Origin of the sequence: Streptomyces spiramyceticus (assembly GCF_028807635.1) — a bacterium.
In the GTDB taxonomy this organism is placed as follows: domain Bacteria; phylum Actinomycetota; class Actinomycetes; order Streptomycetales; family Streptomycetaceae; genus Streptomyces; species Streptomyces spiramyceticus.
On sequence record NZ_JARBAX010000001.1, the window covers coordinates 4,846,084 to 4,903,125 of the forward strand.

Here is a 57,042-nt window from a genome sequence, read left to right on the forward strand (position 1 = left end):
CTCGCGTTCTCGGCGACCGCCTTCGCGGCGGCGCCGGGAGCCGTGGCGGCCACCGGCCCCGAAACCGTGGCCGAAGCGCTCAAGGACGGCCCGGTCTACGTCGATCCGCGCGCCAGGGGGCAGCTGTCCGAGGCGGACGAGAACGCCCTGGCGGAGAAGATCAAGGACGCGGACAAGCCGCTCTTCGTGGCGGTCCTGCCCACGGGCGCGGAGTTCCCCGAAGACACGGTCCTGCAGAACGTCCGCGCGCTGACCGGTGTCACCGGTCTCTACGCCATCCGCCTCGGCGACGGCTTCAACGCGGGCGCGGACGGCAGCGTCATGTCCAACCAGGCAGTCGAAAACCTGGTCACCGCGGTCAAGACGCCCGCCGGCACCGACGCAGACACCCAGCTGAACAACTTCGTCGACCAGGCACTGCCCCAGATCCGTGGCGACGCCCCTGCCTCCTGGGGGACGGGCGCCGGTGACGAGGGAGTGGATCCCGGAGCCCTGATCACGGTCGGCGCGGTCGCGGCCGCGGGCGGCGCCGGGGCGTACGCCATCGTCCGCCGCAAGCGCCGGCTGAAGGCGGAGGAAGAGCGTGCCGCGCTCGACAAGCTCCGCGTGGTCGTGGACGAGGACATCACGGCGTTCGGCGAGGAGCTGGAGCGCCTGGACTTCCACCCCTCGGAGAAGGGCGCGGACGATGCGATGCGCCGCGATTACGAGCAGGGACTCGACTCGTACGACAAGGCGAAGTCGCTGATGGGGTCGGCCGAACATCCCAACGACGTCCGCGCCGTCACCCAGGCGCTTGAAGACGGCCGTTACTCCCTCGCGGCCCTCGACGCGCGCCGTACGGGCCGACCGGTGCCCGAGCGCCGCACGCCCTGCTTCTTCGACCCGCGCCACGGACTCTCGGTCGCCGACATGCCCTGGTCGCCGGCGGGCGGCGCGGAACGCGACGTCCCGGTGTGCGCCGCCGACGCGGCCCGGCTGAAGGACGGCCTGGACCCGGTGGCCCGCACGGTCGAAACGAACGACGGCCGCCGCCCGTACTGGGAGGCGGGACCGGCGTACGGCCCCTGGGCGGGCGGCTATTTCGGCGGCGGCATGCTGCCCGGCCTGCTGGTTGGCACGATGCTCGGCACCATGCTCTCCACCCCGGCGTACGCCGCTGACTACGGCGGCGGCGAATTCAGCGGCGGCGAGTACTCCGGCGGCGATTACTCGGGCTCGGACTTCAACTCCTCCGACTTCGGCGGTGGAGGCTGGGGCGGCGGCGGAGACTTCGGCGGCGGCTTCGACGGAGGCGGCGGCTTCTAGACCGCCGCGTCCGGGTCAGGCCTGCGGGACTGCCTTGATGATCACGCCTGCGGGCCTGCTGCCTTGATGGCGGAGATGTCGAAGTTCAGCCTGACCTTGTCGCTGACCATCACGCCGCCGGTCTCCAGCGCCGCGTTCCAGGTCAGGCCCCAGTCGGAGCGCAGGATCTCGGCGGTGCCCTCGAAGCCGACGCGCTCATTGCCGTACACGTCGGTGGCGGAGCCGTTGAAGTCCAGGTCGATGGAGAGCGGGCGTGTGACGTCCTTGATCGTCAGGTCGCCGGTGATCCGGTACGCGTCGCCGCCGAGCTGCTCCGCGGTCGTCGAGCGGAACGTCATCAGCGGGAACTGCTCGGCGTCGAAGAAGTCGGCGCTGCGCAGGTGGCCGTCGCGGTCGCTCATCCCGGTGTCGATGCTGGCGATCTTGACGTCGATCGCGGCGGCCGAGCGGGAGGGGTCGGAGCCGTCGAGGCTCAGCGTGCCCTCGTGGTCGGCGAAGGTGCCGCGGACATTGGTGACCATGGCGTGGCGGACCGTGAAGCCGATGCTGCTGTGCGCCGGGTCGATGGTGTAGTCGCCGGTCAGGGCGGCCAGGGCCGGGTCCACCTCGAGGGTCGCGGTCGCGGCCGGGGCGGTGGTGTTCTTGAACAGAGCCATGGCTCCTCCTCGGAGTGGTGTGGTCCTGATGCAGGCCAGTTGTTTAACCTTCAACGAGATTGACTGTAGACCCATCTCGTTCAAATTTCAACCTCTTGGTTCGGTGTGTCCTCGGCGCCCGCTCCGACGCCCGAGACAACCTGATCGCGCTTCGGCTCATCTCTCCTCACAAGCCCGCATCGCTCCGATGCGGACTTGTGAACGAGGAGCTGCCGGAGCATGAGCCGACCCCCCACCCGCACCCCCGCCCGCAAGCGCCGCATCGACTACCCCAGGCGGGGGAGAAACGGCTGGCGTCGCTGGGTGCCGTCCTGGCGGCAGGTGGTGGGTACGGTCCTGGGCGGTTTCGGCGTACTGGCGGCCCTGTTCACCGTCGTCTACCTCAGCGTGGACATCCCCGACGAGAACGACGAAGCGAGGAAGCAGGCCACCGTCTACTACTGGGCCGACGGCAGCCAGATGGTGAGCACGGGCGCCGTCAACCGGCAGAACATCACGCTCGCCGAGATACCCGACTCCGTGGAGCGCGCCGTCATCGCGGCCGAGAACGACAGCTTCTACACGGACTCCGGCGTCTCGGCGACCGGCATCGCCCGCGCGGCCGCCAGTGTGCTCGGCGGCGGACAGACCCAGGGTGGCTCCACCATCACCCAGCAGTACGTGAAAAACACGTACCTCAGCCAGGAGCAGACCGCCGAGCGGAAGTTCAAGGAATTCTTCATCTCGCTGAAGCTGAGCAACAGCAAGACCAAGCCGGAAATCCTGCAGGGCTATCTCAACACCAGCTGGTTCGGGCGCGGTGCGTACGGAATCCAGGCCGCGGCCCAGGCGTACTACGGGATTCCCGCCAAGGAGCTCGACGCCGGCCAGGCGGCCATGCTCGCCTCCCTGCTCAAGGGCGCCGAGGAATACGATCCGGCGGGCGGAAACGGCAATCACGAACGGGCCGTCGCGCGCTGGAAGTGGATTCTCGACCGGCAGGTGAAGACCGGCGCGATGACGAAGGAAGTACGCGACGGATACCGCACGTTCCCCGAGCCCCGGAAGGTGTCCAAGCCGACCAGCCTCGGCGGACAGACCGGCTATCTCGTAGACATCGCCAACAAATACATCAAGAAGCGCTCCGGCCTCACCGACAAGGACCTCGCCCGCGGCGACTACCGCATCCACACCACCTTCGAGAAGGACAAGGTGCGCCGTCTGGAGCAGGCGGTGCGGCAGGTGCGCGAGCGCGACCTCGACCCCGACAAGCGGCCGCAGGACCGGCACGTCCAGGTCGGCGCCGCGTCCGTACGGCCCGAGGACGGGGCCGTGATCGCGGTGTACGGCGGAGCCGACGCGATCCGCCACTTCGCCAACAACGCCGATACGGCGGGAGTCCCGGCAGGTTCCGCCTTCAAGCCCTTCGTGCTGGCCGCGGCCCTCCAGCACGGCACTGCCGCCGGCGAGGAGATCACCCTGGACAGCTCGTACGACAGCCTGGGCCGGCTCGTCGCGGGCGGCCCGATGTCGGTCGTCCCCGCCCCGCCGGGAACATCGCCCGACCAATCGCCCGACCACCGGTGGATCATGCCCACGACCCTGCGCGAGTCCCTGATCGAGTCCGGCAACGCCGCCTTCGTCCAGCTCGGCAGGGACGTCGGCCTGACGAAGGTCAAGGACCTGGCGGTCGCGTCGGGCCTCCGCGAGGAGAGCATGGCGCCTCTGGAGCAGACCTTCCCCCTCGGTACGTCCACTCCCAGCGCGGTCAGGCTGGCGGACGCGTACACGACCTTCAGCAATGACGGGACCCGCGCCGAGCCCTACTCGGTGACCAAGGTGCTGCGCAACGGCGAGGCGCTAGCCGGTTTCGACAAGCCCCAGGTGCAGCGCGTCATGGACGCCGACGTCGCGCGCGACGTCAATGACACGCTGCGCACGGTCGGCTGGCTGGCCATGGACCCTGCGGCGGGCAAGGCCGAGGCCCGTTCGCTGGACGACCTCTCTGCGGGCAGCACCGGCAAGGGCGACCGGATGAAGTCGGCCTGGTTCATCGGCCACGCCGACGGGCTGACGACCGCCGTCACCCATGTTCCGTACGAAGCCCGACACGCCTCAGCTGCTGCCGATGCAGGGTGTCGGCGGACCCGGGTCCGAGCGCGGCAACGTCTTCCCGCCCCGGATCTGGACCGCCTACACCACTGCGCAGTAGTTACGAGCGGTACCGGTCGCGGGTCAGGAACCGACGGTCAGCGTGAAGCGCCGGGGGTTGCCGTCGTGTGCCGCTCCCGACACGTCCGGCCGGCTGCCGGCCCGGAAACGCGGGTGCGGGTACGGCGGACGCCATGCCCGCCTGCGGTGGCTGCGTTTGCCCACCCCGGCCGCCCCTTGGAGGGGGTCGGAAGGTGAGCGCCCCTGTGGGGGCTGGGGCGCCGTTGGCGGCTGCGGGCTTGCGGGTGGTGTGCCCCCTGCGGCGCCCGCCCTTTTGCCCACCCCGCCGCTCGTTGGGGGGGCCGGAGGGTGAGTCCCCCTGTGGATGCTCGGACGTTGCTGGCGGGTGCGGACCGGTGGGTGGTGTGCCCGCCTGGTGGGCGCCTTGCCCACCCTGCCGCCCGTTGGACGGGGCCGGGAAGGCGTGCGCCCCTGTGGGGTGTGCGGCTGCCGTCGGCGGGTTCGGGCTGCGGTGGGCGTGCCTCGCCCGTCGCGGGGCGGCTTTCGTACGTCGGAGCAGCGATCGACGCGCTCGACGTCGCCCCGTCGGAGGCGCGGATCACTCATGCGGAGTTGATCGTGATTCACCGCGACAACCGGATGTACGAGTGGGAGCCCTTTGCCAGGGTGCCGCTCGGTTGACCGGGACACAGGAAAGCGCCTCTGCCTGACGCGGCGAGTTCTGCCGCACCCCGCCGCACCGGGGCAAGCGCTTTCCATTCACCCTGTCGTGAGCATTGAATGCTCCCGGAAGCTCGTGCTAGACCATCCCGCAACCGCTGTCCCAACCGGTCTACACCACTTCCCCCGGGAGGACTCCCCGTGCCGCTCCTGCCTGCCGACGCCGCCGCCTGGTCCCGCCGTGTTTTCCTCGCCACCGCATCGGCCACCGCGCTCGGTGCCGCATTCTCCGGTGGCGCATTCACCGGGGTCGCCGCCGCCGCGCCCGCTTCCTTCGGTGGTGACGAGTACGACGAGCTGCGCCTCCGTTGGGTGCAGCTCTCGCTCGGGGCCGGGTTCGACCCCGTCGTCGAGCCCTACGCCTCCCGCCTCGCCGAGATCGGGCGGTTCGCCGCAGGGTTTCGCGCATCCATGGCGCCGGCCGACAACTCCCTCTGGCCGGGCCGCACCTTCGACCCGCCCTCCGGCATCACCTACAGCTACGGCCGCCTCTGGACCATGACGCAGGCCTACCTCCAGCCCGGCACCGGGCTCACCGCCGACGCCTCCCTCCTCGCCGACATCGTCCGGGGCCTCGACCACCTCTCCGCCCGCATCTACAACCCCTCCACCACCCGCTACGGCAACTGGTGGGAGTGGCAGATCGGCAGCCCCCGTCTCCTCATGGACATCGTCGCCGGGCTCTACGACAAGCTCACCGACGCCCAGCGCCAGGCCGCCTGCGCCGCCGTCGACCACTTCGTCCCGGACACGATGCTCACCAACTACTCCGGCACGAGCACCGGCGCCAACCGCGTCGACCTCTGCCGCTCCGTCGCCCTGCGCGGCATACTCGGCCGAAGCCCGGCGAAGATCGCCCTCGCCCGCGACGCGCTGTCGCCCGTGTTCCCGTACGTGACCAAGGGCGACGGCCTCTACGCCGACGGATCCTTCGTCCAGCACACCTGGGTCGCGTACTCCGGTACGTACGGCCAGGTCATGCTCGACGGGCTCGGGCGGCTCTTCACCCTCCTCGCGGGCTCCACCTGGGACGTCACCGACCCCAACCGGCAGATCATCCTCGACTCCGTCGAGAACGCCTACGCGCCCCTCATCTACAACGGGCTCATGATGGACAGCGTCAACGGCCGTGCCATCAGCCGCGGTTACCTCAAGAGCGACGACCGTCACGTCATGCGCAGCGACCATTTCCACGGCCAGGGACTGATCGCCGCCATCCCACTGCTCGCCGGCGGGGCATCGGAGGCCGAGCGCGAGCGCTGGACCGCGATGGTCAAGGGCTGGATCGAGCGCGACCGTACGACGCCACTGCTCGCCGCACCTCAGTTCAACGTCGCCGACCTCTCCCGGCTGCACGCCGTCGCCGCGTCGCCCGTCGCCGCCGCCCCGGAGCCCGTCGCGCACAAGCTCTTCGCGTCCATGGACCGTGCCGTGCACCGGCGCTCAGGCTGGGCCGCTGGCCTCTCCATGGCCTCGGAGCGGATCTCGTACTACGAGTGCGGCAACGGCGAGAATCCGCGCGGCTGGCACACCGGCGCCGGAATGCTCTACTGGTGGCCGGGGGAGCGGGCCAATGATCAGTACACCGACTGGTTCTGGCCCACCGTCGACTTCTACCGGCTGCCCGGAACCACCGTGTCCACCAAGCGACTTGCCGACAAGGCGGGCGGTGAGTGGGGTGTCCCGAAGCCCGCCACCAAGTGGGTCGGCGGGGCCACCGACGGCGAGTTCGCCGCCGTCGGGCAGCATCTCAAGGGCCTCGGCTCCACCCTCGAAGCCCGCAAGTCGTGGTTCTGCGTCGCCGATACGGTCGTCTGCCTCGGTGCCGGCATCACCTCCACCGACGGTGTCCCCGCCGAGACGATCGTCGACAACCGGAACCTCGGCGAGTCCGGTACGAACGCCCTCACCACCGGCCCGCACTGGGCGCACCTCGAAGGCCACGGCGGCTGGGTCCTCCCGGACGCGGTCGGCACGGCCGGGCTGCACACCCTGCGCGAGGACCGCACCGGTTCCTGGAGCGACATCAACACCACCAGCACCACCGAGCGCCGGACCCGCCGCTACCAGACCCTCTGGTTCGACCACGGCACCGACCCCGTGGACGCCGACTACCTCTACCTCCTGATGCCCGGCGCATCACGCCGCACCGTCGCCGCCCGCGCGGCCGACGGCCACTGGCTGAAGGTGCTCGCCAACACCCGCGCCGTCCAGGGTGTCGAGATCCGCTCCCTCGGCTTCACCGCCGCCAACTTCTGGCAGCCGGGCAAGGCGGGGCCCGTGTCCACGACGGCTCCGGCGAGCGTGCTCGTACGCAAGAAGTGGCGCACCGCCACCCTCGCCGTCAGTGAGCCGACGCGCAGCGGACAGCCGCTGGAGGTCACCTGGGCGCACCGCGCCGCCCGTGTCATCTCGAAGGACCCCGGCGTCGAGGTGCTGTCCACCGGCCGTACGCTGAGGCTCCGCGTCACGCCTGGGACGGCGGGCGCGACGCACCTTTGTGAGGTGGCTCTCAGTTGACTTTTGTGGCGCCCTTGTTGGACTCCGACAATCACGAACGGCTCTGAGCTGGTACTTCGGCTGCACCGCCGGAAGGTTCTGTCCAAGGCTGACAGGAGAACGGGCCGGAGACTGTCTGGAGTCGACGGCCTGTTTTTCTTGTCCGGCTTCGTAGGGTCGACACATGACCGTTTTGGACGAGACGCCGGCCGAGCCCACAGACGCCCGCGGCCGCGTGGCCGAGCTGCACGCCCTGCGCGAGCAGGCCCGCCGCGGACCGAGTGACCGTGCGACCGAGGCTCAGCACGCCAAGGGCAAGCTGACCGCCCGTGAGCGCATCGAGCTGCTGCTCGACCCCGGCACGTTCAAGGAGGTCGAGCAGCTGCGCCGGCACCGGGCGACCGGGTTCGGCCTGGAGGCCAAGAAGCCGTACACCGACGGTGTCATCACCGGCTGGGGCACTGTCGAGGGCCGCACGGTCTTCGTCTACGCACACGACTTCCGCATCTTCGGCGGCGCGCTGGGCGAGGCCCACGCCACCAAGATCCACAAGATCATGGACATGGCCATCTCGGCCGGTGCCCCCCTGGTCTCCCTCAACGACGGCGCCGGCGCCCGCATCCAGGAGGGCGTCTCCGCGCTCGCCGGCTACGGCGGCATCTTCCAGCGCAACACCCGCGCCTCCGGTGTCATCCCGCAGATCAGCGTGATGCTCGGCCCGTGCGCGGGCGGCGCGGCGTACAGCCCCGCCCTCACCGACTTCGTCTTCATGGTCCGCGAGACCTCGCAGATGTTCATCACGGGCCCGGACGTCGTCCGCGCCGTGACCGGCGAGGAGATCACCCAGAACGGCCTCGGCGGCGCGGACGTGCACGCCGAGACCTCGGGCGTCGCGCACTTCGCGTACGACGACGAAGAGACCTGCATCGCCGAGGTCCGCTACCTGATCTCGATGCTCCCCTCCAACAACCGCGAGAACCCGCCGACGACCCCCTCCGAGGACCCGGCGGACCGCCGCAGCGACGTACTCCTGGACCTGGTCCCGGCCGACGGCAACCGCCCGTACGACATGCGCAAGGTGATCGAGGAGCTCGTCGACGACGGCGACTACCTGGAGATCCACGAGCGCTGGGCGACGAACATCCTCTGCGCCCTGGCCCGGCTCGACGGACAGGTCGTCGGCATAGTCGCCAACCAGCCGCAGTCCCTGGCCGGTGTCCTGGACATCGAAGCCTCCGAGAAGGCCGCGCGCTTCGTGCAGATGTGCGACGCCTTCAATATCCCGATCATCACTCTTCTGGACGTCCCCGGCTTCCTGCCCGGCGTCGACCAGGAGCACGGTGGGATCATCCGGCACGGCGCCAAGCTGCTCTACGCGTACTGCAACGCCACCGTGCCGCGGATCTCCCTGATCCTGCGCAAGGCCTACGGAGGTGCGTACATCGTCATGGATTCCCAGTCCATCGGTGCCGACCTCACCTACGCCTGGCCCACCAACGAGATCGCGGTGATGGGCGCCGAAGGCGCCGCCAACGTCATCTTCCGCAGGCAGATCGCCGAAGCCGAGGACTCCGAGGCGATGCGTGCGCGCATGGTCAAGGAGTACAAGGCCGAGCTGATGCACCCGTACTACGCCGCCGAGCGCGGCCTGGTCGACGACGTGATCGACCCCGCCGAGACCCGTGAGGTGCTGATCAGCTCTCTCGCGATGCTCCGGAACAAGCACGCCGACCTGCCGTCGCGCAAGCACGGCAACCCCCCGCAGTAATCCTGCGACGAATCGAAGAAGACGGAGCGCCTGATGAATGAATCCATGCTGCGTGTCGAGAAGGGCAACGCCGAGCCCGAGGAGCTGGCGGCCATCACCGCCGTCCTGATGGCCCGTGCCGCCTCCCGGTCCGGCGGCGACACGCCCCACCGCGGCCGCTCCACCGCCGGCTGGCGCCGCCTGGAGCGCACGCCGGGCTTCCGGGCGCCGCACAGCTGGCAGCGCTGAGGCCCACGTGCTGCTGGAGGTCCGGGGGTCGTCCCCCGGGTAGGCACAGTCGGGCGCCGCACGGCCGGCAGGGCTGAGCGGCAACGCGTAGCGCCTGACGAGAAAGGCCCCCCGCACTCCTCGGAGTGCGGGGGGCCTTTCTCGTACGTACGACGCTCCTGCCTACCGCAGGCGTGCCATCAGCGCGTGCTCCACGAGCGTGATGAGTGCGCTCTTGGCGTCCGCGCGGTGGCGGGCGTCCGTCGTGAGGATCGGGGTGTCGGGGCCGATCTGCAGGGCCTCGCGCACCTCGTCCGGGTTGTACGGCTGATGTCCGTCGAAGCCGTTGAGGGCGATGACGAAGGGCAGCCCGCTGTTCTCGAAGTAGTCGACGGCGGGGAAGCAGTCGGCGAGCCTCCTCGTGTCGACCAGGACTACGGCGCCGATGGCGCCGCGTACGAGGTCGTCCCACATGAACCAGAAGCGGTCCTGACCGGGCGTACCGAAGAGGTACAGGATCAGGTCCTGGTCCAGGGTGATACGGCCGAAGTCCATGGCCACCGTGGTGGTGGTCTTGTCTCCGGTGTGCGTGAGGTCGTCGATGCCCGCCGATGCGGACGTCATGACGGCCTCGGTGCGCAGCGGGTTGATCTCCGAGACGGCTCCGACGAACGTGGTCTTGCCCACGCCGAAGCCGCCCGCCACCACGATCTTCGCGGAGGTAGTGGAGCGGGCTGCTCCGCTGCTAGAGCTTGCGAAGTCCACTGAGCACCCTTTCGAGCAGTGTCACGTCTGGCTGGCCGCCGGCGGACTCGTCGCCGCCGGGCTGGTGAATGGCGACAAGTCCGGCCTCCGCCAGGTCGGCGACGAGGATCCGGGCAACGCCGAGGGGGATGGTGAGAAGTGCCGAGATCTCGGCAACGGACTTGATCTCACGGCACAGATGGCAGATCCGCTGGTGCTCGGGCAACTGCCCTTGCAGCCGTGACGGGTCCGCCGTGGTGCTGACCAGTGCCTCGATGGCGAGCTGGTAACGCGGCCTGGTGCGGCCGCCCGTCATGGCGTACGGGCGCACCAGCGGGTTGTGGTTCGGCTGCGAGGGAGAGGGAGCCCTGCGCTGCTGCACCGGCTGGATGCGGGGCGGCTGCTGAGCGTGCCGCTGAGGCTGCTCGTACGGCTGAGAGCGGCTCGGCCCGGAGGGGAAGTTGAACCTGTTCTGCGAGGTATCACCCTGATTCTGACCCTGGCCGTAAGGCCAGTTGGCCGAAGAACCGTCCGGGGGTGTTGCCACGTTTCCTCCTCCGACTGCCGGGCGCCGTTCACTGTGGCGCCGCGTCCCCGAACATTAAAGCGCGGGGACGCCAAAGCGCACTGTCTGTCTGCTAGTTGAGAAGACTTCCTTGCAGCTCGGCGCGCAGGTCCGGGGTGAGGACGCTACCCGCACGGTCGACAAGGAGTGCCATCTCGTAACCCACGAGACCGATGTCGGCCTCGGGGTGGGCGAGCACGGCCAGCGAGGAGCCGTCCGAGATCGACATGAGGAAGAGGAAGCCGCGCTCCATCTCCACGACGGTCTGGTTGACCGCGCCGCCCTCGAAAATCCGGGAAGCCCCTGCGGTCAGCGAGGTCAGACCGGAGGCCACAGCCGCCAGCTGATCGGCGCGGTCACGCGGGAACCCCTCGGACATCGCCAGCAGGAGTCCGTCGGCGGAGACCACCACCGTGTGGGACACCCCGGGGGTGTTGTCCACGAAGTTGGTGATCAACCAGTTCAGATTCTGCGCCGCCTGGCTCATCGGGCTCACACTAACGCTCCTGGTTGTAGGTGTTGCCGTGGCCACCGTGCTGATCGTAAGTGGCCGCTGTGTTCGTGTCCGTTCCCGCATTGCGTCCCTGCTGGACACCGCGCCGCAGGTTGCTCAACCTGCCACGCACGTCCTCAGGAGCACGGGAGACCTGGGGGCCGCCCTGCGGAGTCTGTTCCGCGGTGCCCTCGACCAGATTGGCCTTGGGAACCCGCCGGGGAAGACCGGAGGAGGTGACTCCGCCTGCCTTGGGCTCACGGAGCTTCTCCGCCCGCTGCCAGCGCTCGTCGTTCGACGAACGCCACTCGTCAGTACCGCCGCTGCCGTTCCCGTCGCCGCCCTGCTGCGCGTCCTGCTGCTGCGGCTGTGCGGTGACCGGGTGCTGCGCCGCGCCCTGTCCGGCGGACTCACCGGCGGGCTGCCAGTGCTGCTGACCGCCGCGGCGCGGGAGGCCCGCATCGGTCAGCGGGGGGCCGGAGGCCGGGGTGGGACCGGGACGGTCGAAGCCTACGCGCTCCTGGGCGCTTGCGGGAGCGCCCGGTGCAGATTCCGGTTCCGATCCGAACTCGCTTTCGTACGCACCCTGGTAGGAGGTCTCCTCCTGCCAGTTCCCCTGGTGGGAGGGGGCGTCGAACGTCTCCTCGTACTGGCCCTGCGTAGTCGCGGGCTCCTGGTACTCGCCCTCCGGATACGTCTGGTACGCCGGGTAGTCGTCATACCCGCCCTGGTCGTACGCGGGCTGCTCCGGCTGCGCGTACTGCTGCTGAGCGGGGTCTGCGCCGTTGTCGTACGACGCCTGCGGCGCCTCGTCGCGGAACAGCGGACGGTCGCCGGAAGCCTGCGCCTCCAGCTGCGCACGCCGCTCCTCGCGCATCAGCGAGCGGCCCACCGGGTCCAGGTCACGGGCGTCGTCCGGGACCTCGTATCGCGAGTCGTCGAAGCCGAGCTCGGCCGCGGTGCGCATCGGGGCACTCTCGAAGGACTGCTGCGCGGGCTCGTAACTCTGCTGCTCGGGAATGATCGAGGAGACCGTGAAGTCGTCCTGCGGCAGCATCTCGCCGCCGCCACCGTGGGTGATGGCGTCGGGAAGCATGACCAGCGAAGTGGTGCCGGCCTGCTCGCCCGAGGGGCGCAGCTGGACACGGATCCGGTGCCGGTCCGCCAGGCGGCCGACCACGAAGAGGCCCATGCGCTGCGAGACGGCGGCGTCCACGGTCGGCGGGTTCGCCAGCTTGTGGTTGATGTCCGCGAAGTCCTCGGCGGTGAGGCCGATGCCCTTGTCGTGGATCTCGACCATGACGCGGCCGTCTGGGAGACGGGTCGCGGTGACACGCACCTTGGTCTGCGGCGAGGAGAACGTGGTGGCGTTCTCCAGCAGCTCGGCCAGCAGGTGCACGAGGTCGGTCACGGCCTGGCCGTGAATCTCCGACTCCGGTACGCCGCTGAGCTCGATGCGCTCGTACGACTCCACCTCGGAGGAGGCCGCGCGCAGCACGTCGACCAGCGGAACCGGCTGGTTCCAGCGACGGCCGGGCTCCTCGCCCGCGAGGATGAGGAGGTTCTCGCCGTTGCGGCGCATACGGGTCGCGAGGTGGTCCAGCTTGAAGAGGTTCTCCAGCTGGTCCGGGTCGGCCTCGTTGTTCTCCAGATCGGTGATCAGGGTCAGCTGGCCCTCGATCAGGGACTGGTTGCGCTGCGAAAGGTTGGTGAAGATCGCGTTGACGTTGCCCCGCAGCATGGCCTGCTCGGCGGCGAGCCGCACGGCCTCACGGTGCACCTGGTCGAAGGCGCGGGCGACCTCGCCGATCTCGTCGACGGTCGTGATCGGGATCGGCTCCACGCGGGTGTCGACGCGGCCCGGCTCCGTACGCGAAAGCTGGTCGACCAGCATCGGCAGGCGCTGCTCGGCGATGCCGAACGCGGCGGTGCGCAGCTGGCGCATCGAGCGGCTCATCTGGCGGGCCATGAGACCGGCCAGGATGACCGCGGTGAGCATCGCGATGACCACGATCAGACCGTTGGTGATGGCGTCGGTCTTGGCGTCGGAGGAGATCTCGGCGGCCTCGGTCACGGCCTTGTCGACGAGGTCGTTCTCGACCTCGGTGTAGCCCTCGAACTTCGCGGTGGAGGCGGCCATCCAGAACTGGGGTGTGACGCCCTTCTGCTTCAGCGTGGAGGGCTTGCCCTGGCCGATCTCCTCGGCCATGCCGGCGAAGACCGAGCCGTCCTTGCTCGGCGGGGCCACGAACGGGACGCCGGCCTGATCGGCCTGCTGCTTGGCGGCGGCGAGCTTCTTGGCGCCGTCCTCCGCCTTGCCCTTCATGATGGCCTTGAGCTTGTCGGTGTCCTCCTGCGTACCGCCCGACTGGTACTCGGCGAGGGCGATCTGCTCCAGGTAGTTGTACGAGTTGAAGGCGACCGTCTGCTGCGCGAGCTTCTCCGGCTTGCCGCTCGGGCGGACCAGGAGGTGCGTGCCGATCGAGCGCTGGAGCGACGTGGCGGCCTTGGCGAGCTGGACGGCGTAGACCGTACGGCCGTAGGCGGTGATGTTGCCGGTGCCGAGGCCGAGCTCGTTCGACAGCTCCATCAGCGAGTGCTGGATCTGGACGTAACCCTCTTCGGTCTTCACCGGGTCGAGGGCCTCGCTGTACGCGGCCTTGCGCAGCGCTGGGAGCTTGGGCTCCTCCTTCGCGAAGAGGCCGAGACGGCGCTCGAGGCCCTCCTTCTCCGGGAGGTTCTCCGTGGCTTCCTGGAAGTTCTTCGCGGCGGCGTCGGTCGTGGCGTACGCCTGGGTGACCTCCGGGCTGGTCCGCTTGCCCTGGAGAAGCGGTACGGCGGTGAGGTCACGCTCGTTGAGCAGCGCCTGGCCGTACTCGGACGCGGCGCGCACGAGGACGGCGGTCTTCTCGGCGTCCTGCGCTTCCTGCCAGGTGTCGATCGAGCCCTTGACCTGGAAGCCGCCCATGACGAGGCCGACTCCCACGGGTATGAGGAGGATCGCGTTCAGCCTTGTGGGCACGCGCCAGTTGCGGGGCGCAAATTTGCTGCTGCTGCCGCTGCTCGCGGGGGCGGCAGCGGGCGGGGTCGCGGGCGACGCCACTGTGCGCGGCGGCGGGGTGAAGTTGCCCCGCGCCTGCTGCTGTGCGGAGCTCGTGTTGCTACGCCTCACTCGACCAACAACCTCTCGGCGTCGGCACCTACGCTGTGCCGTTTTTTCGTTCAGGGCCGTACTTACTCGGGAGTTCGACGAATTCCAGCACGTCGGACGGCTGCCATCCAAACACCCGGAAGCACCGATTCCGAGTGGTGTAAGCCTCAGATAAAACGGTCAAAACGGAACGAGCCCCACCAAAAGGCAGGGCCAATGTGAGCACAGCGGTACTGCACGAACGCGTGGGGTGTCCGTGGCGGGGCAATTCTCTGTCGAAATGTTATGAACAGAGGGGCGGAGAGTGTCAAAGGACACAGTCCGCCCCCTGTTCCGGCTACGACAACTGCCGTGGAGCGGCGACTACTTGAGTCGTGCCATCAGCGCGTGCTCCACGAGCGTGATGAGTGCGCTCTTGGCGTCCGCGCGGTGGCGGGCGTCGGTGGTGATGATGGGGGCGTCGGGGCCGATCTGGAGGGCCTCGCGTACTTCTTCGGGGGTGTAGGGCTGGTGTCCTTCGAAGCCGTTGAGGGCGACGACGAACGGCAGGCCGCTGTTCTCGAAGTAGTCGACGGCGGGGAAGCAGTCGGCGAGACGGCGCGTGTCGACCAGGACGACGGCGCCGATGGCGCCCCGTACGAGGTCGTCCCACATGAACCAGAAGCGGTCCTGACCGGGCGTACCGAAGAGGTACAGGATCAGGTCCTGGTCCAGGGTGATACGGCCGAAGTCCATGGCGACGGTGGTCGTCGTCTTGTCTCCGGTGTGCGTGAGGTCGTCGATGCCCGCCGATGCGGACGTCATGACGGCCTCGGTGCGCAGCGGGTTGATCTCCGAGACGGCTCCGACGAACGTGGTCTTGCCGACGCCGAAGCCGCCCGCCACCACGATCTTCGCGGAGGTGGTGGAGCGGGTCGCTCCGCCGCTAGAGCTTCCGAAGTCCACTGAGCACCCTTTCGAGCAGCGTTACATCCGGCGTTCCGCCGGCCTCTCCATTGCCCGGCTGGTGGATCGCCACCATGCCGGCCTCCGCCAGGTCGGCGACGAGGATCCGAGCGACACCGAGCGGCATCGAAAGCAGTGCCGAGACTTCCGCCACCGACTTGACCTCGCGGCACAGGTGGCAGATCCGCTGGTGCTCCGGCAGGAGCGTGGCGAGATGCGCCGGGTCGGCAGTTGTGCTGACCAGAGCCTCGATGGCGAGCTGGTAGCGCGGCCGGGTCCGGCCGCCGGTCATCGCATAAGGACGTACCAGCGGCTGGTCGCCTTCGTGATCGTACGACGCGTCGAAACGCGCTCCGTACGGATCGCGAGAGGCGGGGGGCGGGGTCATGGATCCTCCGGGCATGACAGCACGTGGTGTGCGGGCCGTCTGACGGGGCCGGGGTGGGGGGCTGTGCGCGGCCTGAACGGTTTGTTTCTCGGCAAGACCTGGGCGTGCGCGGCCTAGTGGAGCAGACTTCCCTGGAGCTCCGCTCGGAGATCCGGGGTGAGGACGCTGCCCGCACGGTCGACGAGCAGCGCCATCTCGTAGCCGACGAGGCCGATGTCGCAGTCGGGGTGCGCGAGCACGGCGAGCGAGGAGCCGTCCGAAACGGACATGAGGAAGAGGAAACCGCGCTCCATCTCGACGACGGTCTGGGTCACAGCCCCGCCCTCGAAAATCCGGGAAGCCCCCGCGGTCAGCGAGGTCAGGCCGGAGGCCACGGCCGCCAACTGGTCGGCGCGGTCACGCGGGAATCCTTCGGACATCGCCAGAAGGAGTCCGTCGGCGGAAACCACCACCGTGTGGGACACCCCGGGGGTGTTGTCCACGAAGTTGGTGATCAACCAGTTCAGATTCTGCGCCGCCTGGCTCATCGGACTCAACTAACGCTCCTGCTGGTGAGTGGGGTCAATGTTGAAACTGCCGGTCGACGAGCCGCTGCCGGCCTGCCGACCCTGCTGGATACCCCGACGAAGATTGGTCAGCCGGCCGCGTACGTCGTCAGGCGCACGCGAAACCTGCGGACCGGTCTGGTGGTTCTGCTGCTGCGCGGTTCCGGGCACCAGATTGGCACGCGGGACGCGACGCGGCAGACCCGAGGTCGTGACACCGCCGGCTGCGGGCTTTTTGACCCGCTCTGCCTGCTTTACGAGTTCGTCGTTCGGCGAGGTGCGCCAGGTGGCGCCGTTGGTGGCGTTCGTACCGTTGGTGGTGCTGTTCGGGGCACCCGTCTCACGTGCCTGGCCGCGCTGCGTCATCGGCGGAGCGATCGGGGCGGACGAGCCGGGCGTCTGCTGCGTGGGCCGCCCTGCTTGCTGCTGGGGCTGCTGCGGCTGCTGAGGCACGGCGGGAGCCTGTGGGGCGTCCTGCTGGAACCAGTTCGACTCCAGCGTGTCGAAGAGCGGCGTACGTCCGTCACCGGGACCGGAGGCGGGCGGCAGCTCGTGCGGCTGCGGCTGCGGGGGCAGGCTCGCGGCGGGCGGACGCGGCGCCGTGTTCCTGGCGGGCTCGGGGTTCTCCCGGCCGCCACGCCGACGCTGGGCGGCGGGACCGAGCGCCTGCGGGCCGCCCGGGTTCTGGTTCTGGCCCTGCGGCCGGCCCTGGCCCTGACGGCCGTAGGCGCCCGAGGGGTTGGCCGACTGCGGCGCGTTGAAGTCCGGCCTCGGGAACTGCTCGGTGGACGCCGGGTCCTGCGCACCGCGGGCCTCGGGCCGCTCGAACTGGCCGGTGGAGCCGCTGCCCTGCGGTACGGGGCCGCGGATGTCGCTGCGCTCGTACATGCTGCCCGTGGGCAGCGCCGGCGGCGGCGCGTCGAAGTCCGGCCGCTGGAACTCGGCGGTGACGCCGGGACCCTGGTGGTCGTCCGCCGAGGGGCGGGCGTACTGGCCGGACGTCTCGTCGTGGCCACGCGGCTGGTCGTTGCCCCAGCTGGTGGCCTGCGGACGCGCCTGGCGCTGCGAGGCCGGGTTACCGCCGGGCAGCTCGGGACGCGAGCCGCCGCGGGGCGGAAGCTGCTGCGGCGTACGGCCGCCCTGGTCGCCTGCGGCAGGGCCGCTCTGGAAGCCGTTCTGGCGTACGTCGGAACGCTCGTGGTTGCCGGTCTGGCGGCCGCCCCCACCGAACATCCCGCCACCCTGGCCGGGCTGACCACCCTGACCGGAGCCGGGCTGCTGCCCCTGACCCCCGTCACGGCCGGGCAGAGCCGCACGCGCACCGGGGCTCGCGACCTGGCCGCGGGCACCACCGGAACCGGCGGGAAGCCGCCCGGCAGGCGCGGGTCCGCCACCGAGACCGGGACGGGCGCCGCCGGCGGACCCGCTGCCGACCGCACCGGGGGAGTTCGGCTGGCGGGCGCCGGGACCGGCGGGCACCTGCGGCTGAGCCGCGGCGCCCTGCTTTGCCGGAGCCTTCTTGCCGCCCTGGGCGACATCGACGGGCAGCATGACCAGCGCGGTCGTACCACCGGAGTCGGACGGACGCAGCTGGATGCGGATGCCGTGTCGCAGGGACAGGCGGCCGACCACGAACAGACCCATGCGGCGCGAGACCGAGACGTCCACGGTGGGCGGCGAGGCGAGCCGCTCGTTGATCGCCGCGAGGTCCTCCGGCGACAGGCCGATACCGGTGTCGTGGATCTCGACGAGCACGCGCCCGTCGGGCAGCGCGTGACCGGTGACGCGGACCTTGGTCTGCGGCGAGGAGAACGACGTGGCGTTCTCCAGCAGCTCGGCGAGGAGGTGTACGAGGTCGTTGACGACGCGTCCGGCGACCTCGGTGCCGGGCACCGACGACAGCTCGATGCGCTCGTACTGCTCCACCTCGGAGGCGGCGGCACGGAGTACGTCGACCAGGGGAACGGGGCGCGTCCAGCGACGGCCGGGCTCTTCACCGGCGAGGACCAGCAGGTTCTCGCCGTTGCGGCGCATGCGGGTCGCGAGGTGGTCGAGCTTGAAGAGCGAGGACAGCTGGTCCGGGTCGGCCTCGCGCGACTCCAGCTCGGAGATGAGCGAGAGCTGACGCTGGATAAGGCCCTGCGAACGCCGCGAGAGGTTGGTGAACATCGCGTTGACGTTGCCCCGCAGCAGCGCCTGCTCGGCGGCCAGTCGGACCGCCTCGCGGTGCACGTCGTCGAAGGCCGCGGCCACCTGGCCGATCTCGTCGCGCGAGTGGACACCGACGGACTCCACGGACGTGTCGACGTCCTGCGGGTCGGCCTCGGAGAGCTGCTTGACCAGCTCGGGCAGGCGTTCCTGGGCGACCGTGGTGGCGGTGTCCTGGAGCCGGCGCAGCGAGCGGATCATGGAGCGGGCCACGACGAACGCGCCGATGAGCGAGACGCCGAGGACGAGGACGATCAGGGCACCGTTGAGGATGGCGTCCTGCTGCGAGTCCTCGCGCAGCTCACGGGCCTTCTGCTCCATCTCGTCGAGGAGCGTCGCCTCGATCTGCTTCATGGACTGGATCTTGCTGGAGTTGGCGTCTGTCCAGTCCATGTACGAACGCTTGGTCTGGCTCTTGAGGCCGCCCGGGGTGGAGAGCACCCGCTGCGAGTACTTGTCGGCGGACGCGATGTCGGGGTTGCCGCTGTCCAGCGGAGCCGTCAGTACATCGGCGTCGCCGTCGTAGACCTGGGCGAACGACTTGCGTGCCGAGTCCTCGCTGTCCATCGCGGACTTGGCGTAGAGGCGGTCGCTCTCGTTGAGCTTGCCGGCCTCGCGGTCGTTGGGCGGCAGGGCGGCCGCGATGATCGCGCGCTGGACGGAGGCGTACTCCTTGGCGGAGGAGAAGGCCGCAAGGGCGCGCGTCCGCTTGATCATCTCCGGGTTGGAGGTCGCCTGCGCCATGTCCTGGGAGAGGCTCAGCAGCGAGTCGATCAGCTGGCTGTAGTTGTTGACCGTCTGCGAGTTGGTCGTGTTGCCCTGGTAAGCGTCCTCGCGGATCTGGCGGATCGACTTCAGCCGGACGGCGATCTCCAGGAGGCTGACGCGGATGCTCTGGAGGCCCTCGTCGCCCTCTGTGTCGATGTTCTGCGTCCCGCTGATGAACGCGTCCCTGGCCCGGTCGGTCTTGTCCCGGGGGCTCTTGACCTTGAAGTCGGCGGGGCTCACGCCGTTGGCGAGCGGACCGGCCGACTTCTCGCGCTCCTCCTGGAGCGCGGCGGCGAGCTCGGTCGCCTGCTTGGTCATCTCGGTCAGCAGCTGCATGTGCTCCAGCTGCTCCATGTTGTTCATGGACTCGTTGATACGCAGCCCACCGAGCGTGGTCGCCGCGACCACCGGCAGTGCCAGCAGGGAGACCAGTCGGGTGCTGATGCGCCAGTTGCGCAGGGCTATTCGTGAGCCCGTGGAGACCGGCTCCTTGGCTCTCACCGGATTCGCCTGTTCGCCACCGCCCTGAGCCCCGGGGCGAGCGGCGCGATCGTTGCGATCGCCGCCGTCACCGGCCCCTGTCGGCACCTGGTTCTGGGCGTGCTGGGGCGAGGATCCGCGGTCGGTCCCGCCGCGCGGCTCCTGCTCCGCCGCAGCGCTGCCATCCCTCTTGAAACGTCCCTGCACTAGCGTCGCAACCTCTGGACCAGGCGTTCCCCCGCGTGAACGGCGGAACGGTGTCGAGTCGTGGGGCACCGAGCGGCCCCATGGGTGGTCGTGAGTGACCGGCGCTTCTCCCCTTCCCGCCGCCACTCGGCGCTGCGTTGCGCCCTGCGCGCCGGCTGGAATCTGAAATCTCGCGGCGGTCCGGGGAATTCCAGCACAGTGCCGGATCTCCAACAAGGGCCGGGCATGAGGCCGTGACCTGAGTGACACCGTGTAAGTGTTGCGTAACAAGGCGTAGAAAGTGTTCAGGGGTAAAAAGGGCATAAGCCAACGAGTCGCTTAGGGGTGGGGGGTGTCCCAGTCCTGATGATCAGGAGCGGAATGATGCCTTCAGGGCGGAATGTCCAGTTCGCGGACCCATGGGGGCTGCCCGAATTGGTCGATATGCCCGCCATCTCGTGAGGAAACTCACACACTGTTCTTGTCTGCTTCACATCTTTGACGGGGAACCGGATGTTTAGCCTGACGCTTTACAGGGATGGCGAATCCGACAATCAGCGCGCCCAAGATGGCGCCCGTACCGACAGGGCCCGAACACCAGATGAAGACCACGACGATGTTCCGCAGCACGGCCAACCCCCGACGGACCACGCTCGCGCATCTCGAAGACGCTGTGGACCTGCTGACCGCCGAGCGGCCGGAGCACCCTGTCGACCTCCCCGCCGAGACCGCCAACCCGCGCCGCACGATTCTGATGGAAGCCCCGGTGGAAGCCCCGGTGGAAGCTCACGCTGCAGCCTAGGCGCGCAGGTAATACGGGCAGTCGGCCCCCTCACCCGCGTTAGCCTGGAGCGTCAGTCTCCGGCCAGCAAAAAGTGAGGGGCGACAGCATCCCGTGCGCATCGCCAGGTTCTCCATCGACGGCAATGTCGCCTTCGGCGCGGTCGAGGGCGACAGCCCGGACGACCTCGTCCTCGACATCATCAAGGGCATCCCGTACGCGGACTTCGAGCTCTCCGGCGTCAAGGTCCCGCTGAGCAAGGTCCGCCTCCTGCCGCCCGTGCTCCCCAGCAAGGTCGTGGCCATCGGCCGCAACTACGCGGAGCACGCGGCGGAGCTCGGCAACGAGGTCCCGGACATCCCCGTCGCCTTCCTCAAACCGTCCACCGCCGTGACAGGCCCAGGCGACCCCATCGCGTACCCCTCCTTCTCCAGCGAGCTGCACCACGAGGCCGAACTGGCCGTGGTCATAGGCCGCATGTGCCGCGAGGTCCCCCGCGAGCGCGTCAAGGACGTCATCTTCGGCTACACCTGCGCCAACGACGTCACCGCGCGCGACGTCCAGAAGCGCGAGAAGCAGTGGGCCAGGGCCAAGGGCTTCGACACCTCGTGCCCGCTCGGCCCCTGGGTGGAGACCGGCCTCGACCCCGCAGCGATTGCCGACGGCCTCGCCATCCAGTGCACGGTCAACGGCGAACAGCGCCAGCTGGGCCGTACGAGCGACATGGTCCGCTCCGTCGAGGACCTGATCGTCCACATCACCGAGGCCATGACGCTGCTCCCGGGCGACGTCATCCTCACGGGGACCCCGGCCGGAGTCGGCCCCCTCAACGTCGGCGACGAGGTCGCCGTCACCATCGAAGGCATCGGCACTCTCACCAACAAGGTGATCAAGCGTGACTAACGCGAACTCCCCCAAGCTCTCGACTTCGCTCGACCAGGGGGTACCCCCACGCGTACGTTTCTGTCCCTCCCCGACCGGCAACCCCCACGTGGGTCTGGTCCGCACCGCTCTGTTCAACTGGGCGTTCGCCCGGCACAACGGCGGCACCATGGTCTTCCGAATCGAGGACACCGACGCCGCCCGCGACTCCGAGGAGTCGTACAACCAGCTGCTCGACTCGATGCGGTGGCTCGGCCTGGACTGGGACGAGGGCCCGACTGCATTCGACAGCGCCTCCGGCGCGGGCGGCGGCCCCCATGCCCCCTACCGCCAGTCGCAGCGGATGGACATCTACAAGGACGTGGCCCAGAAGCTGATGGCGGGCGGCTACGCGTACGAGTGCTTCTGCACCGCCCTGGAGCTTGAGGTACGCCGCGACGCCGCCCGCGCGGCCGGCAAGCCGTCGGGCTACGACGGCACGTGCCGCAACCTCAGCGCCGACCGCATCGAGCGGTACAAGGCCGAGGGCCGCGAGGCCATCGTGCGCTTCCGGATGCCCGACGAGCCGATCACCTTCACGGACCTGGTCCGCGGCGAGCTGACCTTCAACCCGGACAACGTCCCGGACTACGGCATCATCCGCGCCAACGGTGCCCCGCTGTACACGCTCGTCAACCCCGTCGACGACGCCCTGATGGAGATCACCCACGTCCTGCGCGGCGAGGACCTCCTGTCCTCGACCCCGCGCCAGATCGCGCTCTACAAGGCGCTGATCGAGCTGGGCATCGCCAAGGAGATCCCGCAGTTCGGGCACCTCCCGTACGTCATGGGCGAGGGCAACAAGAAGCTGTCCAAGCGCGACCCCGAGGCGTCCCTCAACCTCTACCGCGAGCGCGGCTTCCTCCCGCAGGGCCTGCTCAACTACCTCTCGCTCCTCGGCTGGTCCATCGCGGAGGACCGCGACATCTTCTCGATCGAGGAGATGGTCGCCGCCTTCGACGTCAAGGACGTCAACGCCAACCCGGCGCGCTTCGACCTGAAGAAGTGCGAGCACATCAACGCCGAGCACCTGCGCATGCTCTCGGTCGACGAGTTCATCGCGGCCTGCGAGCCGTGGCTGAAGGCGCCGTACGCCAACTGGAAGCCGGAGTCCTTCGACCGGGCCGCCTTCGAGGCGATCGCCCCGCACGCCCAGACCCGCGTGACGGTCCTCTCCGACATCACGGCCAACGTCGACTTCCTCTTCCTCGACGAGCCGGTCGAGGACGAGGCGTCCTGGGCGAAGGCGATGAAGGGCGAGCCCGTGCCGCTCCTCACCACCGCCCGCGCCAAGCTGGAAGCGGCCGACTGGACGAGCCCCGAGTCCCTCAAGGAGGCCGTCCTGGCCGCCGGTGAGGAGCACGGCCTGAAGCTCGGCAAGGCCCAGGCCCCGGTGCGCGTAGCCGTCACCGGCCGCACGGTCGGCCTCCCGCTCTTCGAGTCCCTGGAGATCCTGGGCAAGGAGAAGACGCTGGCCCGCATCGACGCGGCGCTGGCCAAGCTCACCGCGTAAAGAGCTGTACGACGACAGGGCCCGGAGGCGGCACACGCTTCCGGGCCCTTCGCATGCCCGAAGAGACTCTCCGGGGGGACAACCCCCAACCCCCAGCCGTGGGGGGCGGCTCGGCGGTAGCGTCGCGCTCATCCGATCAACGCCGTCGTCTGGGACATCGACACTGCGTTCTTCGGGGGATAACCCCCGATCCCCCAGCCGTGGGGGCGGCTCGGGGGTAGCGTCGCGCTCATCCGATCAACGCCGTCGTCTGGGACATCGACACTGCGTTCTTCGGGGGATAACCCCCGAACCCCCAGCCATGGGGGCGGCTCGGCGGTAGCGTCGCTCCCATGCCGATCAACGCCGTCGTCTGGGACATCGACGACACGATCTTCGACTACGCGACCGCCGACCACGTCGGCATGCGGGACCACCTCAGGGCCGAGGGGCTCGCCGACGGCTACGCCACCGTCGATCATGCCCTTGCCCGATGGCGCGAGATCACCGAACTCCACTGGGCGAGCTTCGCCTCGGGTGAGACCACCTTTGAGGGGCAGCGCCGGGACCGTGTGCGGTCGTTTCTCGGTGTGCCGCTGAGCGACGACGCGGCCGACGACTGGTTCGGCCGGTACGTCGCCCACTTCGAGGCCGCCTGGAAGCTGTTCCCCGACACCGTTCCGGTGCTCGACGTCCTGGCCGAGGACTACCGACACGCCGTGCTCTCCAACTCCAGCGTCCACAACCAGGACCGCAAGCTGCGCGTCCTGGGAGTGCGCGACCGTTTCGAGGCTCTGCTGTGTGCCGCCGAACTGGGTGTGTCCAAGCCCGCCGCCGAGGCCTTCCACGCCGCCTGCGACGCGCTCGGCCTGCCGCCCCACGAGGTCGCGTACGTCGGCGACCAGCCCGACATCGACGCCGGCGGCGCCGACGCCGCCGGTCTGGCCGGGATCTGGCTCGACCGGGGCGGACTCGGCGGCCGCCCGGACCTCGTGCGCATCACCGGGCTTGAGCAGCTACCTGGGCTGTTGCGGGGCGATACCCGTTTTGGAGCGCCGTCCACCTTCGGGTAATGTTCTTTCTGCGCCGCCCGAGAGGGCCGAAAGGTCTGGCCGGAAGGCGCAAACCAAACAAACCCCCACCAGGGGGTTGTGTTTTGGTGGGCTATGGTGTAATTGGCAGCACGACGGTTTCTGGTTCCGTTAGTCTAGGTTCGAGTCCTGGTAGCCCAGCTCTGCAGAGCTCATCTGCAAAGGCCCCCGTTGTGTAGCGGCCTAGCACGCCGCCCTCTCAAGGCGGTAGCGCCGGTTCGAATCCGGTCGGGGGTACAGATCCTTTCTTTCCACCACCTCCGGGTCGCTCCTGGATGCGGTGACGTAGGGATCGCCAAGGCCCCCGTTGTGTAGCGGCCTAGCACGCCGCCCTCTCAAGGCGGTAGCGCCGGTTCGAATCCGGTCGGGGGTACTGGTCTAAACCAATAGGTCTAAACCACCATGGGCTATGGTGTAATTGGCAGCACGAGGGTTTCTGGTTCCCTTAGTCTAGGTTCGAGTCCTGGTAGCCCAGCGCAGTACAACTCGCAGTAAACAGGCCCCCGTTGTGTAGCGGCCTAGCACGCCGCCCTCTCAAGGCGGTAGCGCCGGTTCGAATCCGGTCGGGGGTACGCACAGAGAAGACCCTCCGCGATGCGGAGGGTCTTTCTCGTATGCGGGCACTACGGGCACTACCGCACGCGTGAACCCGCCGCCATAATCCGCGCATGGCGCTCCTCCATGGCATGCACCGTACGGTCGCCGTCGCCGATCTGCGCGTCGGGGACCACGCCTGTCTCTTCTTCGGCTCGAAGGAGGAGCAGTTGTCCGTGCTGGGATCCCTGGTCGTCGCGGGCCTCGCGGCCCGGCAGAAACTCCTGTTCCTCGCGGGCAGCGACGGCCCCCACACTCCGTACGACCTCCTCGACCGCTGCCGCATACCCCTCCCGGCGGGCAACACCCGCGACGACGGCGTGGCGGAGCGCATACAGATCATGGACGCCGAGGAGTTCTGCCTGTACGCGGGCCACGTCGAACCCAGGCGCATGGTGGGCCGGTTGCGCAAGGAGGCCGACCGGGCGCTCACCGAGGGCTATGCCGGTCTGCGCATCGTCGGCGACATGAGTGTGGCCATCCGCGACGAGGACGCGCTGGGGCAACTGCTGCAGTACGAGGCCCTGCTCGCCCGGGAGTTCAGGCGCGGATCCACGCTCGCCGTCTGCCAGTACGACGCACGGCGCTTCGACACCGCACAGCTGAAGGCCTTCGCCTCCGCACACCCGAGGAGCGTCGACGTCGAACCCCTCGTGCGTACCGCGGAGTTACGCGTTGTCCGTACGTACCATCCGAGCGGGCTCCGGGTGGAAGGAGTCGTGGACATCCGCACGCACCGGCATCTGCGCGGCGCACTGGGCACGCTGGAGCCGGTCGACGGCGATGTCCAACTCGACCTGTCGCGCCTGGAGTTCCTCGACCTCGGCGGGCTGCGCCTGCTGATGGCGTTCGCCGGATCACGCCGTGCGGGCAGCCAGGTCGAACTGGCCGGTCTCGCACCGCATCTGCGCGAAGTGATCGCACTCGTCGGCTGGGACGACACTCCCGGTCTGCGACTGGGAGCGGACCATGTCAACTGACCGTGGTGCGAACGGCAGAGGCTTCGTTCACCACGCCTCGCTCTACGACAGCGACGAGGCGTTCCTGGCGATGGCCCTGCCGTTCGCCGAGGCGGGACTGGAAGCGGGGGAGCCGGTTCTGGCCGCGACCACACCCGCGAATATCGAACTGCTCCGGGACGCCCTCGGGAAACGCGCCCACGCACTGGACACCGCGGAGACGGCATATTTCGGCCGCCGGCCCGTGGAGCGGATCTCGTCCTTCCTGCGCTACTGGAACCACCGGCAGGTGCCCGGCCGCGGGATGCGGATCATGGCCGAGCCCGTGTGGTCGGGCAAGTCCGCGCGTCAGATCGCGGAGTGGAAGCGGATGGAGTCGGGGCTGAATGTGCTGCTCGCGGAGGCTGCCGACCTCTGGATGATCTGCCCGTACGACACCAGGACGGTGCCCCGCGACATCGCGGAGGCGGCCCACGCCACGCACCCCGGCCATGTGGTCGGGTCCGAGATCCTCCCCAGTGCGGCATACGTCGATCCGCATGCCTACGCAGCGGCTGCGGACGCCCCGCTGCCGGCGCCGCCCGGTGGTGCCGCCGTGCTGGAGGGGCGTGCCACCCCGGCCGCCGTACGCCGCTTCGTACGCGACCGGGCCGAGGCGGCGGGCCTCGCGGGGGCACGCCTGGCGATGGCCGAGACCGTGGCCAACGAGGCGCTGACCTACCTGATGAGCCACGGGGCCACCGGCGCGCGGGTGTGTGCCTGGGAGGAGCCCGGTGTCCTCGTCTGGGACCTGTTCGCCGGGGACCGCGCGCCCGCACCGGCCACCTGGGCGGGATTCGCACCGCCCGGCGCACAGGCCGGCGCCGATGACGGGCTGTGGCTGATGCGCAACCTCTGCGAATCGGTGGAGATCCGCACGGTGGACGGCCGGCTGAGGCTGCGCCTGCGGTACGCGGGGGCGACCAACGCCGAGCGGCTCTGAGCCGACGGCGTTCCCGCCCCCGGCTTCCGCCCGCACCGCCCGGATCAGCCGCCGGAGCGGCGCAGGGCCTCCGACAGGCGCGCGGCCGAGTCGATGACCGCCTGGGCGTGCATCCGGCCCGGGTGGCGGGTCAGCCGCTCGATCGGTCCGGAGACCGAGACGGCGGCGACCACCCGGTTGGAAGGACCGCGCACCGGCGCCGACACCGAGGCCACGCCCGGCTCCCGCTCGCCGATCGACTGGGCCCAGCCACGGCGGCGTACGCCGGAGAGGGCGGTCGCCGTGAAGCGGGCGCCCTGGAGACCGCGGTGCAGGCGCTCCGGCTCCTCCCAGGCCATCAGGATCTGGGCGGACGAGCCCGCCTTCATGGTCAGCGTGGAGCCGACGGGGACGGTGTCCCGGAGTCCGGACAGCCGTTCCGCGGCGGCCACGCAGATGCGCATGTCTCCCTGCCGGCGGTAGAGCTGCGCGCTCTCGCCGGTCACGTCACGCAGGTGCGTGAGCACGGGCCCTGCCGTGGCCAGCAGCCGGTCCTCGCCCGCTGCGGCAGACAGTTCCGACAGCCGGGGGCCGAGGATGAAACGGCCCTGCATGTCCCTCGCCACCATCCGGTGGTGTTCCAGTGCCACGGCAAGGCGATGTGCCGTGGGTCGTGCGAGCCCGGTCGCCGCGACCAGCCCGGCGAGGGTGGCCGGACCGGACTCCAGAGCGCTCAGTACCAGAGCTGCCTTGTCGAGAACGCCGACGCCGCTAGAGTTGTCCATGCGTCGATACTCGCGTCTCACTCTGTGAAACGCAAGTTCAATTTTCTCGGGAACTTGCGAATCTGGAGGGGAGGCCACACGACGGCCCGTAGCCACCGCCCTGTACGGGGGTCCGGACGGGGGCGACCCGATCTCTAGATGGGTCCGGCGAAGACGCCGGCCGAAGGGAAAGCGATGGGTAGGACACTCGCGGAGAAGGTCTGGGACGACCATGTCGTCAGGCACGCCGACGGCGAGCCCGATCTCCTCTTCATCGATCTGCACCTGCTGCACGAGGTGACCAGCCCGCAGGCCTTCGACGGCCTCCGCAAGAGCGGTCGCCAGGTGCGCAGGCTCGACCTCACCATCGCCACCGAGGATCACAACACCCCGACCATCGACATCGACAAGCCGATCGCGGACCCGGTCTCCCGGGCCCAGCTGGAGACGCTGCGCAAGAACTGCGCGGAATTCGGCGTCCGGCTGCACCCGCTGGGCGATGTCGAGCAGGGCGTCGTCCACGTAGTGGGACCGCAGCTGGGACTGACCCAGCCCGGCACCACCGTGGTCTGCGGCGACAGCCACACCTCGACCCACGGCGCGTTCGGCGCGCTGGCCTTCGGTATCGGTACGTCGCAGGTGGAGCACGTACTGGCCACCCAGACGCTGCCGATGGCCCCGCCGAAGACCATGGCGATCACGGTCGAGGGCGAACTGCCCGCCGACGTAACCGCCAAAGACCTGATCCTCGCGATCATCGCGAAGATCGGCACCGGCGGCGGTCAGGGCTATGTGCTCGAATACCGCGGTTCCGCCATCGAGAAGCTCTCGATGGAGGCCCGGATGACCATCTGCAACATGTCGATCGAGGCCGGCGCGCGGGCGGGCATGATCGCCCCGGACGAGGTCACCTTCAACTACCTGAAGGGCCGCGTACACGCCCCGCAGGGCGAGGACTGGGACGCCGCCGTCGCGTACTGGCAGACGCTGCGCACCGACGACGACGCCGTTTTCGACGCCGAGGTCGTCATCGACGCCGCCGAACTGGCCCCGTTCGTCACCTGGGGCACCAACCCGGGCCAGGGCGTGCCGCTGTCGGCGAACGTCCCCGACCCTGCTTCGTACGAGGACGCTTCGGAGCGCTTCGCCGCCGAAAAAGCCCTGGAGTACATGGGGTTGACCGCCGGGCAGCCGCTGCGTGAGATCAAGGTCGACACCGTCTTCGTAGGCTCGTGCACCAACGGCCGCATCGAGGACCTGCGTGCCGCGGCCGCGCTCATGGACGGCCGCAAAGTCGCCGACGGCGTACGGATGCTGATCGTTCCCGGTTCCGTACGGGTCGCCCTCCAGGCCATCGAGGAGGGCCTGGACAAGGTCTTTACGGCATCGGGCGCCGAATGGCGGCACGCCGGCTGCTCGATGTGTCTGGGCATGAACCCGGACCAGCTGGCCCCCGGTGAGCGCTCCGCGTCCACTTCCAACCGCAACTTCGAGGGCAGGCAGGGCAAGGGCGGCCGTACCCACCTGGTGTCGCCGCAGGTCGCCGCGGCCACCGCCGTACTGGGCCACCTGGCCGCGCCCGCAGACCTGTCCGACGCTCCGACGCTCGTGGAGGCCTGAGCAGCATGGCCATGGAAGCTTTCACCGCACACACCGGCCGGGCCGTCCCGCTGCGCCGCAGCAACGTCGACACCGACCAGATCATCCCGGCCCACTGGCTGAAGAAGGTCACCCGCGACGGCTTCGAGGACGGGCTTTTCGAGGCCTGGCGCAAGGACCCGGAGTTCGTCCTCAACCGCCCGGAGCGCAAAGGCGCCACGGTTCTGGTGGCGGGTCCCGACTTCGGTACGGGCTCCTCGCGCGAACACGCCGTGTGGGCCCTGCAGAATTACGGCTTCAAGACCGTGATCTCCTCGCGGTTCGCCGACATCTTCCGCGGCAACTCGCTCAAGAACGGCCTGCTGACCGTCGTACTGGACCAGAAGACGGTCGACGCGCTCTGGGACCTGGTCGACGCCGACCCCACGGCCGAGATCACGGTGGACCTCCAGGACCGTCAAGTTCGTGCCAAGGGCATCACGGCGGACTTCGAACTCGACGAAAATGCCCGCTGGCGGCTGCTGAACGGTCTGGACGACATCAGCATCACCCTCCAGAATGAGCCAGACATCGCGGCGTACGAGGCCGGTAGGCCGTCGTTCAAGCCGAGTACGGTGCAGCTCTGACCCCTCGTATCACCCCGTTGCCCCCCGCCGATCACGGCGGGGGGCAACGGCATGTTCCGGCCTCAACTGGCCTGTAAGTGCGGGGAAGTTGACGATTTTTCGGGGCACATCGGCCAGGTCTCCTGGAGGCCCGGATTCCACTAGTTGCCCCCGCCGGAGGCGACAACTCGCCCCAGATGGCACAATCGGTGCATGGAACGCGACAGCCAACTCAAGCTCTATGAGGCAGTCGCGGACCGGCTGAAAGAAGCACACACAAGGGTGCGCACACTGCAAGTCCCGGAGGGCGTACGGATGGCGCTGACCCGGAAGCTGCTGGTCATAACGGCCGCGGCGAAACACGATCTCGCCGATGCGGCAAGGCGCCTGGACAGGTTGATGAAGGACCTCGACGAGGGTCGATTCCCTGAAGGCGACTGAGACCTGCGGAACTCTGCCAGGTCTACTTCGTTGCGGCACTAGGGTGATTAGCCCGTTTCGTGTTTGATTTGCGGTATATATCTGCCTAACGTGCGAAAAAGCTTGAACACATTCGTTCTGGCAATGTCTCCGAAGGGGAAGACGTGAACAAGGCGCAGCTCGTAGAAGCGATTGCCGACAAGGTCGGCGGCCGCCAGCAGGCCGCCGACTCGGTCGACGCGGTACTCGACGCGATCGTCCGTGCGGTTGTCGCCGGCGACCGTGTTTCGGTCACCGGATTCGGATCGTTCGAGAAGGTCGACCGTCCGGCCCGTTACGCCCGCAACCCTCAGACGGGTGAGCGCGTGCGGGTCAAGAAGACCTCCGTTCCGCGTTTCCGTGCGGGACAGGGCTTCAAGGACCTGGTCAGCGGCTCGAAGAAGCTCCCCAGGGGCGGCGAGGTTGCCGTGAAGAAGGCGCCCAAGGGCAGCCTGACCGGCGGTGCTGCCCCGACGGTCAAGAAGGCCGCGGCGAAGAAGGCCGCCGCCAAGAAGGCCGCGGCGAAGAAGGCGCCCGCGAAGAAGGTCACCGCCGCCAAGAAGGTGGCGGCGAAGAAGGCGCCCGCGAAGAAGGCTCCCGCCGTGAAGGCCGCGGCGGCCAAGAAGGCGGCCCCGGCGGCGAAGAAGGCCGCGGGCGCCGCCAAGAAGGCCGCCGCCAAGAAGACCGCGCCGGCCAAGAAGGCCACCGCGAAGAAGGCACCGGCCAAGAAGGCCACGGCGCGCAAGACCACCGCGAAGAAGACCACTGCCAAGAAGTAAGGGCAGCAAGGAACACGCGCCGGGCCGGGCTCCCTCCGGGGAGCCCGGCCCGCGGTGTTTACGCGCCCCAGCCGGGGCCCCGGATCAGAAGGTCTGGAGCGTCACCAGCGTGATGCGCAGATCCGCACCCTCGCCCTCCGCCTCGATACGCACCCGCTGCCCGGGGCGCAGCAGCCGCAGGCCGCCCGCGTCGAAGGCCCGGGCGTCGAATTCCACCGGGGTGCCGTCGTCGAGCAGCACACTGCCGCTGCGGGTCTCGGAGTCGTACGTGTACGCGGTCGCCTGCATGGCCGCAGCGTACCTATACAAGCGGCGGCCCGTCGGCTAGGGGGTGTCCGGTCGGTCTCCGCGGCGTCGCGGGGCTTGGCACGCACATCTGCGGCGTTGTCGTCGGTCACTGACTCCCCCAAGTTCTCGACTGCGCTCGAACAGGGGGACCCCCATCGCGTCGCCTCCCTCCTCCGCCTTGCAGCTGCACGCACCAAGCCCCGCTCCTTCACCCACGGAGACCGACCGGACACCCCCGAGGGCCTCGCTCTGCCGGGCCGTGCGCGGGCCGACACCGAGCGTCAGCGCCGCTCGCAGATCGTTACCGGTGTCCACGTCCTGGCGTACGGAATCCACCGCGTCGAGCAGGATTTCCCGCGCCCCGGAAGCGGAATGCCGGGCACGCGAAGGGCCGCCGAACGACGGCGCCAATTCCGCACCGGGCGCAGCAGAAAGCAGAGTCGTCCCGATTCCCGCCGCGTCCGCCAGAAATGCACGAGGAAATACGGCCGCATAATCGAGCACCTGCTGCAATTCGGCGGGACGCAGTGCGGGCAGATCCGCATTCAGCGCGGCGACCGCTGCGCCCGGCCGCAGCGCCCGTATCGTGCGCGCCCCGTGCGTCAGGGCGGCGTTGAGGCCCGCGCCCGGGGTGTCCGCCACTATGCGCGCCCCGAGGGTGGCCAGGGCGGCCCCCGCCGAGGCGTCGTCCGTGACGACCACCACATCACGTACGGCAGGACAGGCCAGCGCCGCGGCCACCGTGTCCTGGGCAAAGGCGAGAGCGAGCCCCGGACGCAACGCGTCGCCGACGAAGGGGGCGAGCCTGCTCTTGGCCAGCAACAGGGGCTTCAGCGGGACGACCAGGGACCAGGGAGCGGTCCGGAGCGTGTTCAGTGGCAAGCCTCCGTCCAATGCGCGGCCCAATGCGCGTCGGGCCCCATTGTGGCCTGTCCGTGCGGCAGTCAGGCGGTCCGGGCGCGTACCCGGGGCGTACGGTGTTCTCGACAGACAGGGGGCATGGGGCGACACTTGTGCGGCTGACCAGGCACACAAGTACAAGCAGCCCGGTCCTAGAGGAAGGTGTCCGAGTGTCCCGCCGCAGAATCGGCTTCTGGTACCGCCTGGCGGCGGTCATCGCTAAACCGCCGCTGGTGGTTCTGTTCAAGCGGGACTGGCGCGGAATGGAGCACATTCCGGCCGAGGGCGGATTCATCACCGCGGTGAATCACAACTCGTACCTCGACCCGCTCTCCTACGGGCACTTCCAGTACAACACCGGACGCGTTCCCCGCCTGCTCGCCAAGGCCGGTCTGTTCAAAACCCCTTTCGTCGGCATGATGCTGCGCGGTACGGGCCAGATCCCCGTCTACCGCGAGACCACCAACGCACTTGACGCTTTCCGGGCCGCCGTGGACGCCATCGAGCGCGGCGAATGCGTCGCCTTCTACCCCGAAGGCACCCTCACCCGCGACCCCGACATGTGGCCCATGGCCGGCAAGACGGGAGCGGCGCGCGTGGCCCTCCTGACCAAGGCACCCGTCATTCCGGTCGCCCAGTGGGGCGCCAACTTGGCGATGCCGCCGTACGCCAAAGAGGACAAACTCCGGCTCTTTCCGCGCAAAACCCTTTCGGTGCAGGCCGGACCGCCGGTCGACCTCAACCGGTTCTACGACATGGAACCGACCCCCGACGTGCTGCGCGACGCAACCGAGGCCATCATGGCCGCCATCACCGAGCAGCTCGCCGAACTGCGCGGCGAAACCGCGCCCGCCCAGCCGTACGACCATCGCAGGGCCCGTGCGCAGCAGCGGCGCGAGGCCGAAGGAGAGAGCGCAAAGTGACACGCCAGCCGGTCAAGGCGGCCGTATTCGGAACGGGCTCCTGGGGTACGGCCTTCGGCATGGTGCTCGCCGACGCGGGCTGCGAGGTGACCCTCTGGGGCCGCCGAGCCGAGCTCGTCGACGCCGTCAACACCACCCGTACCAACCCGGACTACCTGCCGGGCATCGAACTCCCTGCGGCGGTACGGGCCACCACCGACCCCGCCGAGGCCGCACAGGGCGCCGACTTCACGGTGCTCGCCGTGCCCTCGCAGACGCTGCGCGGGAATCTGGCCGCCTGGGCGCCGCTGCTGCGCACCGACACCGTGCTCGTATCCCTGATGAAGGGCGTCGAACTCGGCACCGCGAAGCGGATGAGCGAGGTGATCGAGGAGGTCGCCAAGGTCCCCGCCGAGCGCGTCGCCGTCCTCACCGGGCCCAACCTCGCCAAGGAGATCGCCGCGCGCCAGCCGGCGGCAGCCGTGGTCGCCTGCCGCGACGAGGAGACGGCCATCCGCCTCCAGTCCGCCTGCCACACGCCGTACTTCCGCCCGTACACCAACACCGACGTCGTCGGCTGCGAGCTGGGCGGCGCCGTCAAGAACGTCATCGCGCTCGCCGTCGGCATCGCGGACGGCATGGGCCTCGGCGACAACACCAAGGCGTCGCTGATCACCCGCGGACTCGCCGAAACGACCCGCCTGGGCCTCGCGATGGGCGCCGACGCGCACACCTTCGCCGGCCTCGCCGGCATGGGCGACCTGGTCGCCACCTGCTCGTCGCCGCTCTCGCGCAACCACACCTTCGGTACGAACCTCGGCCGCGGCATGACGCTCCAGGAGACCATCGCCGCGACCAAGCAGACCGCCGAGGGCGTCAAGTCCTGCCAGTCCGTGCTGGATCTGGCGCAGCGCCACGGTGTCGACATGCCGATCACCGAGACGGTCGTGAGCATCGTCCACGAGGGCAAGCCGCCGATCGTCGCGGTCAAGGAACTGATGTCACGCAGCGCCAAGCCCGAGCGCCGCTGAGCCCTTCCAGACGCACCGCTCGCACCGCTTCGCGGGCTTCCCGATGCTGCGGTGGCCTCCGGCCCCGGGCCCGGGAAGCTCCGGCCACCGGCCCGGGGCGCCGGGCAGCACGCCGCGCCGCGCCCGCACTCCACGGCGCCGGATGTGCACGGTAGTCTCATCGCGATATGAGCAGCGAGAACCTCCCCCAGAGCCCTGCGCAGGAGTCCCGCAAGCCGCGGGTGGCCGTCGTTTTCGGCGGTCGCAGCTCCGAGCACGCCATCTCGGTCGTCACGGCCGGCGCCGTACTGCGGTCCATCGACCGTGAGAAGTACGACGTACTGCCGATCGGCATCACGACGGACGGCCGCTGGGCCCTGACCGCCGACGATCCCGACCGGATGGCCATCGCCGACCGCGCGCTGCCGAGCGTCGAGGACCTCGCCGAGTCGGCGGAGGGCGGCGTGGTGCTTTCGGTCGACCCGGGCAGCCGCGAAGTCGTCTACAGCGAACCGGGCGCGGTGCCCAAGGCGCTGGGCGAGGTCGACGTGGTGTTCCCCATGCTGCACGGCCCGTACGGCGAGGACGGCACCCTCCAGGGCCTCCTCGAACTCGCCGGTGTCCCGTACGTCGGCTCAGGTGTGCTCGCATCGGCCGTCGGCCAGGACAAGGAGTACATGAAGCGGGTGTTCATCTCCTTCGGGCTGCCGGTCGGCCCGTACGAGGTCATCCGCCCACGCGAGTGGGAGAACGACCCCTCCGCAGTACGCAAGAAGATCATCGGCTTCGCCGGCGACCACGGCTGGCCGCTCTTCGTCAAGCCCGCCCGCGGCGGATCGTCCATGGGCATCACCAAGGTCGACGACCTCTCCGGTCTCGACGAGGCGATCGAGGAGGCGCGGCGCCACGACCCCAAGATCCTGGTCGAGTCGCTGCTGCGCGGCCGTGAGATCGAGTGCGGTGTGCTGGAGTTCGAGGACGGCCCGCGCGCGAGCGTGCCCGCCGAGATCCCGCCCGTCACGTCCCACGACTTCTACGACTTCGAGGCCAAGTACATCGACTCGGCGGCCGGCCTCGTGCCCGCGCCGCTGACCGAGGAGCAGACCGCCGAGGTACGGCGCCTCGCGGTCGACGCCTTCGACGCCGCGTCCTGCGAAGGCCTCGTACGCGCGGACTTCTTCCTGCTGGACAGCGGGGAGTTCGTGATCAACGAGATCAATACGATGCCGGGCTTCACGCCGATCTCGATGTACCCGCGCATGTGGCAGGAGACCGGCGTCTCCTACCCGGAGCTCGTCGACCGGCTGATCCAGGCCGCGCTGCGCCGCTCCACGGGCCTGCGCTAGAGCGCGAAGGGTGCGCTAAAGACTCTTGGGCACCGTCTTCTTCACGGCCCCCGCGAAGGCTGCCAACGGCGTGACGTCGTGGGCGTACTTCGCGGGGAGCGTGACCTCGACGTAGGCGTCGCGGTAGGTGGTGGTGAAGCGCTGGCGGGCGTCGCCCTGCGGCTCCAGCATCCAGTTCACGCCGTCCGCTTCCACCGCCTTGGCCCGGGGGTCGCTCATCTTCTCCGGCCGGGGCACACCGCAGCGCAGTACGATCGCCGGATCTCCCCACACAGCGGTGAGGTCCGACTCCGGCTCCGCGGTGCGCCGCTCGTGCCCCGCGACGGACTCCGGCAGCTCCCGGTGCAGCGCCCGGCACATCCCGGCCTCTTCCACGGACGGAGCGGGAGCAGGGACCGCCACGGCGTCGTCCGTGAAGGAGCAGCCGGCGGCGGCGAGCAGCATCAGCGCGGCGGACGGCAGGCAGAGAAGCCGGCGGGAAGAAGTCACCGGCCAAGCGTAGACGGGGGCTAGATGTGCACGACCGGGCAGGTCAGGGTGCGGGTGATCCCGTCCACTTGCTGGACCTTGGCGACCACCATGCGGCCGAGGTCATCGACCGTATCGGCTTGCGCGCGCACGATCACGTCATAGGGTCCTGTCACGTCCTCGGCCTGAATCACTCCCGGGATCTTGCCGATGGTCTCGGCGACGGTCGACGCCTTTCCGACCTCGGTCTGGATGAGGATGTACGCCTGTACCACGGAACCTCCAGGGCGGCCACGAGGATCATGTGGGGAGAAGAGACGCCACCGTATCGCGTCGTCGTGGGCATCGGGGAGACCCGCGCGCCCGCCGACGCGGGGAGCGCGGCGTACGGAGAACTTAAGTTGACGTATGAGTTGACGGTACCTACAGCAGTGATGGCTCGCGACCGCAAGCGCACTGGGGCAGAAGGGGCATATCCATGAAGGGCACAGTGGGCGAGCTGGGCGAGTTCGGGCTCATCAGGGAGCTGACCTCCCGGCTCACCACCACACCGGCGGTACGTCTCGGGCCCGGCGACGACGCCGCGGTCGTGGCGGCACCCGACCGACGGGTCGTGGCGAGTACGGACATCCTGCTCGAAGGCCGCCACTTCCGGCGCGACTGGTCGACGGCGTACGACGTGGGCCGCAAGGCGGCGGCCCAGAACCTCGCCGACATCGCCGCCATGGGCGCGGTCCCGACCGCGCTGCTCCTCGGCCTCGTCGTCCCCGCCGAACTTCCCGTCGCCTGGCCGACCGAGCTGATGGACGGCATCAGGGACGAATGCCAGGTCGCGGGCGCCGCAGTCGTGGGCGGCGATGTCGTACGCGGGGACACCATCACCGTCGCGATCACCGCGCTCGGCGATCTGCGCAATCACGAGCCCGTGACGCGGTCCGGCGCCCAGCCCGGCGATGTCGTCGCGGTCACCGGCTGGTTGGGCTGGTCGGCGGCCGGGCATGCGGTGCTCTCGCGCGGCTTCCGCTCGCCGCGCGCCTTCGTCGAGGCGCACCGGCGCCCCGAGCCGCCGTACCACGCGGGCCCCGCGGCCGCCGGGCTCGGCGCCACCGCCATGACCGACGTCAGTGACGGGCTCGTCGCCGACCTCGGGCACATCGCGGAGGCCAGCAAGGTCCGTATCGACCTGCGTTCCGGGCTCATCGACATCCCGACCCAGATGTCGGACATCGGGCAGGCGGTGGGTGTGGACCCGCTGCAGTGGGTGCTCACCGGGGGAGAGGACCACGCGATCGTGGCGACGTTCCCGCCGGACGCGAAGCTGCCCGCCCGCTGGAAGGTGATCGGCGAGGTCCTCAACCCGTCGGTGCTGCCGCAGGTGACGGTCGACGGGGCGCCCTGGACCAGCAAGGGCGGCTGGGACCACTTCGGCGACATTGAGACGGCTCCGTAGAACCGGGTGGGACCGGCTAGATTCGCAGGCATGCGAATACTTCCTTGCGTCCTCACCGTCGCCGGATCGGATTCCGGCGGCGGTGCGGGTATCCAGGCGGATCTCAAGACGATGCTGGCGCTCGGCGTGCACGGCATGAGCGTGCTGACGGCGGTCACCGCGCAGAACTCCCTGGGCGTGCAAGGCGTCTGGGACCTTCCGGTCGAGGCCGTACGGGCCCAGTACCGCAGCGTCGTCGACGACATCGGCGTACAGGCCGTCAAGACCGGCATGCTGTCCTCGGCCGAACTGGTCGAAACCGTCGCGGAACTGCTGGCAGACACCGGCGCCCCGGTGGTCGTCGACCCGGTGGGCGTCTCCAAGCACGGAGACCCGCTGCTCGCCACCTCCGCCCTCGACGCCGTACGCAAGCGCCTTCTGCCGACGGCGACCGTCGCCACCCCGAACCTGGACGAGGTGGCGCAGCTCACCGGCGTACGCGTGGAATCCGAGGCCGACATGCGGCGGGCGGGCGACGCGATGCTCGAATTCGGGCCGCGCTGGGTCCTGGTCAAGGGCGGCCACCTGCCCGGAGACGCGCTGGACCTGCTGACGGACGGCCGCGAGGAACACTGGCTCCGCGCCCCGAGGCACGACAACCGGCACACGCACGGCACGGGCTGCACCCTGGCCTCCGCGATCGCGTCGGGACTCGCGAAGGGGCTCGACGTGCCGCAGGCCGTGGCCGCGGCCAAGGAGTACGTGACCGAGGCCATCGCCGCCGGGTTCGCACTCGGCGCGGGGATCGGCCCGGTGGATCACGGCTGGCGGCTCAGGCGCAGTCCTTCAGCCTGATGTCGGGGGGTCAGGTCCCCACCTCTGCCGGCAACTCGACGGCGAGCGGCTGGAGCTCACCGTCCCGAGCGCAGTGCCGGCACACAAAAAAACCGGCCCACCCGAAGGTGGACCGGTTCTTAAGCAACCAGCAGGTGGCCGCGCTTGGCATACGTCAGCGCGAGACCTTGCCGGCCTTGATGCACGAGGTGCAGACGTTGAGCCGCTTCGGCGTCCGACCGACCACTGCACGCACGCGCTGGATGTTGGGGTTCCAGCGACGAGACGTACGGCGGTGCGAGTGCGAAATGTTGTTGCCGAAGCCCGGCCCCTTGCCGCAGACGTCGCAGTTGGCAGCCACGGGTCACTCCAAAGACTTCAGGTGCACTTACAGTGGATCCCGGCATGCCGGGATCGAAGAATCGAGTGGCGTAGCCGGGGGAAAGTCCCGATTTTCATCGGGCAACCGGAGCAGCATACATCGGCTGCTCCCGTACAACGAAACTACCATGGCTGCCGCGGCCCCCGTCCCGGCCCCTGCCTCTGAGCGGGCCCCTTGCGGGACTACCCTGCGGTGCTAACCGCTCTCAAGGAGGACGCCAGGTGCCGCAGACCCTCGACGCCGTCGCGGTGCGAGCCTGGTGCTCACTGGCCTTGGAAGCGCTGGGCAGAGCCCGCGAGGAAATCGACGCGATCAACGTCTATCCGGTCGCGGACGGAGACACCGGAACCAACCTCTATCTGACCGTGGAATCCGCCGCCCAGGCGGTCGAAGCCGTCTTCACCGCGCACGAGACCGTGACGGACCCGGCATCGGTGCCCGCTCTCGCGGACGTCGTACGGGCGATGGCTCACGGCGCGCTGCTGGGGGCGCGGGGCAACTCGGGCACGATCCTGGCGCAGCTGCTGCGCGGCATGGCGCAGGTGCTGTCCGACGACTCGACCGCCCTGCGCGGCGCCCTGCGCAAGGCGGCCGAATCGGCGTACCGGGCGGTCGCACACCCCGTGGAGGGCACCGTCCTGACGGTGGCCACTGCGGCGGCCACCTCGGCGGAGACCGTCGACGGAGGGACGGTGGAGGTGGCGCGTGCGGCGTACGAAGGGGCGCGCACGGCCCTCGACGCGACACCTGGGCAGCTGGAGGTGCTGGGCCGCGCGGGTGTCGTCGACGCGGGCGGGCAGGGGCTGCTGACCGTACTCGGCGCGCTGGTCGAGGCGGTCTCGGGCGAAGCGGTCGCTGTACGACGGCGCGGAGAGCTGCCACACCCGGTGGACCACTGCCCGGCGGACTCACCGGACTCGGCGGGCTCTACGGAGGGGGCCGGCGGCCCAGCCTTCGAGGTGATCTATCTGCTGGAGGCGGACGACGCGGCGGTGGATCGGCTGCGGACCCGTCTCGACGGCCTCGGCGACTCGCTCGTGGTCGTCGGCGGCGACGGCCTCTGGAACGTCCATGTGCACGTGGACGACGCCGGCGCGGCAGTGGAGGCGGGCGTCGAGGCAGGCCGCCCGTACCGCATCCGCATCACCCACTTCGCCGCCGACCGTGGCGCACCCCGCCGCGAGCGGGCCCAGCGGGCGGTCGTGGCCGTGGTCCCCGGCGAAGGCCTGGCGAGCCTGTGCGCCGAGGCGGGCGCGACCACGGTGCTCGCACGCCCCGGGGAGCCGCCCGCGAGCGGCGAGCTGGCGGAGGCGATCCGGCGCGCGCACGCGCGCGAAGTGGTCCTGCTGCCCAACGACGCCGACCTGCGACACACGGCAGCCGCAGCGGCGGAACAGGTCCGTACGGAAGGTGTACGGGTCGCGCTCATCCCCACCCGCGCGGCGGTCCAGGGCATCGCGGCCCTCGCCGTCCACGAGCCGGACCGCAGCTTCGACGAGGACGTGGTGGCGATGACGTCGGCGGCGGGAGCCACCCGCTACGGCGAACTCACCGTCGCGGAACGGCAGTCCTGGACGATGGCGGGCATCTGCCAGGCCGGCGACGTGCTCGGCCTGATCGACGGCGATGTGGTGGTGATCGGTTCCGACCTGACGGCGGCGGCCCGTACGGTCCTGGACCGGATGCTGGCCGCGGGCGGCGAAATGGTCACCCTGGTCCTGGGCGAAGAGGCGCCGGAGGGGCTGGCGGAGTACCTGGAGGCCCACGTCCGCGAATCGCACCTGGCGGTGGACACGGTGACGTACGACGGCGGTCGTCAGTCGTCCCCGCTGCTGATCGGCGTGGAATGAGAGCGCCCGGGAACAGGGCCCGCGGCATCGCGGATCCTGTTCCCGGGCGCTTCGGGCACACCTGTCGGGCCCCGAGCCAGAGCCATGGTGTCCAGTGACTCCGCCTGTGCGTGAACGCGGTGGCTTCTCACTCGCCCGCTGATGCGGACTCATGACGGACAAGCCCTGCCCGATGCCGAAGGGCATGCTGCGAAGGTAGCGCCTTGCAGGCGTCTGTGCTCCCGGATTCCGGGATCGGGCGGCCGCCAATTGTCAGAGCGATAGTGTCCAATGGATTCCGTGCCCGCGCTCGACGAACCACTCAAGAAGACGCTCGGCGGCACCACCGCGAAGGTGATGGCCGAGCACCTCGACCTGCACACGGTCGGCGACCTGTTGCACCACTACCCGCGGCGGTACGCCGAGCGCGGCGAGCTGACGCAGCTCGCCGACCTCCCGCTCGACGAACACGCCACCGTCGTCGCGCAGGTCGCCGACGCCCGCGTCCTGAGGTTCAACAACGGCAAGGGCCAGCGGCTGGAGGTGACCCTCACCGACGGCAGCGGACGGCTTCAGCTGGTCTTCTTCGGCAAGTCGATCTACCACCACCAGAAGGAACTGCTCCCCGGCCGCCGAGGCATGTTCTCCGGCAAGGTCGGCATCTTCCGCAATGTCCGCCAGCTGTCCCACCCGGCGTACGAAATGCTCGGCAAGGACAGCGGCGCGGACGCCGTCGAGGCGTGGGCGAACCAGCTGATCGCGCTCTACCCGGCCTGCGCGCAGATGGAGAGCTGGAAGATCGCCAAGACCGTCGACCTGGTCCTGGCCTCCTTGGAAGCCACCGGCTGGCAGGAGGTCGCCGACCCCCTGCCGCCCGCCCTCCGCGAGGGCCGCGGACTCACAGACCTGCCCGACGCGTTCCGCAAGGTGCACCGGCCCCGTACGAAGGCGGACATCGCCGAGGCACGTGAGCGCCTCAAGTGGGACGAGGCGTTCGTCCTCCAAGTCGCCCTCGCCCGGCGCCGGTTCGCCGACACGCAGCTCCCGGCGGTCGCGCGTCGACCCGTCCCCGGCGGCCTGCTCGACGCCTTCGACGCCAAGCTGCCCTTCACCCTCACCGACGGCCAGCAGAAGGTGTCGAAGGAAATCTTCGACGACCTGGCCACCGAACACCCCATGCACCGCCTCCTCCAGGGCGAGGTGGGCAGCGGCAAGACCATGGTCGCGCTGCGCGCGATGCTCGCCGTCGTCGACGCGGGCGGCCAGGCCGCGCTGCTCGCGCCCACCGAGGTGCTCGCCCAGCAGCACCATCGCTCCATCACCGAAATGATGGGCGAGCTGGCCGAGGGCGGAATGCTCGGCGGCGCGGAGCAGGGCACCAAAGTCGTGCTGCTCACCGGATCCATGGGCATGGCGGCCCGTCGGCAGGCCCTGCTCGACCTGGTCACCGGCGAGGCCGGAATCGTCATCGGTACGCACGCGCTGATCGAGGACAAGGTGCAGTTCCACGACCTCGGCCTGGTCGTCGTCGACGAACAGCACCGGTTCGGAGTCGAGCAGCGCGACGCCCTGCGCTCCAAGGGGAAGCAGCCCCCGCACCTGCTGGTGATGACGGCGACACCCATCCCGCGCACGGTAGCGATGACCGTCTTCGGCGACCTGGAGACCTCGGTCCTCGACCAGCTCCCGGCCGGCCGCTCGCCGATCGCCACCCATGTCGTCCCGGCCAAGGACAAGCCGCATTTCCTCGCCCGCGCGTGGGAGCGCGTGCGCGAAGAGGTGGAGAGCGGGCATCAGGCGTACGTTGTCTGCCCCCGCATCGGCGACGACGAGGACGAGCCGAAGGGCGCGAAGGCCGCCAAGAAGAAGGCCGCCGCCGACGAGGACCCCGAGAAGCGGCCGCCGCTCGCCGTTCTGGAGATCGCCGATCAGATCGCCTCGGGCCCCCTCAAGGGCCTGCGCGTCGAAGTCCTGCACGGGCGGATGCAGCCCGACGACAAGGACGACGTGATGCGCCGCTTCTCCGCCGGCGATGTGGACGTCCTGGTCGCCACGACCGTCATCGAGGTCGGCGTGAACGTCCCCAACGCCACCGCCATGGTGATCATGGACGCCGACCGGTTCGGCGTATCGCAGCTGCACCAGCTGCGCGGGCGCGTCGGCCGTGGCTCGGCCGCCGGGCTGTGTCTGCTGGTCAGCGAGATGCACGAGGCGAGCCCGGCCCGCGCCCGCCTCGCAGCCGTGGCCGCCACCCTCGACGGTTTCGAGCTCTCCCGTATCGACCTGGAACAGCGCCGCGAGGGCGACGTACTCGGGCAGGCCCAGTCGGGCGTCAGGTCGTCGCTGCGGATGCTCGCCGTCATCGACGACGAGGAGGTCATCGTGGCCGCCCGCGAGGAGGCCGTCGCCGTCGTCACCGAGGACCCCGACCTCGAACGGCTCCCGGAGCTGCGCACCGCCCTGGACGCGCTTCTCGACAAGGAGAGGGAGCAGTACCTGGACAAGGGTTGACAATGGGGGGAGCAGGATCCCCTCCACCCCCACGGCATACGACCCCGAGGACCCGACACCCATGACCCGCGTGATCGCCGGCACGGCCGGCGGACGCCGCCTGGCCGTCCCGCCGGGCAACGGCACCCGCCCCACCTCCGACCGTGCGCGCGAAGGCATGTTCTCCACGTGGGAGTCGCTCCTCGGCTCGCTGGAGGGCATCCGGATCGCCGACCTGTACGCGGGCTCTGGCGCCGTAGGCCTGGAGGCGCTGTCCCGCGGCGCAGTGCACGCCCTCCTCGTCGAGGCCGACGGCCGGGCAGCCCGCACGGTCCGGGACAACGTCCGCACGCTCGGCCTCCCCGGCGCCGAAGTCCGGGCGGGCAAAGCGGAACAGATCGTCACAGGCCCGGCGCCCGAGGCCCCGTACGACGTGGTGTTCCTCGACCCGCCCTACGTCGTCACCGACGACGATCTTCGCGAGATCCTCCTCACACTCCGCACTCAGGGGTGGCTCAAAGACGATGCCCTCGCCACCGTTGAGCGCAGCACAAGAGGTGGCGAATTCAAGTGGCCCAAGGGATTCGAGCCGCTGCGGGCCCGTCGCTACGGCGAGGGCACGCTTTGGTACGGTCGCGCCGCCTCTACGTGCGAAGACGCACGATGACCGGACCGGAGAGCGAGGGACTACAGATGCGCCGCGCCGTCTGTCCCGGGTCATTCGACCCGATCACCAATGGACATCTCGACATCATTGCCCGCGCCTCCAAGCTGTACGACGTCGTACACGTCGCGGTGATGATCAATCAGTCGAAGCAGGGACTGTTCACGATCGAGGAGCGGATCGACCTGATCCGCGAGATCACCGCCGAATTCGGCAATGTCGAGGTCGAGGCCTTCCACGGCCTTCTCGTCGACTTCTGCAAGGAGCGCGACATCCCGGCCATCGTCAAGGGCCTCCGCGCGGTCAGCGACTTCGACTACGAGCTGCAGATGGCCCAGATGAACAACGGCCTCTCGGGCGTCGAGACCCTGTTCGTCCCGACCAACCCCACCTACAGTTTCCTCTCCTCCAGCCTGGTCAAGGAGGTCGCGGCCTGGGGTGGCGACGTCTCCCATCTGGTCCCCCCGAGGGTCCTCGGCGCTCTCACCGAGCGCCTCGCGAAGAAGTGACATCCTGACGGACCGTCACCAGGTGTCGGGCGGGGGCCGACTGCCCGTACAGTCGTCCCGTCCGTCTCCAGCCGGAAGAACAGGTGGCGAGCACACGGTGGACGTGCAGAAGAAGCTCGACGAGATCGTCGAGGCGGTCGGCAGCGCCCGGTCCATGCCCATGTCGGCCTCGTGCGTGGTCAACCGCGCCGATCTGCTCTCGATGCTCGAAGAGGTGCGCCAGGCGCTGCCCGGCTCCCTCGCACAGGCCCAGGAGCTGATCGGCGGCCGCGAGCAGCTGGCCGAACAGGCCCGCCAGGAGGCCGAGCGGATCATCGAGTCCGCGCACGCCCAGCGCGGCTCGCTCATCTCCGACACCGAGGTCGCCCGGCGCTCCCAGGAGGAGGCCGACCGCATCCTCGCCGAGGCCCGCCGTGAGGCCGAGGAGATCCGCGCCGAGGCCGACGAGTACGTCGACTCCAAGCTCGCGAACTTCGAGGTCGTCCTCACCAAGACCCTCGGCTCCGTCGACCGCGGCCGCGAGAAGCTGCTCGGCAGGGGCCCCGGCCTCGACGAGCAGGGCTACGCCGACGAGGAGGCCCCCGAGCGCAGCCACGACCCGGAGACCCTGCGTCAGCGCGCGGACGAGTACGTCGACACCAAGCTCGGCGCCTTCGAGGCCGTGCTCTCCAAGACCCTCGACGCTGTCGGCCGCGGCCGGCAGAAGCTGCACGGACGCGTGGCCTCGGACGATCTCGGCGCGCACATGGTGGCCCAGGACGGCGCGGGGCAGCAGCACAGCAGCGACGCGGACTTCCTCGCGGACCTCGCCGAGCCGCAGGGCGCACTCGCGCCGCAGGACGTGGTGCCGATGGACGTGGTGCCGATGGACGTCGTGCCGGTGCCGGAGCAGCCGCAGATCCCGGCGCAGCAGCCGTACGACCCGTACGGCTACCAGCAGCCGCAGCCGCAGCAGCCGCAGGACCCCTACGCGTACCAGCAGCACCAGCAGGACCCGTACGCCGGTCAGCAGCAGGACCCGTACGGCTACCAGCAGCAGGACCCCTACGCGTACCAGCAGCAGGGTTACGACCAGGGCTACGGCCAGCAGCCGCAGGTGCCCGCACAGCCCCCGCAGCAGGCCGCCGCGCTGGACGAGACCAGCCTTTTCGACACCAGCATGATCGACCTCGATCAGCTGCGGGAGTACGAGCAGGGGCGTTAGGGGTCTCCGGTCACCGGATTGGGCCCTGAGCGAAGCGTCAAGTATCCTGGCGCTTCGGTCGCGCGTATGACCGCGATCTCGGCTGCCCGTTTCGTTTCTGCGACATGGCGGCCCACCACAGCAATCCGAAAGCAGGAAGACCCCTGAACGCCCACCTCGACCACCGCAACCCCCTCGTGTTCGACACACACGAGCTGGGTCGGCGTCCCGGTGCGCTCCAGCGGCTGACCCGCTCGGTAGTGGCCCCCAAGGACTTCGGTATCGAAGGGGTCGTCGGAGTGCCCGAGGGCGCACCGGTGGATCTCAAGCTCCGCCTCGAATCCGTCATGGAAGGGGTGCTCGTCACAGGCACCGCCCGTGCGACGGCCAAGGGGGAGTGCGTAAGGTGTCTGGAGCCGCTGGAGCTCGACGTTGCAGCGGATTTCCAGGAGATGTTCTCGTACCCTGACGCCGATGACCGGGGCCGCCACAAGGCGGAGCCGGCCGACGACGCCGAGGACGACGAGGACACGCTCTACCTCGAGGACGGCTTGTTCGACCTCGAGACCGTGCTGCGTGACGCGGTAGTGCTCGCACTGCCGATGCAGCCGGTGTGCCGGGAGGACTGCCCCGGCCTGTGCCCCCAGTGCGGGGTCAGGCTGGACGAGAATCCCGATCACAACCATGACGCCGTCGACATTCGTTGGGCGGCACTGCAAGGACTCGCCGGGACCATCCAGGACGGCGAGAAGGACAACATCAGCGGCGCCGCCGAGTCGGGCGTCGACGAGAAGCAGGAGAAGTAGCCGTGGCTGTTCCGAAGCGGAAGATGTCGCGCAGTAACACGCGCCACCGCCGGTCGCAGTGGAAGGCTGCGGTCCCCACCCTGGTTTCGTGTGAGCGTTGCCAGGAGCCGAAGCTGCAGCACATCGCGTGCCCGAGCTGCGGCACCTACAACAAGCGCCAGGTCCTCGAGGTCTGAGCGGCTGGTGAGAGGCACCGTGTCTAGCCACAAAATGGCGGATGACGCCAAGGCGGTCAACGCCAAGAAGCAGGCGGAAAACACGGCCTCGTCCCACACGCTTCTGGAAGGGCGGCTCGGGTATCACCTCGAGTCCGCCCTTCTGGTGCGTGCGCTGACCCACCGTTCGTACGCGTACGAGAACGGCGGTCTGCCCACCAACGAGCGCCTCGAGTTCCTCGGGGATTCCGTGCTCGGCCTGGTGGTCACGGACACGCTGTACCGAACCCACCCCGATCTGCCGGAAGGCCAGCTGGCCAAACTGCGGGCCGCGGTGGTCAACTCGCGTGCACTTGCGGAGGTGGGCCGCGGCCTCGAACTCGGCTCCTTCATCCGGCTCGGCCGGGGCGAAGAGGGCACGGGTGGCAGGGACAAGGCATCCATCCTCGCCGACACCCTTGAAGCGGTGATCGGCGCTGTCTATCTCGATCAGGGTCTCGGGGCAGCATCAGAACTGGTGCACCGCCTCTTCGATCCGCTGATCGAAAAGTCTTCGAGCCTCGGTGCCGGCCTGGACTGGAAGACCAGTCTCCAGGAGCTGACCGCGACCGAGGGGCTCGGGGTTCCCGAGTACCTGGTCTCGGAGACAGGACCGGACCACGAGAAGACCTTCACTGCTGCTGCCCGCGTCGGTGGTGTCTCGTACGGCACCGGCACCGGCCGCAGCAAGAAGGAAGCGGAACAGCAGGCGGCGGAGTCCGCGTGGCGTGCGATTCGCACGGCCGCGGAGGAGCGCGAGGTGGCGGCCAAGATCGCCGCCGAAGCGCCCACGGCGACCGACGACGCATCGCCGTCGGCCCCGGCCACTGCCTGAGGTACGCAGGCCTTTGCCTCGGTGCCCCCGACCGGATTCCGGTCGGGGGCACCGAGCTATGCTGCATCCGTGCCTGAGCTGCCTGAAGTCGAAGTCGTACGGCGCGGGCTGGAGCGTTGGGTCACCGGCCGCACCGTCTCCGAGGTGCAGGTGCTGCATCCCCGGGCCGTACGCCGCCATCTCCCAGGCGGTGAGGACTTCGCCGTACGCCTCAAGGGGCACCGCATTGGCGCCGCGCGGCGCCGCGGCAAGTACCTCTGGCTGCCGCTCGAAGACGCCGCCGCGTCCGTGCTCGGCCACCTCGGGATGAGCGGCCAGCTGCTCGTACAGCCGGAGACGGTCCCTGACGAGAAGCACCTGCGCATCCGCATCCGCTTCGACGACGCTCTCCACACCGAGCTGCGCTTCGTCGACCAGCGCACCTTCGGCGGCCTGTCGCTGCACGCCAGCACCGCTGACAGCACGGACGGGCTCCCCGACGTCATCGCGCACATCGCGCGCGACCCCCTGGACCCGGCTTTCGACGACGCCGCGTTCCATACGGCGCTGCGGCTGCGGCGTACGACCGTCAAGCGGGCCCTGCTGGACCAGTCGCTGATCAGCGGAGTCGGCAACATCTACGCGGACGAGGCGCTGTGGCGCGCACGACTGCACTACGAGCGCCCCACCGCGACCCTCACGCGCCCCCGCTCGACCGAGCTCCTCGGTCATGTACGGGACGTCATGAACGCCGCGCTCGCCGTCGGCGGCACCAGCTTCGACAGCCTTTACGTCAACGTGAACGGCGAATCAGGCTATTTTGAGCGGTCGTTGGACGCCTACGGGCGTGAGGACGAGCCCTGCCGCCGGTGCGGTACGCCGATGCGCCGACGCCCCTGGATGAACCGCTCCAGCTACTTCTGCCCGCGCTGTCAGCGCCCGCCCGTCTCCCGCCGCCACCCTCAATAGAGCGCTACGCGCGCCCCTCTTGATTGCCCCGCGTCTCCTCGTAACGCCCGCGCGCTGTCAGGACGTCCGGCATGCGCCCCTCGACGAGTTCGATCAGGGCATGCAGGCGCTCCGCGATGTCCTGTCCCAGGGCCGTCAGCTCGTAGTCGACGCGCGGCGGATTGGTCGGCTGGGCCTGGCGGCGTACGAGCCCGTCCCTCTCCAGCGCGTGCAGCGTCTGGGACAGCATCTTCTCGCTCACGCCGTCGATCCGGCGCCGTAGCTCATTGAAGCGGAACGTGCCCTCACGCAGAGCTCCGAGGGTGAGGCTGCCCCAGCGCCCCGTCACATGCTCCAGCGTGGCGCGCGACGGGCAGTCCCGGGAGAACACGTCGAACGCGAGATCGTCGCCGCACTGCTGTACGGGGCTCCTGTCCATGCGGTCAGGATACTCTTCCGCAGCGCTAACTGCTGGGTTGCGCTTTCTGAAAGTTAGTGCTTTCCTTTCGTTGCCAGCCCACCGAGCAGAAGTGCCGACGAGGAGCCACCACCGTGACCACCCCCGCTGTATCGCCCGTTGTCTCGATCGCCTACCACTCCGGCTACGGCCACACCACGGTCGTCGCCGAGGCCGTCCGGGCCGGAGCCGCCGACGCCGGTGCCACCGCCCACCTGATCAACGTCGGCGAGATCACCGACGCCGAGTGGGAGCTGCTCGACGCCTCCGACGCGATCGTCTTCGGCTCGCCCACCTACATGGGGACCGCCTCCGGGGCCTTCCATCAGTTCGCCGAGGAGACCTCCAAGCGCTGGTTCACGAAGACCTGGCACAACAAGCTGGCGGCCGGCTTCACCAACTCCGCATCCAAGAGCGGCGACAAGCTGCACACCCTCCAGTACTTCCAGACCCTCGCCGCCCAGCACGCCATGCACTGGGTGAACCTCGGCCTGGCGCCCGGCTGGAACTCCGCCGAAGGCTCCGAGCACGACCTCAACCGCCTCGGCTTCTTCTCCGGCGCCGCAGCCCAGACCAACTCCGACGAGGGCCCCGAGGGCGTACACAAGGCGGATATAGCGACCGCCGAGCACCTCGGCCGCCGCGTCGCCGAGACCGCCAAGGCCTTCATCGCGGGCCGGGCAGCCGTCGCTGCCTGACCCACTTAGTAGCAAAAGCAAAGGCCCCCGTCGCCTGGACGGGGGCCTTTCGCTATACGTGCTGTACGGATCCGTACGGGTGTGTATTCAGGCGCCTCAGAAGCCGAAGTCCTGGGTCCACCAGGGTCCGCCGGATGCCATGTGCACTCCGACGCCCAGGGTCTTGTATTCGCAATTCAGGATGTTCGCGCGGTGGCCGTCGCTGTTCATCCAGGCATCCATCACCGACTGGGCGTCGGCCTGGCCGCGGGCTATGTTCTCGCCGCCGAGACCCGAGACGCCCGCCTTCTCGGCGCGGTCCCAGGGGCTTGCCCCGTCCGGGTCGGTGTGGTCGAAGAAGTTGCGCGCGTCCATGTCCTCGCTGAAGGCCTCGGCCAGCGCCGCCAGCGGACCGTCGGCCCGCACCGGGCTGCAGCCGGCCTTCGACCGCTCCTGGTTCACCAGGGTCAGGACACGGGCCTCGGCGCTCGATTCGGCGCCGGAGTTGTCGGAGTCGCCGGTCCCGTTCCCATTGGATGGAGGCCTCTGCGCCTGGCTGGGCCCGGTGTGCTCCGGCTTCTTGCTCTTGTCGGCCTCGGCGGGCGTGTCCGTCTTGCTGTCCGCGACCGTCTCGCGCTCGGACGGCTCGGCAGAGGACTCCGCGGACGGCTTTGTCGAGGGCGTGCTGGGCGTGGGCGACGGCGACTGGGTACGTCCGGAGCGGTCCGCGGCCGGGTCCGACGCGCGGTCCGTCGGCTCTGCGCTGTTGCCGCCCTGCGTGTCGAAGCCGGCGGAACCCTCGGCCTGCACGCGGTCGGCGGAGCCGCCCCCGCCCAAGGAGTAGTTGTCGCTGCCGGGCAGCAGTCCTGAAGTGAACGCCACGGCACCCACGGCCACGGCGGCGGAGACGCCTAGCAGCCCGGTCCGTACGGGCGCGGCCCGCTTCTGGCGATGGCGTCCCATCTGCTGTGCCTTCCTCATGGTCGAAGTCAACGAATCTCACCCGAAGGGATGAGGCTCATTGGCTCGGGACTGTAGCCCATGACGGGTGGGGGAGATGTGCCTCATGGGTAAATGGCCAGCTAGCGTTCAGCCATGAATGAAGACGTACGGCTCACCGCCTGGGTACGCGGCCGAGTACAGGGAGTGGGCTTCCGCTGGTTCACCAGGGCAAACGCTCTGGAGATCGGCGGCCTCACCGGCTTCGCCCTCAATCTGGAGGACGGCCGGGTGCAGGTTGTCGCCGAGGGCCCGCGTGAGAATTGCCACCGTCTGCTGGAGTGGCTCCGCTCCGGCGACACGCCCGGACGCGTCGACGGAGTGACGGAGATATGGGGTACCCCGCGCGGCGGCTACAGCGACTTCGCGGCCCGCTGACCGACTCCACCCGCAGCGGCCGACCGGACCACCTGCCGGTATACCGCCGGCAGGTGCCGGGGGCAGAAATCACCTGGTGGTTGCCAAGAAACGCTTGCCGTGGAAGGCTGCCGAAGTAAGGATGATCTCTACGCCCCCAGGGCCCCGCAGAAGAGGCGGCACCGCGCATCCCGCGCCTGCCTGCCCCCGGGTCGCCCGCCGATACGGGGCGTGATCGTGTTGACCGTCAAACTTTTTGGTGAGACGCTGGAATCCCCGCGCACCTTAGCTGTTTGGCATTGAGAACAACAGAGATGACAAGCACCGCGGGTGCGATTCCCTCACGACCCACCACCGCTTCGGTCGGTCACTCAGTGTGGAGGACCATCCATCATGGCAAAGGCGCTTCTCGGTTACGTCGGCGGCTCCGACCCGCGACTCCTCGCCGAGATGCGACGGCTTCAGCAGCGCGTCCAGGACCTTGAATCCGAGCTCAACCGGATCCAGTCCGAAAACGACGCACTCAGCGCCGCCGCTCAGCACCGCGGAGAAACGATGCTCGACAGCATCGACATCGACGTACCCCAGGCGGAGCCTGCGCTCACCTGACACGGGTTCGTAAGGAGGACCCCGTCGGGCTGTCCGTATCAGCCAGCCGCTTGAGATCTGGTTCAAGATCTATACAGCAAGATCTGTCCAGCAAGACATTACAAGGGACGCCCTGGCGTCCCTTTTTCTTTCCGCCCCGTAGTAGAGCTCTTCCCTTACCGTCTGATGTGCCCTGCACCTTCATGGGTGAAACCGGCGGCGAAAGGTAGAGTGCGGCGGTGCATCTCAAGGCCATGACTCTCCGCGGTTTCAAATCCTTCGCATCGGCCACGACACTGCGGTTCGAACCAGGCATCACCTGCGTCGTCGGACCCAATGGATCAGGCAAGTCGAATGTGGTCGACGCGCTGTCCTGGGTGATGGGTGAGCAGGGGGCCAAGTCGCTGCGCGGCGGCAAGATGGAAGACGTCATCTTCGCCGGGACGACCGGGCGGCCGCCGCTCGGCCGCGCCGAGGTCTCCCTGACCATCGACAACTCCGACGGTGCGCTCCCCATCGACTACGCCGAAGTAACCATTACGCGGATCATGTTCCGCAACGGCGGCAGCGAATACCAGATCAATGGGGATACGTGCCGGCTGCTCGATATCCAGGAGCTGCTCTCCGACTCCGGTATCGGCCGCGAGATGCATGTGATCGTCGGGCAGGGCCAGCTCGACTCCGTACTGCATGCCGATCCAATGGGGCGCAGGGCTTTCATCGAAGAAGCCGCCGGTGTTCTGAAGCACCGCAAGCGGAAAGAGAAAGCGCTTCGGAAGCTCGACGCGATGCAGGCCAATCTCTCGCGGGTGCAGGACCTCACCGACGAACTGCGGCGGCAGCTCAAGCCGTTGGGCCGCCAGGCCGCGGTGGCGCGGCGGGCCGCCGTCATCCAGGCCGACCTGCGCGACTCCCGCCTGCGGCTGCTCGCCGACGACCTGGTGAAGCTGCGTGAGGCGCTGCGGACCGAGATCGCAGACGAGGCCGCCCTCAAGGAGCGCAAGGACGCCGCCGAGGCACAGCTGGGGGCCGCACTGTCGCGCGAGGCCGAGCTGGAGGAAGAGGTACGCCGCTTGGCGCCGCGGCTCCAGCGGGCCCAGCAGACCTGGTACGAGCTGTCGCAGCTGGCCGAGCGGGTGCGCGGCACCGTCTCGCTGGCCGACGCCCGGGTGAAGAGCGCGACGGCCGCGCCTCCGGAGGATCGGCGTGGGCCGGGATTCAGAGACCCTGAAAGCATGGAGCGCGAAGCCGCCAGGGTGCGTGAGCAGGAGGCGGAGCTGGAGGCAGCGCTGGAGGCGGCGCAGCGGGCGCTGGAGGACACGGTCGAGCACCGGGCCGATCTTGAGCGGGAGTTGGCGGCCGAGGAACGCAGGCTCAAGGACGCGGCCCGGGCCATCGCCGACCGGCGCGAGGGCCTCGCCCGGCTGCACGGGCAGGTCAACGCGGCTCGCAGCCGTGCCGGTTCGGCGCAGGCCGAGATCGACCGACTGGCCGCGGCGCGCGACGAGGCCCAGGAACGGGCGGTCGCGGCCCAGGAGGAGTACGAGCAGCTCAAGGCTGAGGTCGACGGTCTGGACGCGGATGACGCGGAGCTGGGTGAGCGGCACGACGCGGCGAAGCGGGAGCTGGCGGAGGCCGAGGCGGAGTTCGGGGCGGCCAGGGAGGCGGTCACCGCGGCGGAGCGCAAGCGGGCCGCCACGTCCGCCCGGCACGACGCGCTGGCCCTGGGTCTGCGCCGTAAGGACGGGACGGGCGTACTGCTCGCCGCGCACGACCGGCTCGCGGGCCTGCTGGGCCCTGCGGCGGAGCTCCTCACGGTGACCCCGGGCTTCGAGATCCCGGTGGCGGCGGCGCTGGGAGCGGCCGCCGACGCGATCGCCGTGACCGACCCTGCGACGGCAGCCGAAGCGATCCGCCTCCTGCGCAAGCAGGACGCGGGCCGGGCGGCGCTGCTGATGGGGGGAGCGCGGGGCGCCGGTGCGCCCGCTGTGCCGAGCCAGGGGGCTGCGCCGGCTGCGCACCCTCCGGCGGTCGTGACCCTGCCGGAGCAGGATGCGGGCGGCGCGGGCCGGGAGGCGGACGTTCCGGCAAGGGGAGCGGTGCCCGCCCGGACCGGCTCGGCGGAGGCGATCGAAGCAGTCAGGGCCGGAGCCGACGGCGGGCCTCCGGTCGGTACAGAGCCTGCGCGTGTGCCCGCAGAGGCGATCCGCGCTGCACGGGCAGGAGCCGTCCCTGCCGAGGACGATGCCGGCGTGGTCGAGTCGGCTGCCTGTGCGGAACCTGGGCGGGTGGCCGCCGCTGCGATTCCTGCCGGACGCGGCGAGGCGCCCGGCGAGGGACGGGGCCGGGAGCTGCCCGGTCAAAGGGTCGGTTTTGGGGCGCACGCGCACGAGCCGCTGCCGGTCGCCGAACTGGTGCGGGGGCCCGACGACTTGTTGCGCGCCGTCCAGCGGCTCGTACGGGACATGGTCGTCGTCGGGACGCTGGAAGACGCCGAGGACCTGGTCGCCGCGCATCCCGGGCTCACCGCTGTGACCGCCGAGGGCGACGTACTCGGGACGCACTTCGCGCACGGCGGTTCCGCGGGGGCGCCGAGCCTCCTCGAAGTGCAGGCTTCGGTCGACGAGGCCGCCGCCGAGCTGGAGGAGCTGGCCGTACGGTGCGAGGAGCTGGCCGGGGCGCAGCGCCGGGCGGGGGAGCGGCGTACCGCGTGTGCCGCGCTCGTCGAGGAGCTGGGGGAGCGTCGCCGGGCCGCCGACCGGGAGAAGTCCGGGGTCGCGCAGCAGCTCGGCCGCCTCGCGGGACAGGCCCGCGGCGCCGCCGGGGAGGCCGAGCGGTCCGCCGCAGCGGCGGCCAAGGCCCAGGACGCGCTGGAGCGGGCCACCGAGGAGGCCGAGGAGCTGACGGAGCGGCTGCTCGTGGCCGAGGAGGCGCCCGTACAGGAAGAGCCGGACACGTCCGTACGGGACCGGCTGGCGGCCGACGGTGCCAATGCCCGGCAGACCGAGATGGAGGCCCGGCTTCAGGTCCGTACGCACGAGGAGCGCGTGAAGGGGCTCGCGGGGCGGGCGGACGCGCTCGACCGCGGGGCGCGCGCCGAGCGTGAGGCGCGGGCGCGCGCGGACGAGCGGCGTGCCCGGCTGCGGCACGAGGCGCAGGTGGCGGGGGCCGTCGCGTCCGGTGCGCGCCGGCTGCTGGCTCACGTCGAGGTGTCGCTCGTACGGGCAGACGAGGAGCGGGCCGCGGCCGAGGCGGCCAAGGCGGAGCGTGAGAGCGACCTCGTCGTGGAGCGCGGCCGGGGGCGGGAGCTCAAGGGCGAACTCGACAAGCTGACGGACTCGGTCCACCGGGGCGAGGTGCTCGGGGCGGAGAAGCGGCTGCGCATCGAGCAGCTGGAGACCAGGGCGCTGGAGGAGCTGGGGGTGGAACCGGCGGGGCTGGTGGCGGAGTACGGGCCCGATCAGCCCGTTCCGCCGTCGCCGCCGGCCGAGGGCGAAGAGCTGTCCGACGATCCGGACCATCCGCGTAACCAGCCCCGGCCGTTCGTACGCGCCGAGCAGGAGAAGCGGCTGAAGGCGGCCGAACGGGCGTACCAGCAGCTCGGGAAGGTGAACCCGCTCGCCCTGGAGGAATTCGCGGCTCTGGAGGAACGGCACAAGTTCCTCTCCGAGCAGCTCGAAGACCTGAAGAAGACGCGGACCGACCTGATGCAGGTGGTCAAGGAGGTCGACGAGCGCGTCGAGCAGGTCTTCAGCGAGGCATTCCGGGACACGGCACGGGAGTTCGAAGGCGTTTTCTCGCGGCTCTTCCCTGGCGGTGAGGGAAGGCTGATCCTGACGGATCCCGACAACATGCTCACCACAGGTGTGGACGTCGAGGCCAGGCCGCCGGGCAAGAAGGTCAAACGGCTTTCGCTGCTGTCGGGCGGTGAGCGGTCGCTGACCGCCGTGGCCATGCTGGTGTCGATCTTCAAGGCCAGGCCGAGCCCGTTCTATGTGATGGACGAGGTCGAGGCTGCCCTCGACGACACCAATCTGCAGCGGCTGATCCGGATCATGGAGGAGCTCCAGGAGAGCTCCCAGCTGATCGTGATCACGCACCAGAAGCGGACGATGGAAGTCGCCGACGCGCTGTACGGCGTCTCCATGCAGGGGGACGGCGTCTCCAAGGTCATCAGCCAGCGTCTTCGCTGATCAGGCACCCGATCTTCAAATCTTGAACATAAGTGGTCCCGGCTGGGTAACTGCCTGGCGCACCACTCCCCCTTGACTTCGAAACTTGAAGGCATAGTCTCTGCAACGTTGTTTTTACCTTCAAGTGGTGGGCGGCTTGACGCGGCCAGGCCCCAGGAGTTCATGTGACCAGCACTGCGCAACCGCCGGTGTCCGGAGCCCGCGAGGCCCACCCGGAACACCTCGGCCACGTCATCTTCATCACGGCCGCGGCCGCGATGGGCGGCTTCCTCTTCGGCTACGACAGTTCCGTGATCAACGGCGCCGTCGAAGGCATCCGGGGCAAGTACGACATCGGCTCGGGCACCCTCGCCCAGGTCATCGCCATCGCGCTGATCGGCTGTGCCATCGGCGCCGCGACCGCGGGCCGTCTCGCCGACCGCATCGGCCGCATCCGTGTCATGCAGATCGCCGCCGTCCTGTTCACGGTCAGCGCGGTCGGCTCGGCCCTCCCGTTCTCGCTGTGGGACCTCGCCATGTGGCGGGTGCTCGGCGGTATCGCGATCGGTATGGCATCGGTGATCGGCCCGGCGTACATCGCCGAGGTCGCTCCCGCCGCGTACCGCGGCCGTCTCGGCGCGTTCCAGCAGGCCGCGATCGTCATCGGCATCGCCGTCTCACAGCTCGTCAACTGGGGCCTCCTCAACGCGGCCGACGGCGACCAGCGCGGCGACCTGTTCGGCATCGAGGCCTGGCAGGTCATGCTCGGCGTGATGGTCGTCCCGGCCGTCCTCTACGGACTGCTGTCCTTCGCCATCCCCGAGTCGCCCCGCTTCCTCATCGCGGCCGGCCGCATCGACCAGGCCAAGACGGTCCTCGCCGAAGTCGAGGGCAAGGACATCGACCTCGACGTGCGCATCGCCGAGATCGAGCTGGCGATGCACAGCGAGCACAAGTCCACCTTCAGGGACCTGCTCGGCAGCCGCTTCGGCTTCCTGCCCATCGTCTGGGTCGGCATAGGGCTCTCGGTCTTCCAGCAGCTCGTCGGCATCAACGTCGCCTTCTACTACTCCGCGACGCTGTGGCAGTCGGTGGGCATCGATCCGAGCGCCTCGTTCTTCTACTCGTTCACCACGTCGATCATCAACATCATCGGCACCGTGATCGCCATGGTCTTTGTCGACCGGATCGGCCGCAGGCCGCTCGCGCTCATCGGCTCGGCCGGCATGGCGCTCGCCCTCGCCTTCGAAGCCTGGGCCTTCTCCGCCGACCTCATCGACGGCACGCTGCCGCACACCCAGGGCATCGTCGCGCTGATCGCGGCCCACGTCTTCGTGCTGTTCTTCGCGCTCTCGTGGGGTGTCGTCGTCTGGGTCTTCCTCGGCGAGATGTTCCCGAACCGGATCCGCGCCGCCGCGCTCGGTGTCGCCGCGTCCGCGCAGTGGATCGCCAACTGGGCGATCACCGCGAGCTTCCCGAGCCTCGCCGACTGGAACCTCTCGGGGACGTACGTGATCTACACAGTCTTCGCCGTGCTCTCGATCCCCTTCGTGCTCAAGTTCGTGAAGGAGACCAAGGGCAAGGCGTTGGAGGAGATGGGCTAAATCCCCCGCCGCCCCTCTCCTCGATCACGTACTGCCCCGGCTCATCCCTTGAGCCGGGGCAGTACGTTTTCGGCGAAGAGGTGCAGGCTGCGCCAGCCCTCGTCGACCGGCATCCCGCCGCACAGCGGATGCAGTACCAGGCTGTCGCCGGAGAGCGCCGCGCACTCGTCCGGGGTGACGACGCGGTACACACCTTCGCGGCGCAGCGCGTCGACGCTGGTCGCGGTGGAACGTACGGCCGACGTGATGTCCTTGGACTGCCAGGAGGCGTACGTCTGCGCCTCGTGCAGGAAATGCTCGCCGTACAGGGCCCAGGTACGGTCCGGATCCTCCGCGACATGCAGCAGCGGCGTCTTCGCCGCCGGCATCATGCAGAAGCCGTCGGTCCCGAACTCCGCCCGCTGC

The 57,042-nt window shown here is 69.4% G+C and carries 51 protein-coding genes, 5 tRNA genes and 2 pseudogenes (2 of these 58 cut by a window edge); 40 read left to right on the plus strand and 18 right to left on the minus strand.

Annotated features, from left to right (window positions below; genetic code table 11):
- Positions 1–1,308, plus strand: partial view of a hypothetical protein gene (locus tag PXH83_RS22305; protein WP_274562305.1) — the 3' portion only. Its footprint begins 39 nt before the window's first position; 1,308 of the gene's 1,347 nt are visible here — the last part of the coding sequence; the start codon falls outside the window, past its left edge; its stop codon occupies positions 1,306–1,308.
- A 41-nt stretch (positions 1,309–1,349) separates the two neighbouring features.
- Here PXH83_RS22305 and PXH83_RS22310 read toward each other — a convergent pair whose 3' ends face one another.
- On the minus strand, positions 1,350–1,964 hold the full coding sequence (locus PXH83_RS22310; RefSeq protein WP_274562306.1) for a YceI family protein: 615 nt from the start codon (positions 1,962–1,964) through the stop codon (positions 1,350–1,352).
- A gap of 219 nt (positions 1,965–2,183) precedes the next feature.
- Between PXH83_RS22310 and PXH83_RS22315 the strand changes: the two genes are divergently transcribed.
- The 5 genes and pseudogenes from PXH83_RS22315 to PXH83_RS22335 all read left to right on the plus strand — a co-directional run bounded on the left by PXH83_RS22315 (position 2,184) and on the right by PXH83_RS22335 (position 9,330).
- Positions 2,184–4,352, plus strand: coding sequence for a transglycosylase domain-containing protein (locus tag PXH83_RS22315; RefSeq protein ID WP_274562307.1), 2,169 nt, complete (start codon positions 2,184–2,186; stop codon positions 4,350–4,352).
- A gap of 345 nt (positions 4,353–4,697) precedes the next feature.
- A pseudogene (locus PXH83_RS22320) lies at positions 4,698–4,796 on the plus strand (2'-5' RNA ligase family protein); the annotation flags it as partial.
- Between the two features lie 180 nt (positions 4,797–4,976).
- Positions 4,977–7,355 carry a polysaccharide lyase 8 family protein gene (locus PXH83_RS22325; RefSeq protein WP_274562308.1) on the plus strand — a complete coding sequence of 793 codons (2,379 nt, stop codon included), beginning with the start codon at positions 4,977–4,979 and terminating at the stop codon, positions 7,353–7,355.
- A 163-nt stretch (positions 7,356–7,518) separates the two neighbouring features.
- Positions 7,519–9,102 (plus strand): acyl-CoA carboxylase subunit beta, encoded by a 1,584-nt coding sequence (locus tag PXH83_RS22330; protein ID WP_214927629.1) that lies wholly within the window; start codon positions 7,519–7,521, stop codon positions 9,100–9,102.
- 33 nt (positions 9,103–9,135) lie between these two features.
- Positions 9,136–9,330 carry an acyl-CoA carboxylase subunit epsilon gene (locus PXH83_RS22335; protein ID WP_274562309.1) on the plus strand — a complete coding sequence of 65 codons (195 nt, stop codon included), beginning with the start codon at positions 9,136–9,138 and terminating at the stop codon, positions 9,328–9,330.
- Positions 9,331–9,492: 162 nt separating this feature from the next.
- Here the strand turns inward: PXH83_RS22335 and PXH83_RS22340 are convergent, their stop codons facing one another.
- The 8 genes from PXH83_RS22340 to PXH83_RS22375 form a co-directional block, all read right to left on the minus strand.
- Positions 9,493–10,074 (minus strand): GTP-binding protein, encoded by a 582-nt coding sequence (locus tag PXH83_RS22340; protein WP_028813754.1) that lies wholly within the window; start codon positions 10,072–10,074, stop codon positions 9,493–9,495.
- The gene (locus tag PXH83_RS22345; protein ID WP_274562310.1) at positions 10,055–10,600 is read right to left on the minus strand and encodes a DUF742 domain-containing protein; all 546 of its coding nucleotides are present in this window, start codon (positions 10,598–10,600) and stop codon (positions 10,055–10,057) included. The genes PXH83_RS22340 and PXH83_RS22345 overlap by 20 nt, the downstream gene beginning before the upstream one ends.
- Positions 10,601–10,691: 91 nt before the next feature.
- Positions 10,692–11,105 (minus strand): roadblock/LC7 domain-containing protein, encoded by a 414-nt coding sequence (locus PXH83_RS22350; protein WP_037649449.1) that lies wholly within the window; start codon positions 11,103–11,105, stop codon positions 10,692–10,694.
- A gap of 10 nt (positions 11,106–11,115) precedes the next feature.
- The gene (locus tag PXH83_RS22355) at positions 11,116–14,283 is read right to left on the minus strand and encodes a sensor histidine kinase (RefSeq protein ID WP_274562311.1); all 3,168 of its coding nucleotides are present in this window, start codon (positions 14,281–14,283) and stop codon (positions 11,116–11,118) included.
- Positions 14,284–14,625: 342 nt separating this feature from the next.
- On the minus strand, positions 14,626–15,207 hold the full coding sequence (locus PXH83_RS22360; protein ID WP_214927637.1) for a GTP-binding protein: 582 nt from the start codon (positions 15,205–15,207) through the stop codon (positions 14,626–14,628).
- Entirely contained in the window at positions 15,188–15,595 is a 408-nt protein-coding gene (locus tag PXH83_RS22365; RefSeq protein WP_214927640.1) for a DUF742 domain-containing protein, read from the minus strand. Before PXH83_RS22365 ends, PXH83_RS22360 begins: the two co-directional genes overlap by 20 nt.
- A 113-nt stretch (positions 15,596–15,708) precedes the next feature.
- Positions 15,709–16,122, minus strand: a complete 414-nt coding sequence (locus tag PXH83_RS22370; protein ID WP_037649408.1) for a roadblock/LC7 domain-containing protein — start codon at positions 16,120–16,122, stop codon at positions 15,709–15,711.
- Between the two features lie 9 nt (positions 16,123–16,131).
- The gene (locus PXH83_RS22375) at positions 16,132–19,803 is read right to left on the minus strand and encodes a nitrate- and nitrite sensing domain-containing protein (RefSeq protein WP_274562314.1); all 3,672 of its coding nucleotides are present in this window, start codon (positions 19,801–19,803) and stop codon (positions 16,132–16,134) included.
- 580 nt (positions 19,804–20,383) lie between these two features.
- Here PXH83_RS22375 and PXH83_RS22380 point away from each other — a divergent pair.
- The 11 genes from PXH83_RS22380 (at position 20,384) to PXH83_RS22430 (ending at position 26,602) form a co-directional block, all read left to right on the plus strand.
- The gene (locus tag PXH83_RS22380) at positions 20,384–20,584 is read left to right on the plus strand and encodes a hypothetical protein (protein ID WP_274562963.1); all 201 of its coding nucleotides are present in this window, start codon (positions 20,384–20,386) and stop codon (positions 20,582–20,584) included.
- Positions 20,585–20,677: 93 nt separating this feature from the next.
- Positions 20,678–21,466 (plus strand): fumarylacetoacetate hydrolase family protein, encoded by a 789-nt coding sequence (locus PXH83_RS22385; protein ID WP_274562315.1) that lies wholly within the window; start codon positions 20,678–20,680, stop codon positions 21,464–21,466.
- On the plus strand, positions 21,459–22,997 hold the full coding sequence (gltX, locus tag PXH83_RS22390) for a glutamate--tRNA ligase (protein ID WP_274562317.1): 1,539 nt from the start codon (positions 21,459–21,461) through the stop codon (positions 22,995–22,997). The genes PXH83_RS22385 and gltX overlap by 8 nt, the downstream gene beginning before the upstream one ends.
- Before the next feature lie 332 nt (positions 22,998–23,329).
- Positions 23,330–24,049, plus strand: coding sequence for an HAD family hydrolase (locus PXH83_RS22395; protein ID WP_274562318.1), 720 nt, complete (start codon positions 23,330–23,332; stop codon positions 24,047–24,049).
- An 87-nt stretch (positions 24,050–24,136) separates the two neighbouring features.
- Positions 24,137–24,208: transfer RNA gene (locus PXH83_RS22400), tRNA-Gln, on the plus strand.
- 23 nt (positions 24,209–24,231) lie between these two features.
- Positions 24,232–24,304, plus strand: a tRNA-Glu gene (locus PXH83_RS22405).
- A gap of 63 nt (positions 24,305–24,367) precedes the next feature.
- Positions 24,368–24,440: transfer RNA gene (locus tag PXH83_RS22410), tRNA-Glu, on the plus strand.
- 30 nt (positions 24,441–24,470) lie between these two features.
- A tRNA-Gln gene (locus tag PXH83_RS22415) sits at positions 24,471–24,542 on the plus strand.
- Positions 24,543–24,566: 24 nt separating this feature from the next.
- Positions 24,567–24,639 (plus strand) — tRNA-Glu (locus PXH83_RS22420).
- Between the two features lie 96 nt (positions 24,640–24,735).
- The gene (locus PXH83_RS22425) at positions 24,736–25,641 is read left to right on the plus strand and encodes an MEDS domain-containing protein (RefSeq protein WP_274562319.1); all 906 of its coding nucleotides are present in this window, start codon (positions 24,736–24,738) and stop codon (positions 25,639–25,641) included.
- Complete coding sequence (locus PXH83_RS22430; RefSeq protein WP_274562320.1) at positions 25,631–26,602, plus strand: MEDS domain-containing protein; 972 nt, start codon at positions 25,631–25,633, stop codon at positions 26,600–26,602. The genes PXH83_RS22425 and PXH83_RS22430 overlap by 11 nt, the downstream gene beginning before the upstream one ends.
- A 44-nt stretch (positions 26,603–26,646) precedes the next feature.
- Here the strand turns inward: PXH83_RS22430 and ndgR are convergent, their stop codons facing one another.
- Complete coding sequence (gene ndgR, locus PXH83_RS22435; RefSeq protein ID WP_028813744.1) at positions 26,647–27,366, minus strand: IclR family transcriptional regulator NdgR; 720 nt, start codon at positions 27,364–27,366, stop codon at positions 26,647–26,649.
- 174 nt (positions 27,367–27,540) lie between these two features.
- Between ndgR and leuC the strand changes: the two genes are divergently transcribed.
- From leuC to PXH83_RS22455, 4 genes are all read left to right on the plus strand, one after another.
- Positions 27,541–28,965, plus strand: a complete 1,425-nt coding sequence (leuC, locus tag PXH83_RS22440) for a 3-isopropylmalate dehydratase large subunit (RefSeq protein ID WP_274562321.1) — start codon at positions 27,541–27,543, stop codon at positions 28,963–28,965.
- 11 nt (positions 28,966–28,976) lie between these two features.
- Positions 28,977–29,570, plus strand: a complete 594-nt coding sequence (leuD, locus tag PXH83_RS22445) for a 3-isopropylmalate dehydratase small subunit (RefSeq protein WP_274562964.1) — start codon at positions 28,977–28,979, stop codon at positions 29,568–29,570.
- A gap of 192 nt (positions 29,571–29,762) precedes the next feature.
- A complete protein-coding gene (locus PXH83_RS22450; RefSeq protein WP_028813741.1) occupies positions 29,763–29,990 on the plus strand; it encodes an SCO5555 family protein in 228 nt (75 codons plus the stop codon).
- A 143-nt stretch (positions 29,991–30,133) separates the two neighbouring features.
- A complete protein-coding gene (locus PXH83_RS22455) occupies positions 30,134–30,787 on the plus strand; it encodes an HU family DNA-binding protein (protein WP_274562323.1) in 654 nt (217 codons plus the stop codon).
- An 84-nt stretch (positions 30,788–30,871) separates the two neighbouring features.
- Here PXH83_RS22455 and PXH83_RS22460 read toward each other — a convergent pair whose 3' ends face one another.
- Positions 30,872–31,075 carry a hypothetical protein gene (locus tag PXH83_RS22460; RefSeq protein WP_274562324.1) on the minus strand — a complete coding sequence of 68 codons (204 nt, stop codon included), beginning with the start codon at positions 31,073–31,075 and terminating at the stop codon, positions 30,872–30,874.
- A gap of 243 nt (positions 31,076–31,318) precedes the next feature.
- Positions 31,319–31,969 (minus strand): annotated as a pseudogene (cofC, locus tag PXH83_RS22465) (2-phospho-L-lactate guanylyltransferase); the annotation flags it as partial.
- 176 nt (positions 31,970–32,145) lie between these two features.
- Here cofC and PXH83_RS22470 point away from each other — a divergent pair.
- The 3 genes from PXH83_RS22470 to PXH83_RS22480 all read left to right on the plus strand — a co-directional run bounded on the left by PXH83_RS22470 (position 32,146) and on the right by PXH83_RS22480 (position 35,233).
- The gene (locus tag PXH83_RS22470; RefSeq protein WP_274562326.1) at positions 32,146–32,898 is read left to right on the plus strand and encodes a lysophospholipid acyltransferase family protein; all 753 of its coding nucleotides are present in this window, start codon (positions 32,146–32,148) and stop codon (positions 32,896–32,898) included.
- The gene (locus PXH83_RS22475; protein ID WP_274562327.1) at positions 32,895–33,908 is read left to right on the plus strand and encodes an NAD(P)H-dependent glycerol-3-phosphate dehydrogenase; all 1,014 of its coding nucleotides are present in this window, start codon (positions 32,895–32,897) and stop codon (positions 33,906–33,908) included. The genes PXH83_RS22470 and PXH83_RS22475 overlap by 4 nt, the downstream gene beginning before the upstream one ends.
- A gap of 167 nt (positions 33,909–34,075) precedes the next feature.
- A complete protein-coding gene (locus tag PXH83_RS22480) occupies positions 34,076–35,233 on the plus strand; it encodes a D-alanine--D-alanine ligase family protein (protein WP_274562329.1) in 1,158 nt (385 codons plus the stop codon).
- A gap of 15 nt (positions 35,234–35,248) precedes the next feature.
- Here PXH83_RS22480 and PXH83_RS22485 read toward each other — a convergent pair whose 3' ends face one another.
- Positions 35,249–35,677, minus strand: a complete 429-nt coding sequence (locus PXH83_RS22485; RefSeq protein ID WP_274562966.1) for a DUF3515 domain-containing protein — start codon at positions 35,675–35,677, stop codon at positions 35,249–35,251.
- A gap of 65 nt (positions 35,678–35,742) precedes the next feature.
- Positions 35,743–35,976 carry an Lrp/AsnC family transcriptional regulator gene (locus PXH83_RS22490; protein WP_159686611.1) on the minus strand — a complete coding sequence of 78 codons (234 nt, stop codon included), beginning with the start codon at positions 35,974–35,976 and terminating at the stop codon, positions 35,743–35,745.
- A 203-nt stretch (positions 35,977–36,179) separates the two neighbouring features.
- Between PXH83_RS22490 and PXH83_RS22495 the strand changes: the two genes are divergently transcribed.
- Together PXH83_RS22495 and thiD are read left to right on the plus strand one after the other, a co-directional pair.
- Positions 36,180–37,151 (plus strand): thiamine-phosphate kinase, encoded by a 972-nt coding sequence (locus PXH83_RS22495; protein ID WP_274562330.1) that lies wholly within the window; start codon positions 36,180–36,182, stop codon positions 37,149–37,151.
- Positions 37,152–37,181: 30 nt separating this feature from the next.
- On the plus strand, positions 37,182–37,985 hold the full coding sequence (gene thiD, locus PXH83_RS22500; protein ID WP_274562331.1) for a bifunctional hydroxymethylpyrimidine kinase/phosphomethylpyrimidine kinase: 804 nt from the start codon (positions 37,182–37,184) through the stop codon (positions 37,983–37,985).
- Positions 37,986–38,139: 154 nt separating this feature from the next.
- Here thiD and rpmB read toward each other — a convergent pair whose 3' ends face one another.
- On the minus strand, positions 38,140–38,325 hold the full coding sequence (gene rpmB / locus PXH83_RS22505; RefSeq protein ID WP_003957616.1) for a 50S ribosomal protein L28: 186 nt from the start codon (positions 38,323–38,325) through the stop codon (positions 38,140–38,142).
- 242 nt (positions 38,326–38,567) lie between these two features.
- Here rpmB and PXH83_RS22510 point away from each other — a divergent pair, with 242 nt between their 5' ends.
- The 9 genes from PXH83_RS22510 to mutM all read left to right on the plus strand — a co-directional run bounded on the left by PXH83_RS22510 (position 38,568) and on the right by mutM (position 47,804).
- Positions 38,568–40,196: a DAK2 domain-containing protein gene (locus tag PXH83_RS22510; protein ID WP_274562333.1), complete on the plus strand. Its 1,629-nt coding sequence runs from the start codon at positions 38,568–38,570 to the stop codon at positions 40,194–40,196.
- 270 nt (positions 40,197–40,466) lie between these two features.
- Positions 40,467–42,686, plus strand: coding sequence for an ATP-dependent DNA helicase RecG (gene recG / locus PXH83_RS22515; protein WP_274562334.1), 2,220 nt, complete (start codon positions 40,467–40,469; stop codon positions 42,684–42,686).
- 61 nt (positions 42,687–42,747) lie between these two features.
- Positions 42,748–43,332 carry a 16S rRNA (guanine(966)-N(2))-methyltransferase RsmD gene (rsmD, locus tag PXH83_RS22520; protein WP_274562335.1) on the plus strand — a complete coding sequence of 195 codons (585 nt, stop codon included), beginning with the start codon at positions 42,748–42,750 and terminating at the stop codon, positions 43,330–43,332.
- Positions 43,333–43,358: 26 nt separating this feature from the next.
- Positions 43,359–43,838, plus strand: a complete 480-nt coding sequence (gene coaD / locus PXH83_RS22525; protein WP_274562968.1) for a pantetheine-phosphate adenylyltransferase — start codon at positions 43,359–43,361, stop codon at positions 43,836–43,838.
- Between the two features lie 97 nt (positions 43,839–43,935).
- The gene (locus PXH83_RS22530) at positions 43,936–45,042 is read left to right on the plus strand and encodes an ATP synthase F0 subunit B (RefSeq protein WP_274562336.1); all 1,107 of its coding nucleotides are present in this window, start codon (positions 43,936–43,938) and stop codon (positions 45,040–45,042) included.
- A gap of 104 nt (positions 45,043–45,146) precedes the next feature.
- On the plus strand, positions 45,147–45,827 hold the full coding sequence (locus PXH83_RS22535) for a YceD family protein (RefSeq protein ID WP_274562337.1): 681 nt from the start codon (positions 45,147–45,149) through the stop codon (positions 45,825–45,827).
- A 2-nt stretch (positions 45,828–45,829) separates the two neighbouring features.
- Positions 45,830–46,003 carry a 50S ribosomal protein L32 gene (gene rpmF / locus PXH83_RS22540; protein ID WP_003965982.1) on the plus strand — a complete coding sequence of 58 codons (174 nt, stop codon included), beginning with the start codon at positions 45,830–45,832 and terminating at the stop codon, positions 46,001–46,003.
- 7 nt (positions 46,004–46,010) lie between these two features.
- Positions 46,011–46,856, plus strand: a complete 846-nt coding sequence (gene rnc, locus PXH83_RS22545) for a ribonuclease III (protein WP_274562338.1) — start codon at positions 46,011–46,013, stop codon at positions 46,854–46,856.
- Positions 46,857–46,925: 69 nt separating this feature from the next.
- Positions 46,926–47,804, plus strand: a complete 879-nt coding sequence (gene mutM, locus PXH83_RS22550) for a bifunctional DNA-formamidopyrimidine glycosylase/DNA-(apurinic or apyrimidinic site) lyase (protein WP_274562339.1) — start codon at positions 46,926–46,928, stop codon at positions 47,802–47,804.
- 4 nt (positions 47,805–47,808) lie between these two features.
- Here mutM and PXH83_RS22555 read toward each other — a convergent pair whose 3' ends face one another.
- Entirely contained in the window at positions 47,809–48,222 is a 414-nt protein-coding gene (locus tag PXH83_RS22555; protein WP_274562340.1) for a winged helix-turn-helix transcriptional regulator, read from the minus strand.
- Positions 48,223–48,335: 113 nt separating this feature from the next.
- Between PXH83_RS22555 and PXH83_RS22560 the strand changes: the two genes are divergently transcribed.
- Positions 48,336–48,938 carry a flavodoxin family protein gene (locus PXH83_RS22560; RefSeq protein WP_274562341.1) on the plus strand — a complete coding sequence of 201 codons (603 nt, stop codon included), beginning with the start codon at positions 48,336–48,338 and terminating at the stop codon, positions 48,936–48,938.
- Between the two features lie 96 nt (positions 48,939–49,034).
- Here PXH83_RS22560 and PXH83_RS22565 read toward each other — a convergent pair whose 3' ends face one another.
- Positions 49,035–49,898 carry a CAP domain-containing protein gene (locus PXH83_RS22565; RefSeq protein WP_274562343.1) on the minus strand — a complete coding sequence of 288 codons (864 nt, stop codon included), beginning with the start codon at positions 49,896–49,898 and terminating at the stop codon, positions 49,035–49,037.
- Between the two features lie 114 nt (positions 49,899–50,012).
- Here PXH83_RS22565 and PXH83_RS22570 point away from each other — a divergent pair, with 114 nt between their 5' ends.
- The 4 genes from PXH83_RS22570 (at position 50,013) to PXH83_RS22585 (ending at position 56,637) form a co-directional block, all read left to right on the plus strand.
- Positions 50,013–50,294, plus strand: a complete 282-nt coding sequence (locus PXH83_RS22570; RefSeq protein ID WP_274562345.1) for an acylphosphatase — start codon at positions 50,013–50,015, stop codon at positions 50,292–50,294.
- 372 nt (positions 50,295–50,666) lie between these two features.
- Positions 50,667–50,882: a hypothetical protein gene (locus PXH83_RS22575; RefSeq protein ID WP_274562346.1), complete on the plus strand. Its 216-nt coding sequence runs from the start codon at positions 50,667–50,669 to the stop codon at positions 50,880–50,882.
- Positions 50,883–51,100: 218 nt separating this feature from the next.
- Positions 51,101–55,054: an AAA family ATPase gene (locus PXH83_RS22580; protein ID WP_274562348.1), complete on the plus strand. Its 3,954-nt coding sequence runs from the start codon at positions 51,101–51,103 to the stop codon at positions 55,052–55,054.
- Positions 55,055–55,218: 164 nt separating this feature from the next.
- Complete coding sequence (locus PXH83_RS22585) at positions 55,219–56,637, plus strand: sugar porter family MFS transporter (RefSeq protein ID WP_274562349.1); 1,419 nt, start codon at positions 55,219–55,221, stop codon at positions 56,635–56,637.
- Between the two features lie 41 nt (positions 56,638–56,678).
- Here the strand turns inward: PXH83_RS22585 and PXH83_RS22590 are convergent, their stop codons facing one another.
- On the minus strand, positions 56,679–57,042 hold the end of the coding sequence (locus PXH83_RS22590) for an LLM class flavin-dependent oxidoreductase (protein WP_274562350.1). The gene runs 665 nt beyond the window's last position; the window shows 364 of its 1,029 coding nt (coding positions 666–1,029); its start codon lies beyond the right edge, outside the window; the stop codon is at positions 56,679–56,681.

What these genes read in the sequence shown, in the direction of transcription:
- PXH83_RS22310 (WP_274562306.1), bottom strand. Translation starts at nt 1,964, where the DNA reads ATGGCTCTGTTCAAGAACACCACCGCCCCGGCCGCGACCGCGACCCTC.
- PXH83_RS22315 (WP_274562307.1), top strand. Translation starts at nt 2,184, where the DNA reads ATGAGCCGACCCCCCACCCGCACCCCCGCCCGCAAGCGCCGCATCGAC.
- PXH83_RS22330 (WP_214927629.1), top strand. Translation starts at nt 7,519, where the DNA reads ATGACCGTTTTGGACGAGACGCCGGCCGAGCCCACAGACGCCCGCGGC.
- PXH83_RS22335 (WP_274562309.1), top strand. Translation starts at nt 9,136, where the DNA reads ATGAATGAATCCATGCTGCGTGTCGAGAAGGGCAACGCCGAGCCCGAG.
- PXH83_RS22350 (WP_037649449.1), bottom strand. Translation starts at nt 11,105, where the DNA reads ATGAGCCAGGCGGCGCAGAATCTGAACTGGTTGATCACCAACTTCGTG.
- PXH83_RS22365 (WP_214927640.1), bottom strand. Translation starts at nt 15,595, where the DNA reads ATGACCCCGCCCCCCGCCTCTCGCGATCCGTACGGAGCGCGTTTCGAC.
- PXH83_RS22370 (WP_037649408.1), bottom strand. Translation starts at nt 16,122, where the DNA reads ATGAGCCAGGCGGCGCAGAATCTGAACTGGTTGATCACCAACTTCGTG.
- PXH83_RS22380 (WP_274562963.1), top strand. Translation starts at nt 20,384, where the DNA reads ATGAAGACCACGACGATGTTCCGCAGCACGGCCAACCCCCGACGGACC.
- PXH83_RS22395 (WP_274562318.1), top strand. Translation starts at nt 23,330, where the DNA reads ATGCCGATCAACGCCGTCGTCTGGGACATCGACGACACGATCTTCGAC.
- PXH83_RS22425 (WP_274562319.1), top strand. Translation starts at nt 24,736, where the DNA reads ATGGCGCTCCTCCATGGCATGCACCGTACGGTCGCCGTCGCCGATCTG.
- PXH83_RS22430 (WP_274562320.1), top strand. Translation starts at nt 25,631, where the DNA reads ATGTCAACTGACCGTGGTGCGAACGGCAGAGGCTTCGTTCACCACGCC.
- ndgR (WP_028813744.1), bottom strand. Translation starts at nt 27,366, where the DNA reads ATGGACAACTCTAGCGGCGTCGGCGTTCTCGACAAGGCAGCTCTGGTA.
- leuC (WP_274562321.1), top strand. Translation starts at nt 27,541, where the DNA reads ATGGGTAGGACACTCGCGGAGAAGGTCTGGGACGACCATGTCGTCAGG.
- leuD (WP_274562964.1), top strand. Translation starts at nt 28,977, where the DNA reads ATGGAAGCTTTCACCGCACACACCGGCCGGGCCGTCCCGCTGCGCCGC.
- PXH83_RS22450 (WP_028813741.1), top strand. Translation starts at nt 29,763, where the DNA reads ATGGAACGCGACAGCCAACTCAAGCTCTATGAGGCAGTCGCGGACCGG.
- PXH83_RS22460 (WP_274562324.1), bottom strand. Translation starts at nt 31,075, where the DNA reads ATGCAGGCGACCGCGTACACGTACGACTCCGAGACCCGCAGCGGCAGT.
- PXH83_RS22480 (WP_274562329.1), top strand. Translation starts at nt 34,076, where the DNA reads ATGAGCAGCGAGAACCTCCCCCAGAGCCCTGCGCAGGAGTCCCGCAAG.
- PXH83_RS22485 (WP_274562966.1), bottom strand. Translation starts at nt 35,677, where the DNA reads ATGCTGCTCGCCGCCGCCGGCTGCTCCTTCACGGACGACGCCGTGGCG.
- PXH83_RS22495 (WP_274562330.1), top strand. Translation starts at nt 36,180, where the DNA reads ATGAAGGGCACAGTGGGCGAGCTGGGCGAGTTCGGGCTCATCAGGGAG.
- thiD (WP_274562331.1), top strand. Translation starts at nt 37,182, where the DNA reads ATGCGAATACTTCCTTGCGTCCTCACCGTCGCCGGATCGGATTCCGGC.
- recG (WP_274562334.1), top strand. Translation starts at nt 40,467, where the DNA reads ATGGATTCCGTGCCCGCGCTCGACGAACCACTCAAGAAGACGCTCGGC.
- rsmD (WP_274562335.1), top strand. Translation starts at nt 42,748, where the DNA reads ATGACCCGCGTGATCGCCGGCACGGCCGGCGGACGCCGCCTGGCCGTC.
- coaD (WP_274562968.1), top strand. Translation starts at nt 43,359, where the DNA reads ATGCGCCGCGCCGTCTGTCCCGGGTCATTCGACCCGATCACCAATGGA.
- PXH83_RS22535 (WP_274562337.1), top strand. Translation starts at nt 45,147, where the DNA reads ATGGCGGCCCACCACAGCAATCCGAAAGCAGGAAGACCCCTGAACGCC.
- PXH83_RS22555 (WP_274562340.1), bottom strand. Translation starts at nt 48,222, where the DNA reads ATGGACAGGAGCCCCGTACAGCAGTGCGGCGACGATCTCGCGTTCGAC.
- PXH83_RS22565 (WP_274562343.1), bottom strand. Translation starts at nt 49,898, where the DNA reads ATGAGGAAGGCACAGCAGATGGGACGCCATCGCCAGAAGCGGGCCGCG.
- PXH83_RS22570 (WP_274562345.1), top strand. Translation starts at nt 50,013, where the DNA reads ATGAATGAAGACGTACGGCTCACCGCCTGGGTACGCGGCCGAGTACAG.
- PXH83_RS22575 (WP_274562346.1), top strand. Translation starts at nt 50,667, where the DNA reads ATGGCAAAGGCGCTTCTCGGTTACGTCGGCGGCTCCGACCCGCGACTC.